The 55,485-nt window shown below is 72.6% G+C and carries 54 protein-coding genes and 2 tRNA genes (2 of these 56 cut by a window edge); 28 read left to right on the top strand and 28 right to left on the bottom strand.

Annotated elements, in window-relative coordinates; all coding sequences use genetic code 11:
- A protein-coding gene (locus ACZ6S5_RS06075) for an HSP90 family protein (protein ID WP_465998222.1) crosses the window boundary here: on the bottom strand, positions 1-672 show its 5' end (the start). 1,116 nt of this gene lie to the left of the window's left edge; 672 of the gene's 1,788 nt are visible here — the first part of the coding sequence; its start codon is at positions 670-672; its stop codon lies off the left edge, out of view.
- Positions 673-786: 114 nt separating this feature from the next.
- On the opposite strand from ACZ6S5_RS06075, the gene ACZ6S5_RS06070 reads away from it, so the two are divergent.
- Positions 787-2,052: an MFS transporter gene (locus ACZ6S5_RS06070; RefSeq protein WP_465998220.1), complete on the top strand. Its 1,266-nt coding sequence runs from the start codon at positions 787-789 to the stop codon at positions 2,050-2,052.
- 31 nt (positions 2,053-2,083) lie between these two features.
- On the top strand, positions 2,084-2,512 hold the full coding sequence (locus tag ACZ6S5_RS06065) for a DUF7144 family membrane protein (protein ID WP_465998218.1): 429 nt from the start codon (positions 2,084-2,086) through the stop codon (positions 2,510-2,512).
- Here the strand turns inward: ACZ6S5_RS06065 and ACZ6S5_RS06060 are convergent.
- Entirely contained in the window at positions 2,484-4,124 is a 1,641-nt protein-coding gene (locus tag ACZ6S5_RS06060) for an alpha/beta fold hydrolase (protein ID WP_465998216.1), read from the bottom strand. The two genes, ACZ6S5_RS06065 and ACZ6S5_RS06060, sit on opposite strands and share 29 nt — an antisense overlap.
- Before the next feature lie 69 nt (positions 4,125-4,193).
- Entirely contained in the window at positions 4,194-5,363 is a 1,170-nt protein-coding gene (locus tag ACZ6S5_RS06055; protein ID WP_465998214.1) for an FAD-dependent monooxygenase, read from the bottom strand.
- A gap of 101 nt (positions 5,364-5,464) precedes the next feature.
- Between ACZ6S5_RS06055 and ACZ6S5_RS06050 the strand changes: the two genes are divergently transcribed.
- Positions 5,465-6,031: a TetR/AcrR family transcriptional regulator gene (locus ACZ6S5_RS06050; protein WP_465998212.1), complete on the top strand. Its 567-nt coding sequence runs from the start codon at positions 5,465-5,467 to the stop codon at positions 6,029-6,031.
- Between the two features lie 82 nt (positions 6,032-6,113).
- Here ACZ6S5_RS06050 and ACZ6S5_RS06045 read toward each other — a convergent pair whose 3' ends face one another.
- Complete coding sequence (locus ACZ6S5_RS06045; RefSeq protein ID WP_465998210.1) at positions 6,114-7,016, bottom strand: sulfurtransferase; 903 nt, start codon at positions 7,014-7,016, stop codon at positions 6,114-6,116.
- A gap of 116 nt (positions 7,017-7,132) precedes the next feature.
- Here ACZ6S5_RS06045 and ACZ6S5_RS06040 point away from each other — a divergent pair, with 116 nt between their 5' ends.
- Complete coding sequence (locus ACZ6S5_RS06040; RefSeq protein ID WP_465998208.1) at positions 7,133-7,663, top strand: SigE family RNA polymerase sigma factor; 531 nt, start codon at positions 7,133-7,135, stop codon at positions 7,661-7,663.
- A complete protein-coding gene (locus tag ACZ6S5_RS06035; RefSeq protein ID WP_465998207.1) occupies positions 7,656-8,882 on the top strand; it encodes a hypothetical protein in 1,227 nt (408 codons plus the stop codon). Before ACZ6S5_RS06040 ends, ACZ6S5_RS06035 begins: the two co-directional genes overlap by 8 nt.
- Positions 8,883-8,942: 60 nt before the next feature.
- Here ACZ6S5_RS06035 and ACZ6S5_RS06030 read toward each other — a convergent pair whose 3' ends face one another.
- From ACZ6S5_RS06030 to ACZ6S5_RS06010, 5 genes are all read right to left on the bottom strand, one after another.
- A complete protein-coding gene (locus ACZ6S5_RS06030) occupies positions 8,943-9,389 on the bottom strand; it encodes an imidazolonepropionase-like domain-containing protein (RefSeq protein WP_465998205.1) in 447 nt (148 codons plus the stop codon).
- A 3-nt stretch (positions 9,390-9,392) separates the two neighbouring features.
- Positions 9,393-10,163 (bottom strand): SGNH/GDSL hydrolase family protein, encoded by a 771-nt coding sequence (locus ACZ6S5_RS06025; RefSeq protein ID WP_465998203.1) that lies wholly within the window; start codon positions 10,161-10,163, stop codon positions 9,393-9,395.
- A 221-nt stretch (positions 10,164-10,384) separates the two neighbouring features.
- On the bottom strand, positions 10,385-11,392 hold the full coding sequence (locus tag ACZ6S5_RS06020; RefSeq protein ID WP_465998201.1) for a WD40 repeat domain-containing protein: 1,008 nt from the start codon (positions 11,390-11,392) through the stop codon (positions 10,385-10,387).
- Positions 11,393-11,563: 171 nt separating this feature from the next.
- The gene (locus ACZ6S5_RS06015) at positions 11,564-12,694 is read right to left on the bottom strand and encodes a WD40 repeat domain-containing protein (protein WP_465998199.1); all 1,131 of its coding nucleotides are present in this window, start codon (positions 12,692-12,694) and stop codon (positions 11,564-11,566) included.
- Positions 12,691-13,221: a SigE family RNA polymerase sigma factor gene (locus ACZ6S5_RS06010; protein ID WP_465998197.1), complete on the bottom strand. Its 531-nt coding sequence runs from the start codon at positions 13,219-13,221 to the stop codon at positions 12,691-12,693. The genes ACZ6S5_RS06015 and ACZ6S5_RS06010 overlap by 4 nt, the downstream gene beginning before the upstream one ends.
- Before the next feature lie 168 nt (positions 13,222-13,389).
- On the opposite strand from ACZ6S5_RS06010, the gene ACZ6S5_RS06005 reads away from it, so the two are divergent.
- Positions 13,390-13,560 (top strand): DUF397 domain-containing protein, encoded by a 171-nt coding sequence (locus tag ACZ6S5_RS06005; RefSeq protein ID WP_465998300.1) that lies wholly within the window; start codon positions 13,390-13,392, stop codon positions 13,558-13,560.
- Between the two features lie 10 nt (positions 13,561-13,570).
- Here the strand turns inward: ACZ6S5_RS06005 and ACZ6S5_RS06000 are convergent, their stop codons facing one another.
- Positions 13,571-13,945, bottom strand: a complete 375-nt coding sequence (locus ACZ6S5_RS06000) for a VOC family protein (protein WP_465998195.1) — start codon at positions 13,943-13,945, stop codon at positions 13,571-13,573.
- Between the two features lie 172 nt (positions 13,946-14,117).
- On the opposite strand from ACZ6S5_RS06000, the gene ACZ6S5_RS05995 reads away from it, so the two are divergent.
- From ACZ6S5_RS05995 to ACZ6S5_RS05980, 4 genes are all read left to right on the top strand, one after another.
- A complete protein-coding gene (locus ACZ6S5_RS05995) occupies positions 14,118-15,887 on the top strand; it encodes a proline--tRNA ligase (protein ID WP_465998193.1) in 1,770 nt (589 codons plus the stop codon).
- Positions 15,888-15,944: 57 nt separating this feature from the next.
- Complete coding sequence (locus ACZ6S5_RS05990) at positions 15,945-16,364, top strand: CBS domain-containing protein (protein ID WP_465998191.1); 420 nt, start codon at positions 15,945-15,947, stop codon at positions 16,362-16,364.
- Positions 16,365-16,433: 69 nt separating this feature from the next.
- The gene (locus ACZ6S5_RS05985; protein ID WP_465998189.1) at positions 16,434-16,859 is read left to right on the top strand and encodes a SufE family protein; all 426 of its coding nucleotides are present in this window, start codon (positions 16,434-16,436) and stop codon (positions 16,857-16,859) included.
- Positions 16,860-16,879: 20 nt separating this feature from the next.
- Positions 16,880-17,512, top strand: a complete 633-nt coding sequence (locus ACZ6S5_RS05980; protein ID WP_465998187.1) for a DsbA family oxidoreductase — start codon at positions 16,880-16,882, stop codon at positions 17,510-17,512.
- A 36-nt stretch (positions 17,513-17,548) separates the two neighbouring features.
- Here the strand turns inward: ACZ6S5_RS05980 and ACZ6S5_RS05975 are convergent, their stop codons facing one another.
- The 4 genes from ACZ6S5_RS05975 to ACZ6S5_RS05960 all read right to left on the bottom strand — a co-directional run bounded on the left by ACZ6S5_RS05975 (position 17,549) and on the right by ACZ6S5_RS05960 (position 20,373).
- Positions 17,549-18,097: a YbaK/EbsC family protein gene (locus ACZ6S5_RS05975; RefSeq protein ID WP_465998186.1), complete on the bottom strand. Its 549-nt coding sequence runs from the start codon at positions 18,095-18,097 to the stop codon at positions 17,549-17,551.
- An 82-nt stretch (positions 18,098-18,179) separates the two neighbouring features.
- Entirely contained in the window at positions 18,180-18,377 is a 198-nt protein-coding gene (locus ACZ6S5_RS05970; protein WP_465998184.1) for a hypothetical protein, read from the bottom strand.
- A 253-nt stretch (positions 18,378-18,630) separates the two neighbouring features.
- Positions 18,631-20,013 (bottom strand): MFS transporter, encoded by a 1,383-nt coding sequence (locus tag ACZ6S5_RS05965; RefSeq protein ID WP_465998182.1) that lies wholly within the window; start codon positions 20,011-20,013, stop codon positions 18,631-18,633.
- Positions 20,014-20,067: 54 nt separating this feature from the next.
- Positions 20,068-20,373 (bottom strand): hypothetical protein, encoded by a 306-nt coding sequence (locus ACZ6S5_RS05960; RefSeq protein WP_465998298.1) that lies wholly within the window; start codon positions 20,371-20,373, stop codon positions 20,068-20,070.
- A 176-nt stretch (positions 20,374-20,549) separates the two neighbouring features.
- Here ACZ6S5_RS05960 and ACZ6S5_RS05955 point away from each other — a divergent pair, with 176 nt between their 5' ends.
- Complete coding sequence (locus ACZ6S5_RS05955) at positions 20,550-25,082, top strand: HAD-IC family P-type ATPase (RefSeq protein WP_465998180.1); 4,533 nt, start codon at positions 20,550-20,552, stop codon at positions 25,080-25,082.
- A gap of 140 nt (positions 25,083-25,222) precedes the next feature.
- Here the strand turns inward: ACZ6S5_RS05955 and ACZ6S5_RS05950 are convergent, their stop codons facing one another.
- Entirely contained in the window at positions 25,223-25,642 is a 420-nt protein-coding gene (locus tag ACZ6S5_RS05950; protein ID WP_465998178.1) for a CBS domain-containing protein, read from the bottom strand.
- Between the two features lie 117 nt (positions 25,643-25,759).
- Here ACZ6S5_RS05950 and ACZ6S5_RS05945 point away from each other — a divergent pair, with 117 nt between their 5' ends.
- Together ACZ6S5_RS05945 and ACZ6S5_RS05940 are read left to right on the top strand one after the other, a co-directional pair.
- The gene (locus tag ACZ6S5_RS05945; RefSeq protein WP_465998177.1) at positions 25,760-26,050 is read left to right on the top strand and encodes a hypothetical protein; all 291 of its coding nucleotides are present in this window, start codon (positions 25,760-25,762) and stop codon (positions 26,048-26,050) included.
- A gap of 252 nt (positions 26,051-26,302) precedes the next feature.
- On the top strand, positions 26,303-27,757 hold the full coding sequence (locus ACZ6S5_RS05940) for a protein kinase domain-containing protein (protein ID WP_465998175.1): 1,455 nt from the start codon (positions 26,303-26,305) through the stop codon (positions 27,755-27,757).
- 9 nt (positions 27,758-27,766) lie between these two features.
- Here the strand turns inward: ACZ6S5_RS05940 and ACZ6S5_RS05935 are convergent, their stop codons facing one another.
- Positions 27,767-28,720: an L-threonylcarbamoyladenylate synthase gene (locus ACZ6S5_RS05935; RefSeq protein ID WP_465998296.1), complete on the bottom strand. Its 954-nt coding sequence runs from the start codon at positions 28,718-28,720 to the stop codon at positions 27,767-27,769.
- Positions 28,721-28,865: 145 nt separating this feature from the next.
- On the opposite strand from ACZ6S5_RS05935, the gene ACZ6S5_RS05930 reads away from it, so the two are divergent.
- From ACZ6S5_RS05930 to ACZ6S5_RS05915, 4 genes are all read left to right on the top strand, one after another.
- Positions 28,866-29,120: a DUF7660 family protein gene (locus tag ACZ6S5_RS05930; RefSeq protein WP_465998173.1), complete on the top strand. Its 255-nt coding sequence runs from the start codon at positions 28,866-28,868 to the stop codon at positions 29,118-29,120.
- An 88-nt stretch (positions 29,121-29,208) separates the two neighbouring features.
- On the top strand, positions 29,209-30,519 hold the full coding sequence (locus tag ACZ6S5_RS05925; protein WP_465998171.1) for a low temperature requirement protein A: 1,311 nt from the start codon (positions 29,209-29,211) through the stop codon (positions 30,517-30,519).
- 239 nt (positions 30,520-30,758) lie between these two features.
- Entirely contained in the window at positions 30,759-31,295 is a 537-nt protein-coding gene (locus ACZ6S5_RS05920; RefSeq protein WP_465998169.1) for an alpha/beta fold hydrolase, read from the top strand.
- Between the two features lie 71 nt (positions 31,296-31,366).
- Complete coding sequence (locus ACZ6S5_RS05915; protein ID WP_465998167.1) at positions 31,367-31,528, top strand: tyrosine-type recombinase/integrase; 162 nt, start codon at positions 31,367-31,369, stop codon at positions 31,526-31,528.
- On the opposite strand, the gene ACZ6S5_RS05910 is transcribed toward ACZ6S5_RS05915, so the two are convergent.
- The 6 genes from ACZ6S5_RS05910 to gyrB all read right to left on the bottom strand — a co-directional run bounded on the left by ACZ6S5_RS05910 (position 31,499) and on the right by gyrB (position 37,511).
- Positions 31,499-31,574 (bottom strand) — tRNA-Ala (locus ACZ6S5_RS05910). The genes ACZ6S5_RS05915 and ACZ6S5_RS05910 overlap by 30 nt on opposite strands.
- A 42-nt stretch (positions 31,575-31,616) precedes the next feature.
- Positions 31,617-31,745 carry a DLW-39 family protein gene (locus ACZ6S5_RS05905; protein WP_452308609.1) on the bottom strand — a complete coding sequence of 43 codons (129 nt, stop codon included), beginning with the start codon at positions 31,743-31,745 and terminating at the stop codon, positions 31,617-31,619.
- 39 nt (positions 31,746-31,784) lie between these two features.
- Positions 31,785-31,861: transfer RNA gene (locus ACZ6S5_RS05900), tRNA-Ile, on the bottom strand.
- A 147-nt stretch (positions 31,862-32,008) separates the two neighbouring features.
- The gene (locus ACZ6S5_RS05895) at positions 32,009-32,905 is read right to left on the bottom strand and encodes a DUF3566 domain-containing protein (RefSeq protein WP_465998165.1); all 897 of its coding nucleotides are present in this window, start codon (positions 32,903-32,905) and stop codon (positions 32,009-32,011) included.
- Positions 32,906-32,908: 3 nt separating this feature from the next.
- A complete protein-coding gene (gene gyrA, locus ACZ6S5_RS05890; RefSeq protein WP_465998163.1) occupies positions 32,909-35,434 on the bottom strand; it encodes a DNA gyrase subunit A in 2,526 nt (841 codons plus the stop codon).
- A 130-nt stretch (positions 35,435-35,564) separates the two neighbouring features.
- Complete coding sequence (gene gyrB / locus ACZ6S5_RS05885; protein ID WP_465998161.1) at positions 35,565-37,511, bottom strand: DNA topoisomerase (ATP-hydrolyzing) subunit B; 1,947 nt, start codon at positions 37,509-37,511, stop codon at positions 35,565-35,567.
- Between the two features lie 634 nt (positions 37,512-38,145).
- On the opposite strand from gyrB, the gene ACZ6S5_RS05880 reads away from it, so the two are divergent.
- The gene (locus ACZ6S5_RS05880; protein WP_465998159.1) at positions 38,146-38,700 is read left to right on the top strand and encodes a hypothetical protein; all 555 of its coding nucleotides are present in this window, start codon (positions 38,146-38,148) and stop codon (positions 38,698-38,700) included.
- Here the strand turns inward: ACZ6S5_RS05880 and ACZ6S5_RS05875 are convergent.
- Positions 38,685-39,179: a MarR family winged helix-turn-helix transcriptional regulator gene (locus ACZ6S5_RS05875; RefSeq protein WP_465998157.1), complete on the bottom strand. Its 495-nt coding sequence runs from the start codon at positions 39,177-39,179 to the stop codon at positions 38,685-38,687. The genes ACZ6S5_RS05880 and ACZ6S5_RS05875 overlap by 16 nt on opposite strands.
- Before the next feature lie 97 nt (positions 39,180-39,276).
- Between ACZ6S5_RS05875 and ACZ6S5_RS05870 the strand changes: the two genes are divergently transcribed.
- Entirely contained in the window at positions 39,277-39,504 is a 228-nt protein-coding gene (locus ACZ6S5_RS05870; RefSeq protein ID WP_465998155.1) for a hypothetical protein, read from the top strand.
- Between the two features lie 3 nt (positions 39,505-39,507).
- Here ACZ6S5_RS05870 and ACZ6S5_RS05865 read toward each other — a convergent pair whose 3' ends face one another.
- From ACZ6S5_RS05865 to dnaA, 5 genes are all read right to left on the bottom strand, one after another.
- Positions 39,508-40,146 carry a DciA family protein gene (locus ACZ6S5_RS05865; protein ID WP_465998294.1) on the bottom strand — a complete coding sequence of 213 codons (639 nt, stop codon included), beginning with the start codon at positions 40,144-40,146 and terminating at the stop codon, positions 39,508-39,510.
- Positions 40,147-40,171: 25 nt separating this feature from the next.
- On the bottom strand, positions 40,172-41,305 hold the full coding sequence (gene recF / locus ACZ6S5_RS05860) for a DNA replication/repair protein RecF (protein WP_465998153.1): 1,134 nt from the start codon (positions 41,303-41,305) through the stop codon (positions 40,172-40,174).
- Positions 41,306-41,321: 16 nt separating this feature from the next.
- Complete coding sequence (gene gnd, locus ACZ6S5_RS05855) at positions 41,322-42,194, bottom strand: phosphogluconate dehydrogenase (NAD(+)-dependent, decarboxylating) (RefSeq protein WP_465998151.1); 873 nt, start codon at positions 42,192-42,194, stop codon at positions 41,322-41,324.
- A gap of 40 nt (positions 42,195-42,234) precedes the next feature.
- Positions 42,235-43,368: a DNA polymerase III subunit beta gene (gene dnaN, locus ACZ6S5_RS05850; RefSeq protein WP_465998149.1), complete on the bottom strand. Its 1,134-nt coding sequence runs from the start codon at positions 43,366-43,368 to the stop codon at positions 42,235-42,237.
- Between the two features lie 801 nt (positions 43,369-44,169).
- Positions 44,170-46,002 carry a chromosomal replication initiator protein DnaA gene (gene dnaA / locus ACZ6S5_RS05845; protein WP_465998147.1) on the bottom strand — a complete coding sequence of 611 codons (1,833 nt, stop codon included), beginning with the start codon at positions 46,000-46,002 and terminating at the stop codon, positions 44,170-44,172.
- Positions 46,003-46,575: 573 nt separating this feature from the next.
- Between dnaA and rpmH the strand changes: the two genes are divergently transcribed.
- From rpmH to ACZ6S5_RS05800, 9 genes are all read left to right on the top strand, one after another.
- The gene (gene rpmH, locus ACZ6S5_RS05840) at positions 46,576-46,713 is read left to right on the top strand and encodes a 50S ribosomal protein L34 (RefSeq protein ID WP_074478258.1); all 138 of its coding nucleotides are present in this window, start codon (positions 46,576-46,578) and stop codon (positions 46,711-46,713) included.
- A 34-nt stretch (positions 46,714-46,747) separates the two neighbouring features.
- On the top strand, positions 46,748-47,161 hold the full coding sequence (rnpA, locus tag ACZ6S5_RS05835) for a ribonuclease P protein component (RefSeq protein WP_465998145.1): 414 nt from the start codon (positions 46,748-46,750) through the stop codon (positions 47,159-47,161).
- Positions 47,162-47,205: 44 nt separating this feature from the next.
- Positions 47,206-47,445, top strand: a complete 240-nt coding sequence (gene yidD / locus ACZ6S5_RS05830; protein ID WP_199737128.1) for a membrane protein insertion efficiency factor YidD — start codon at positions 47,206-47,208, stop codon at positions 47,443-47,445.
- On the top strand, positions 47,446-48,423 hold the full coding sequence (yidC, locus tag ACZ6S5_RS05825; protein ID WP_465998143.1) for a membrane protein insertase YidC: 978 nt from the start codon (positions 47,446-47,448) through the stop codon (positions 48,421-48,423).
- Positions 48,424-48,688: 265 nt separating this feature from the next.
- Entirely contained in the window at positions 48,689-49,207 is a 519-nt protein-coding gene (locus ACZ6S5_RS05820) for a Jag family protein (RefSeq protein WP_465998292.1), read from the top strand.
- Positions 49,208-49,607: 400 nt separating this feature from the next.
- Positions 49,608-50,399: a 16S rRNA (guanine(527)-N(7))-methyltransferase RsmG gene (gene rsmG, locus ACZ6S5_RS05815; protein ID WP_465998291.1), complete on the top strand. Its 792-nt coding sequence runs from the start codon at positions 49,608-49,610 to the stop codon at positions 50,397-50,399.
- A gap of 250 nt (positions 50,400-50,649) precedes the next feature.
- Complete coding sequence (locus ACZ6S5_RS05810) at positions 50,650-52,005, top strand: ParA family protein (RefSeq protein WP_465998141.1); 1,356 nt, start codon at positions 50,650-50,652, stop codon at positions 52,003-52,005.
- Positions 52,006-52,032: 27 nt separating this feature from the next.
- Positions 52,033-53,055 (top strand): ParB/RepB/Spo0J family partition protein, encoded by a 1,023-nt coding sequence (locus tag ACZ6S5_RS05805; RefSeq protein WP_465998139.1) that lies wholly within the window; start codon positions 52,033-52,035, stop codon positions 53,053-53,055.
- Between the two features lie 1,953 nt (positions 53,056-55,008).
- On the top strand, positions 55,009-55,485 hold the 5' portion of the coding sequence (locus tag ACZ6S5_RS05800; RefSeq protein ID WP_465998137.1) for a hypothetical protein. It continues 324 nt past the right edge of the window; only the first 477 of its 801 coding nucleotides appear in the window; it begins with the start codon at positions 55,009-55,011; the stop codon falls past the right edge of the window.

The raw sequence follows: 55,485 nt of genomic DNA, 5'->3' as shown, positions 1-55,485 counted from the left end.
CGCGTACCGCTGGAGGGTGGCGCGGTCGACCGGCGCGCCCGGGGTGGTCGGCCACGGCGGCGGGCCGGCGGTGGTCGGGGTGTCGCCGACCCGGACGTCCACCGGCAGCAGGCTGCCGTAGAGGCGGGCGAGCTCCGTCACGGTGGGTACGCCGTACCACTGGTCGGCGTCGCGCCGGGGCACCAGCGTCACCGTGGTGCCGGGCTCGTCGCGGGCCTGCTCGGGCTCCGCGACCCGCACCGCGTAGCGCCCGTCGGACCAGCCCGTCCAGAGCACGGTGGGCTGGTCGGCGTGCCGGGTGACCACCCGGATCTCGTCGGCGACCAGGAAGCAGGAGAGCAGACCGATGCCGAACTGGCCGAGGAACTCGTGCCGGGAGAAGCCCAGCTCGTCGCGCTTCGAGCTGCGGCCGATGGTGGCCAGCAGCTCGTGCACCTGGGCCTCGGTCAGACCGATGCCGGTGTCGTGCACGCGCAGCGTGCCGTCACCGGTCAGCTCCGGCGGCTCGATCCGGACCCGGGCCGGGGCGTCCGGCTCGGCGGACCGGCGCGCGGTGATCGCGTCGACGGCGTTCTGGAGCAGCTCCCGCACGTAGACCCGTGGGCTGCCGTAGAGGTGATGACTGAGCAGGTCGACCACGCCACGGAGGTCGACCTGGAAGGTGCGGTCCAATCGTGCTCCCCGTTCGGATTCCGGCGCTCACGGTACCGGCCGCCGCCGGCACTGTCCGTCCCCCTTTCCGGCCGCTTGACCCTCGACCCGGTTCAGGCCGCAGGGTCCGTCGGCATGAGCGCTCCCGTACTCGGCCGGGACTACCGGCTGCTCTGGTCCGCCGCCGTCTCCTCCCGGTTCGGCGACACCCTGCGTACGCCGGCCCTGGCCCTGCTGGCCGCCACGCTGACCCGCGACCCCCGGGCGATCGCCGCGGTGACCGTCGCCGGGCAGCTCCCACCGCTGCTGCTCGGCCTGCTCGGCGGCGCGTACGCCGACCGCTGGGAACGCCGCCGGACGATGGCGTCGGTGGACGTGGCGCGGTCCGCCGTGGTGGGTGGCCTGGCCGTGCTGGTCGCCACCGGGCGGATCGGAGTGGCCGCCCTGGTGGGCGTCGCGTTCCTGCTCGCCAGCCTCGGCACGCTCTTCGACGCGGCCTCGTTCGCGCTGCTCCCGTCGCTGGTGCCGCCGGCCGCCCTACCGACCGCGAACGGCCGCCTCCAGGCCGGCACGGCGGTGGCCGGCGGCTTCCTCGGTGCCCCGCTGGCCGGTGTCCTCTTCGCCGCCGCGGCCGCCCTGCCCTTCACCGTCGACGCCCTCACCTTCGCCCTCGCCGCCCTCCTCGTCCTCGCCCTCCCCTCGTCCGGTGGTGGCGAAGCTTCCGGGCAGGCACCCGGCACCGAGGCGCGGAAGGACCCGGGGCGCGGGTCGGTGTGGCGGGAGGCGTGGGAGGGGGTGCGGTGGGTGCGGGGGGACCGGGTGTTGTGGGGGGTGACCGTGGCCACCGCGGGATCGAATCTGGCAATCAGCGGGGTGATGGCCGTGCTGGTGCTCTACGCGCTGACCGTGCTGCAGGTGCCGGCGGCCGCGTACGGGCTGTTCGCGGCCGGGGTGGTGGTGGGCGGCCTGGTCGGGGCGCTGGCGGCCGGCCGGATCGCGGCGCGGTTCGGCACCCTGCCCGCCCTGCGGGGAGTGCTGGTGTGGCAGACCCTGGCGCTGACCGGGTTCGCGGTGGCCCGGCACCCGCTGACCGGCGGGGTGGCGCTGGCCTGTTTCGCCGCCGGCACCACGGTCTGGAACAGCCTGTGGTCGGCGTACGGGCAGCGGAACGTGCCGCGGGAGCTGCTCGGCCGGGTCGGCGCGGCGCAGCGGATGGTCGGCCTGGCCAGCGCGCCGGTCGGTGCGGCGCTGGCCGGGTTCGCCGGCCAGGCGTACGGGGTGGCCCCGGTGGGCTGGGCGGCGGTCGGCGTCTTCGCCGTGGTCACCGCCGGGGCCTGGCGGACGCTACGCGGGGCGGGTTCCGCCGTCGAGCGCCGGACGGAGCCGGTCCCCCGTCCCTAGGCTGGGGCGGACGGGGGAAGAGGAGGGCGGGGTGACGCGGCACGACGACGCCGGTACGCGGCACCGGCAACGGCAGCTGGCAGCTGTGCTGCTCGTCGGGGCGGGCCTCTTCGACGCCCTCGCCGGGGTGGGTGACGTGGACGACGACCCGTACGTCGTGATCACCCCCGAGGGGATGTTCCACCTCGACGTCAGCGGCTGGATGTGGGCCCACCTGGTGACCGCGGTGCTGATGGTGGCGGCCGGGCTGCTGCTCTTCACCGGCCGCCGCTGGTCGATCCGGCTGGCGGCGGCGGCCGCGATCGTCGGCATCGGCATGCACCTGATCGTGCTCCCGTACCGGCCGCTCTGGGCGCTGATGGTGATCGGGCTGGCGGTGGCGGCACTGCGGCTGCTCTGGCGGTGCCGGTCGGCCCCCCGGCCCGGCGAGGTCAGCGCGGGCGACAGACCTTCCCGGTGAAGGCGGGGTCGTTCACGCCCCTGCTCCGCCAGACCGGGTTGAGGCTCAGCGGCAGCGGCGGGGCCTGCCAGGCGGCGGAGATCTCCTGGAGCAGGGCGTACCCGCGCTGCGGCTTGCTCACCGGCTGCCCGGCGAGGAAGTTCACCAGCCGCGCCTGGACCACCGGCCGGCCGAGCAGGCCGCCGTGCACCGCCGGCGTCTGGAAGACCGGCACGCCGCTGTACTCGCCCGGCGGCGCCTCGGTGGCGGTGGTGGTCGGCAGGAACGCCACGATCCGCACGCCGGGGACCGGGCACATCAGGTCGTTGCGGTAGAAGGGCGCGCCGTCCAGCAGCGATCGGACGAACGGCTCGTCCGGTCCGCTGCCGCTGTGCGCGAGGACGTCGGCGAGCCCGAACAGGACGCGCAGCTCCCATCCGGCGGCGATCCCCCAGCCGTGCGACGCGTCCTCGGGCGGGTAGTAGGACCGGCCGGCGTTGATCAGGGGGCTGAACATGGCCAGGGTGTCCACCGCCGGGTGCGGCCGCTCGGCCAGGTAGGTCCGGGCCACGATCGCCCCCTCGCTCTGCCCGACCAGCGCCACCGGCCGTCCGGTACGCCCGTGCAACAGCTGCACCTGGGTGTTCAGCAGCGCCACGCTGGAGGCGATCGACCGGTAGGTGTCCCGGGGCCCGAAGGAGAGCGGCCGGCCCTGCCCGTCCAGTCCCCGGTAGGAGAACCACTGCACGTTCGGGTCGGCGGCCGGCTCACCGCCGTACGCGCTGCCGTGCCCACCGAGAAAGATCACCGCGTGCCGGACGTCGCTCGGCAGCGGCCGGTCGAGCAGGGAGATCGCCGGCGCCTGCTTGGAGGTGCCGGGCACGGCGGCGAAGAACGGCTGCACCACCATCGGCACGACGAACGCGAGCAGGATGGCCAGTGGCGCGACCGGCACCCGGGCCCACCGGACCGGGCGACGCGGCAGCAGCGCGGCGGCCACGGTGCGCTGCCAGAGCAGCCCGTTGACCGCCCCGGCGAGGGCCGCCACCGGGGCGGTCCACCAGGCCGACACGGTCCAGACCACCGCGCCGCCGACGGTGAGGACCACGAAGTTCAGCAGCGACCAACCGACCAGCTCGATCGAGGGCAGCCCGCGCCACCAGGCGCCCTCGACGGCGGCCCGTTGCAGGAACGGCGCCAGCAGGAACAGCGGCAGCAGCGAGGCGAGCAGCAGCCAGGAGAGGGCGACCACCGAGGCCGCCAGGGAGAGCGCGGCCCATGGCGACACCACGACGCTGAGCACCGAGGTCAGCACCAGGTTCCGTACGAACAGCCAGCGGATGCCGGGCCGGGGCACCTGCCGGGGCCAGGCCAGCGCGACCAGTCCGGTGGTGAGCAGCGCCCGGAACGCGACCACCACCGCCAGACCGAGGACGAAGGTCGGCCACGAGTCGTGGTAGACCATGAGCCAGCGCAGGTCGTGGTAGGTGTCGTACGGCCAGACGGCGCTGACCTGCGGGGCCAGGCCCTCGGCCGCCCGGAAGCCGAAGCCGACCAGGATCGCGCCCTCGACAGCCGGGGGCAGGGCGGCCAGCACGAGCAGCGCGACGAAGCGGCTGTCCAGGCGGCCCACGCCCCCTCCCTCGGTTCCTCCGACGACTGCCCTTCCGCAGCCTGCCCGGATCAGGTGTGGCCTGGAGGGTCAACGCGGGATCACCGCCCGGTCGGGCTCGAAGCCGGCCAGCCGCAGGGCGATCCGCTGCCGCGCCGAGGGCAGCCGGGAGGCGGCCCGGAACAGCAGGTTCCGCAGCGGCCGGCCGGCGGGTGGCATCGTGGCGAGCCGGGTGAGCCGGTCGGCGAAGCCGACCACCTCCTCGGCGAGCGGGCGGCGGGCGGCCGCGTACCCGTCGAGGAGCGTCTCGGGGCGGCCGGCGAGCACCGCGGCGAGGGCGTCGCCGAGGGCGACCGCGTCGCGGAGCCCGAGGTTCATCCCCTGCCCGCCGGCGGGGCTGTGCACGTGACCGGCGTCCCCGGCGAGCAGGACCGGCCCGGCCCGGAACGACCCGGCGATCCGGTGGTGGATCCGGAACCGCGAGGCCCAGAGCAGCTCGGTGACCCGGTCCGGCTGCCGGACCGGCCCGCGCTCGTCGAGCAGTGCCTGGAACCGGGCCAGGTCCGGGTCGCGGGGCGCGTCGGCCACCGCGGCCACCAGCCGGACCGAGCCGTCCGGCAGCGGCGCCCAGACCAGCGGACCCTGCCGGTCGAGGAAGAGGGAGACCTCGTCGCGGGGCAGCGCGCTCGCCACCCGGACGTCGGCGAGCAGGAACGACTCGCCCGGGTCGTCGGCCGGCCCGCCGAAGTCGATGCCGGCCAGGTCGCGGACCGCGCTGTGCATGCCGTCCGCGCCGATCACCCACCGGGCCCGGACCGTCTCCCCGGAGGCGAATCGGGCGGTGGCACCGGCGCCGTCGAGGTCGAGCCCGGCCAGCTCGTACGGCCGCAGCACCCGTCCGCCGAGCGCGGTCAGCCGGTCGGCGAGCACCGCCTCGGTCTCCGCCTGGGACACCATCAGCGCGTACGGGTAGCGGGACGGCAGCCGGTCGAACGGCACGGTGAGCAGCACCCGATCGCGATCGCGGACGGTGAACCGGGACGACGGCAGACCGCGGGCGACGAGCGGGGCGGCGGCCCCGATCCGGTCCAGCACCTCCAGGGTGCCGGCGTGCACCACGGCGGCCCGGGAGGTGACCGGCGGCGCGGTCAGGCGGTCGACCACGGTGGCCCGTACTCCGTGGCGGGCCAGGGTGACGGCCGCGGCCAGGCCGGTCGGGCCGGCTCCCACCACGAGGACATCGGTGTGTTCGGGCAACATGGCCCACCTCCAAATGCCAACGATTGTTTGCCAACGCTTGTTGACCAGGCTAGGCGCGGGTCGACTTCGATGTCAACGCTTGTTGGCCTACAGTTGTGGGCATGACCGACACGGCACCCGGCACCCGCCGCTCGGACGCCACCCGGGCCGCCATCCTGCGCGCCGCCCGCGAGCGCTTCGCCGCCGACGGGTACGACCGCGCCACCATCCGGGCCATCGCCGCCGACGCCCGGATCGACCCGTCGATGGTGATGCGCTACTACGGCAGCAAGGAGGGACTCTTCGCGGCGGCGGCGGAGTTCGACCTGCGCCTGCCCGACCTGGGCGACGTGCCGCCCGATCGGCTCGGCGAGTTGCTGGTCCGGCACTTCCTCGACCGCTGGGAGGGTGACGAGACCCTCGCCGCGCTGGTCCGTACGGCCAGCACCAACCCCGGCGCCGCCGAGCGGATGCGGGCGATCTTCGCCGACCAACTCACCGCTGCGGTGACCCGGCTCGGCGGCGACCCCGCCGAGGCTCCCCGCCGGGCCGGACTGGTGGCCAGTCAGATCCTCGGGCTCGCGCTGACCCGGTACATCGTCCGCCTCCCGCCGGTGGTGGAGATGGCCGTCGACGACCTGACCCCCTGGATCGCCCCCACCGTCCAGCGTTATCTCACCGGCCGGTGACCGGCCCGAAATGCGGCAAGTCGCGGTGTCCCACCTCAGGAACACCGCGACTTGCCGCGAAATGCGCGCAGGCGACGCCGGCTCAGCCGGCCAGGCCGCCCGGCTGGTCGCCCTTGACGACGGGGGCGCGGACCAGGTTGCCCCACTCGGTCCACGAGCCGTCGTAGTTACGGACCTGCGGATAGCCGAGCAGGTGGTGCAGCACGAACCAGGTGTGGCTGGACCGCTCGCCGATCCGGCAGTACGCCACGATGTCGTCCGCCGGGCTCAGCCCGAGCTGGTCGGCGTAGATGGCGCGCAGCTCGTCGGCGGACCTGAAGGTGCCGTCGTCGTTCGCGGCCGACTTCCACGGCTTGCTCACCGCGCCCGGGATGTGGCCACCGCGCAGCGCGCCCTCCTGCGGGTAGTCCGGCATGTGCAGCATCTCGCCGGTGTACTCGCCGGGCGAGCGGACGTCGACCAGCGGCCGGCCGGCCGCGACGTGCGCCATGACCTGCTCGCGGTACGCCCGGATCGGCGTGTCGTTCCGCTCCGGCACCGGATACTCGGCGCGCGGCCGGGTCACCTTGTCCCGGGTCAGCTCCCGCCCCTCGGCGATCCACTTCTGCCGGCCGCCGTCCAGCAGTCGGACGTCCGGATGGCCGAAGAGGGAGAAGACCCAGAGGGCGTACGCGGCCCACCAGTTGAAGTTGTCGCCGTAGAAGACCACGGTGTCGTCCCGGCCGATGCCCTTCGCCGCGCACAGCTCGGCGAAGCTCTTCGCGTCCAGGTAGTCCCGGGTCACCTGGTCGTTCAGCTCGGTGTGCCAGTCGACCTTGACGGCACCGGGGATGTGGCCGGTGTCGTAGAGGAGCACGTCCTCGTCGGACTCGACCACCACGAGACCTTCGTCGCCCAGGTGCTCGGCCAGCCACTCCGTGGTGACCAGGCGCTGCGGGTCGGCGTACGACTGGAGACGGGGATTCGGATCACTCGGCACACGCATGATCCCCAAGTTACGCCCGATCCCGGACCGTCGACCGGACTGCCGGAAATCGGGTGCAGCGAATGTGGCGGGCCACACGTGACACGGGCGGAACCCGCCGACCACAGAGGATCGCCATGACCGTACGGCAGCAGACCGGGCCACCCCGGTCCGTGGCAGCACCGGTGGACTTCACCGAGTTCTACCAGGCCCACTTCCACCGGATCGCCGTGCAGCTCTACGCGTACCTGGGCGACCACGCCGAGGCGCAGGACCTGACCCAGGAGGCGTTCTGCCGGACGCTGGAACGCTGGCCCCGGATCAGCGGGTACGACGACCCGTCGGCGTTCGTCCGGCGGGTGGCCTGGAACCTGGCGACCAGCCGGCTGCGCCGGGTGCGTACCACCGTGCGGCACCTGGCGCGGCAGCGCGAGGAACACGTGCCGGGCCCACAACCCGACCGGGTCGCGCTGACCCGGGCGCTGGCCACCCTGCCCGCCAACCAACGTCGGGCGATCGTGCTGCACCACCTGGCCCAGCTGACCGTCGCCGAGATCGCCGAGCAGGTGGGTGCCCCCGAGGGCACGGTCCGGTCCTGGCTCTCCCGGGGCCGCGCCGCGCTGGCCGGCTACTTCACCGAGACCGGAACGGAGGACGGCCGTGCCTGAGACCGCCGTCGAGGAGATGTTCGCCGAGTTCGAAGCCGCAGCCCGGGACACCTTCCGGCCCCCGGGCGTACCCGAGGCGCAGCGCCGGGTCCGGGACCGCCGCCGCCACCGACGGGGGCTGCTGGCCGGCCTGACCGCGCTGCTGTTCGCCGGCTCGGCCGGCGGATACGCGGTCGCCCACCGGGGGGACCGGTCCGCGCCGCACCCCACCCCCACCGTCTCCCCCTCCCCGAACGGGAAGCTGACCGTGCGCGAGGTCATCCTTCCCGGCTTCCCCGGCAAGCTGAGGGACCTGCGGTTCGTCGACGGCCGGACCGGCTGGGCCCTCCTCGACACCTGCCCCGCGCCGGAGCCGGCCGCCGAGGGCTGCCGCCGTACTGTGGCGCGGACCACCGACGCGGGCGCCACCTGGCGGCCGACGAACGTGCCGGAGATCCCGCCGGGCTTCGTGCAACTGCTGCCCCGGAACGGCGAGCGGCTGACCCTGATGCTCGGCCGGCGGTACCTGGTCACCGTCGACGGGGGCGTCACGTGGACCAGCCAATCGGGGGAGTCGCCCGCCGAGGAGATCCTGCGTACCTTCTCCACCCCCGGCGGGCTGCGCCTCGGCTGCCCCAACGCGACCGGTGACATCCGCGGGCAGACCTGCCAGCGATGGAAGGTGCTGCGGCTCGACGGACGGCCGCTGCCGCACCAGCCGCCGGTGACGATACGGCCGGAGTCGGAAGGCGCCCTGGTCGAAGGCGCGGACGGGCGGCTCTGGCTCACCCTGGTCGAGCGGGACCAGCTGACCGTGGTGACCAGCGACGACCGGGGCGACAGCTGGCGAACGCTCCCGCCGGCCACGGGAGCCCGCCAGCTCACCGTCTCGCCGGACGGCCGCGAGGTCTGGCTGGTACGGACCGACCGGCCGAATCGGATGTGGCGGCTGGTCGGCGACCACTGGCGGGAGGGCCCCGCCCTGCCGGACGACGCGAGCCAGGTCACCGCGGTCGGGGCCGGTGTCCTGCTGGTCACCAGCTGGTACGGCGGGATCGGCTTCGTGGTCGACGGCCGCTACGTCGACATCCCGGAACTGCGCGACCTGCTGCGCGACGACCCCGAGCAGAGCCCCGGCCTCGCGGCACTCCCGGACGGCACGATTCAGGTCCTCTACCGCAACGTGCGGCTGCTCGGCACCGGCCGGGGTGCCGACCGTACCTGGATCGGGTTCTCCTGACGACCGCCCGCCCGGGCCCGGCCAACCGGCCGGGCCCGTGGCATCCGGCGCCGGCGACGATCAGGCGCGGCGGTGCACCAGCCGGCCCGCCACCACCGTCGCCAGGCAGGAGCCGTCGTCACCGAACACGGCCAGGTCGGCCCGACCGCCGACGACCAACGCCGGTGGCCGGGGACGGTCCAGCACCGCCAGGCCGTTGCGGGCGGCAGCGGCCCGCAGCGCCGGGTCGGTCAGGTGGGCGGCGGGCACGGCGCCCACCCCGAGCCGGAACAGGGCGTGGACCCGCTCGCGCGGGCTGGGCGCGGGCGGCAGCGGCCCGTCGTGCACGAGCGCCGGCTCGAGGGTCCCGGCCCACCGCCGCACCCGCACTCCGGGGTACGTCTCCGTCAGCTCGGCCAGGGGGGCGACGGCCTCGATCCGGTCGCCGGTCACCACGACCGCCCGGCCGGGTTGTGCCTCGTCCGCCGGGGTCAGCCGCAGCCGGTCGGCGGCGTGGATGGTGCGCACCGGTCAGTCGAGGGTGATCGGGCCGAGGGTCGGCCGCTTCGCGGTGACGAGGTCGCCGGAGGAGCGGCCGGTGAGCCGCCGCTTGATCCACGGGGCCAGGTGCTGGCCGGCCCAGCGCAGGTCGGCGGCGCGGGCGGCCAGCCACGGTGTCGACGCGGGGTGCGGCGGCACCAGCAGCCACTCCTCGTCGCAGCCCACGCTGAGCGCGGCGAGCACCTGCGCGGCGACCCGCCGGTGCCCGGCCGCCGACAGGTGCAGCCGGTCGGTGCTCCAGAGCAGCGGGTTGAGGTAGGTGTCGTCGGCGTACAGGTCGACCAGGATCGCGCCGTGCCGCTCGGCGACCTCGCCGACCACCCGGTTGAGCAGGTTCACCCGGGGGGCGACCAGCCGCTGCCCGGGCAGCCGGGCCATCACGTCGGCGAACCGGAAGAGGACCACGTCGGCGCCGCTCGCCCGCAGCTCGCCGATCACCCCGTCGAAGCGGGGGACGAAGGTGTCCGCGTCGAAGGTACGGCGCAGCACGTCGTTGCCGCCGGCCGCGAAGCTGATCAGGTCGGGCTTCATGGCCAGCGCCGCCGGCACCTGCTCGGCGACGATGTTCGGGAACAGACGGCCCCGGATCGCCAGGTTGGCGTACCCGAAGTCGGGGCCGGCCTCGGCGGCGAGCCGGGTGGCGACCAGGTCCGCCCAGCCGCGGTAGCTCCCGTCCGGATACGCGTCGTCCATGCCCTCGGTGAAGCTGTCACCCACCGCCACGTAGCTGCGCCAGCGCACTGCGCCTCCCTTGACGTCCCCGGCAGAACTGCGTCGTTCAGTCTGTCATCGCACCCGGTGTCACCGACCGCCCCCGGCGTACGACGTGGCGGAGGTCATCGACGGGGCAGCTTCCGTCGCACCGACCATGAATGATGTTGGCCGGCTGCGCTGACCCGAACAGTGCGCACGAAAAGGGGCGGACCACCCACCGGTGGTCCGCCCCGTCTCTTCGTCTCAGGTCAGGCCGCGTACGCCAGCAGGGTCAGGTCCTGCACCGCGGCCGGCTCCTCGACCGTGCCGACCGGCTTGAAGTCCGCGTCGAGGACGGTGATCCCGGTCGCCCGCTTCACGATGACCTTGTTGTCGGCAGTGAACAGGATGCTGCGCACCTGGCCCGCGCCGGACAGCTCGACCACCTTGCTGGTGGTGGTGTCGATGACGGCGAAGCTGGCGTCGACCCGGGACGGGTCGGTGCCGTTCCAGCCGATGGCGACGTACCGGCCGTCCATCGAGACGCTGCGGGCCTGCCAGCCGTCGTGCTTCGCGGCCTCGTCCTTCGACGGGGTGTAGTGGTACTTGCGCAGGTCCTTTCCGTCGGCCACGTACGGCCCGCCCTCGCCGTCGGCCGCCAGCCACTTCCCGTCGGCCGACCAGCACAGGGCCGTCGCCTGTCCCGGGTCGCCGTTGACCGGCTTGCCGGCCACCATGTCCATCAGCACCCAAAGCTGGCCCCGGTGCACCATCAGCCGGTCACCGCCCTGCCAGACCAGCGCGCGCGGGCCGAGGCAGTTGATCCCCTTGCCCAAGGCCCGTCGCTGCGAGCCGTCGATCGCCGCGGTCATCAGGGTGCCGCTGTCGTCGCCGTTCTGCACCCAGGCGATCCGCTTGCCGTCCGGGGAGACGGTGATGGTGTTCTCGGTGCAGGAGCCGGAGCCGAACGGGATCCGCGCGGTCACCTTGTCCGTGTCGCCCTGGACAGCGTGGATGCTGGCCTCCTTGCCGCTCGTCCCCAGGTAGTAGCGGGTGCCGGCGAGCGCCGGGGTGTCGGAGTTGCTGACCGGGGCCGCGCTGGTGACGGCGGCCGGCGCGGTGGAGGTGGCGGCGGCGGTGGGGGTCTCGGTCTTGTTCCCGCCGCAGGCGCTCAGGCCCACCGCCGCGAGCGCGGCGGCCGACAGGGCCACGACGCGCCGGAGGGTACGGAGACGAGCGGTGCGGGCGGCGGGGGCGGCGACGGCGAAAACGTTCATGGTTCCTGTCCTTGGGGGTGGCGGTGCATCGGTTTGACGCACTCCCAGACGTCAGGTTCTGAATGGAGGGTTGCCGCCTCGCTGAGAAATTTTTCGACGCCTGTTCAGCGATACGCGACAGGCCCCCGACACCGAGGTGCCGAGGGCCTGTTGAGGGCGAGAAAGCTCAGGTCAGGGCACGTACGCCAGCAGCCGCTGGCCGCGCACGGACGCCGGCTCGGTGACGGTCCCGAGCTGCTGGAAGTCCCCGTCGAGCACGGTCAGGGTCTTGTCCCGCTGGACGATCACCTTGCCGTCGAGGGTGAACAGGATGCTGCGCACCGTGCCGGAGCCGGGCAGGTCGACCAGCTTGCTGGTGGTGACGTCGACGACCGCGAAGCTGCCGTCGACGCGGGACGGGTCGGTGCCGACCCAGCCGACGGCGACGTACCGGCCGTCCATCGAGACGCTGCGCGGCTGCCAGCCGTCGTGCTTCGTCGCCTCGTCCTTGGGCGGCGTGAAGGTGTACTGGCGCACCTCGCCCTTGCCGGTCACCCAGTGCTTGCTGGTGTCGGAGTCGGTGGACGCCAACCACGTCCCGTCGGCGGACCAGCACCGGTCGGTCTCGAGACCCGGGTCGCCGTTGTGCGGCTTGCCGGCCACCATGTCCATGAGCAGCGAGCGGGTGCCGGTGTTGGCCATCAGCAGGTCACCGCCCTGCCAGACCAGTGGCCGGGGTCCGAGGCAGATGATGCCGGTGGCGACGGTCCGCTGCCGGGTGCCGTCGATCCGGGAGGTGACGAGCGTGCCGTTCATCCCGTCGGCGTTGGCGCCCTGCACCCAGGCCAGCCGCTTGCCGTCCGGGGAGATGGTGATCGAGTTGGCGATGCAGTCGTCCTTGCCCAACGGCACGACGTTCACCTCGTGCCGCCCGCTACGGACCACGTGGATGCGGGCGTCGTTGTCGGTGAGTTCCAGGTAGTAGCGGGTGCCGCCGAGGACGGCCGGCCTGGCCGGCGGGGTGCTGTGGCTCGTGCTCGGCGAGGCGGTGGCGGACGTCTCGGGGGTGGGGGTGACCTCGACCGGCGGCGCGCTGCTGGTGACCGAGGTGGCGGGGGCGGGCAGGTTCGCCTGCCCGTTCGGCCGGATCGCCAGGGCGGTGCCGGTCGCCGCGGCGATCATCACCAGGGCGGCGACCGAGGTGGTGACGGTCCGCTGGATGCCGATCCGGCGGGACGTACGCAGGGCGCGGTCCCGCAGGTCGACCGGAGTGACCTCGTCGGCCAGTCCGGCCAGGTCGAACCGGAGACGGTCCTCGTTCATCGGGCGCTCCCTTCCATGACGTACAGCTCGGCGAGTTCCGGGGCGACGGTGCGCAACTTGGCCAGGGCCTTCGAGGTCTGGCTCTTGACGGTGCCGACGGTCACGCCGAGCAGATCGGCGGCCTCGACCTCGGTGCGGTCCTCGAAGAACCGCAGGACCAGCACGGCCCGCTGCTTGGCGGAGAGCTTGGCCAGCGCGGCCCGCAGGGTGAGCCGCAGCGTGGTCTGGTGGGCGTGGTCGGGGGCCGAGTCGCCTCCGCGCGGCTCGGGCATGTCGCCCGGCATCGACTCGGCCACCCGGCGGCGCCGCCACCAGGACACCTGCAGGTGGTACATGATCTTCCGGGTGTACGCCTCGGCGTTGCCGCTCTCGTGCAGCCGGTTCCACGCGCGGTGGGTGCGGGCGAGAGCGGACTGGACGAGATCCTCGGCCAGGTGCTGGTCACCGGTCAGCAGGTAGGCCGAGCGCAGCAGCGCGGGGGTACGGGTTCGTACGAACGAGTCGAACTCACTCAGGAGAGGGTCCACACGAGCCGATCCTTAGGGGTCAGGTGGTGCATCAGCGTGACGCCACCCAAGACGCCACCCTTCCGCGCCATGGTTGCCGATGGGGGTCAATGATTTTCGGTGATGCTTTTTCCGGTACGGCCCCCAGGCCACGAACCGCTCGAACAGCTCGCGTGGCGTCGGCCCGTCGTGCTGGCGAGGTGGGAGAGCGTCCGCAGCACCCAGGGCGACTGTGTCGAGGTGGCCGACAACCTGCCCGACGTCGTCGGCGTACGCGACCGCAAGGACCCCACCGGCCCGGTCCTCACCTTCACCCCCACCGCCTGGCGCAGCTTCATCCAGCACAGAGAGCGCCACTGACCGCGTGTGGTCAGAGGAACAGGCAGAACGGGTGACCGGCCGGGTCCAGGTGCACCCGTACATCCGCCTGGGGTTGGAAATCCGCCACGGTGGCGCCGGCGGCGACCGCGTGGGCCGATGCGGCATCAAGGTCGTCCACCTTGATGTCGAGGTGGGCCATCATCTGCGGCTCGCCGGGGCCGGCCGGCCAGACCGGACGCACATGGTTCGGCTCGGTCTGGAACGAGAGCCCGGCACCGCCCTCCGGCGCGACCAGGGTGACCCAGTCCGGCTCGTCGTCCCGGCGTGACCAGCCGAGCAACCGTTCGTAGAACGCGGCCAGCTTCCGGGCATCCGGCCCACCCAGCACGGTCGCCGCCAGCATCAACCGGGGTGTCTCTCCCATTCCCTCCACGTACCCCGCGGACCCTCAGGAGCCACTCGTAATGCGGCAGGTCGTGCTGTCCCGATCGTCGGATGCCCCGACCTGCCGCAGTGCGAGTGGATCAAGCGGCGAAGCGGCGGCGCGCGGGCGAATAGGATCGCCTGACCCGGCGGGCCGGTCGTACGCTGCGGCAATGCTGCTGCGTACGTCGACTCTGCTGCTCCGGACCCTGCGCGAGGACCCGGCCGACGCGGAGGTGCCGAGCCACCGGCTCCTGCTCCGCGCCGGCTACGTCCGCCGCGCCGCCCCGGGCGGCTACACCTGGCTGCCGCTGGGCAAGCTGGTGCTGGACCGGATCACCGAGATCGTCCGCGCCGAGATGGTGGCGATCGGCGACCAGGAGGTGCACTTCCCGGCGCTGCTCCCGGCCGAGCCGTACCGGACCAGCGGGCGGTGGACGGAGTACGGCGACGACATCTTCACCTTCGAGGATCGGAAGGGCGCCCCGCACCTGCTCGCCCCGACCCACGAGGAGATGGCCGCGCTGCTGGTGAAGGATCTCTTCACCTCCTACCGGGACTTCCCGGTGACCCTCTTCCAGATCCAGACGAAGTTCCGGGACGAGGCCCGACCCCGGGCCGGCCTGCTGCGCGGGCGCGAGTTCCTGATGAAGGACGCGTACTCCTTCGACCTGGACGAGGTCGGACTGCAGGAGGCCTACGACCGGCACCGGGCGGCCTACGAAAAGGTCTTCACGCGGCTCGGGCTGGACTTCACGGTGGTGCACGCGATGTCCGGGGCGATGGGCGGCTCGGCGTCGGAGGAGTTCCTGGCCGCCACCCCGGCCGGCGAGGACACCTTCGTCGGCTGCACCGCCTGCGACTACGCCGCCAACACGGAGGCGGTGGTGACCCGCGCCCCGGCCGCCGGGGACCCCGACGCCCACCCGGCAACCGAGGCGTACGACACCCCGGAGACGCCCACCATCGCGTCCCTGGTCGAGCTGGCCAATGCCCGCGCGCTCGCCGGCCGGACGGACTGGACCGCCGCCGACACCCTGAAGAACGTGGTGCTGACCGTCCGCCGGCCCGGGGCCGAGCAGGCGGAACTGCTGGTCATCGGGCTGCCCGGCGACCGGGAGGTGGACCTGAAGCGGGTCGAGGCAGCGCTGCACCCCGCCACGGTCGCGGTCTTCGACGACTGGCCGGCCCACCCCGAGCTGGTCCGCGGCTACCTCGGGCCGCAGGTCCTCGCCAAGCACGGCGTCCGCTACCTGGTCGACCCGCGGGTGGTCGCCGGCACCAGCTGGCTGACCGGCGCCAACGAGCCGGGCCGGCACGCCACCAACGTGGTCTGTGGGCGGGACTTCACCCCGGACGGCACGATCGAGGCGGCCGAGGTACGCCCCGGCGACCCCTGCCCGGCCTGCGGTGACGGCGAGCTGACCATGCGCCGGGGCATCGAGGTGGGGCACATCTTCCAGCTCGGCCGCCGGTTCACCGACGCCTTCGCGGTCGACGTGCTCGGCCCCGAGGGAAAGCCGGTCCGGCCCACCATGGGCTGCTACGGCATCGGCGTCTCCCGGCTCGTCGCGTCGATCGCCGAACAGCACCACGACGACCGGGGGCTGGTCTGGCCGGCGGCGGTCGCGCCGTGCGACGTACACCTGATCGCCGCGGGGAAGGGGCCGCAGCTCGACGCGGCGCTCGACCTCGGCGGACGCCTCGCCGAGGCGGGCCTGCGGGTGCTGGTCGACGACCGGACCAACGTGTCCGCCGGGGTGAAGTTCACCGACGCCGAGCTGATCGGCATCCCGCGCGCCGTCGTGGTCGGCCGCCGGCTGGCGGAGGGGTACGTCGAGCTGCGCGACCGGGCCGCCGGCGAGCGGATCGAACTGCCGGTGGCGGGTCTGGTCGAGCGGCTGCGCGACGAGGTGGGCGCGACGCGCCGCGACGGGGTGTAGCGGACGCCCGACGGGGTACCGCCTCAGGATCGATCGAAGGCGTTTTCGGAGGCTCTCATGTACCGGGTCAGCGATGTGATGACGAAACAGGTGGTCTATCTGCCGGCGGAGACTCCGCTGGACGAGGCGGCCAGGGTGATGAAGGAGTCGGACATCGGCGACGTGGTGGTCACCGACGGCGCCACCCTCGCCGGCATGCTGACCGACCGCGACATCGTGGTGCGGGCGGTCGCCGAGCGGGCCGATCCGGCGAACACCACGATCGGCTCGATCGTCACCCGCGAGGTGGTGATGATCGAGCAGCACTCGACCGCGAGCGAGGCGGCCGCGTTGATGCGCGAGCGCAACATCCGGCGGGTGCTGGTCTGCGACAACGACCGCAAGCTGGTCGGCATCGTCTCCCTCGGCGACCTGGCCATGCAGCTCGACCCCAACTCCGCCCTCAGCGACATCAGCGAGGCCGCACCGAACATGTGATCCGCCCGACCCGGTGCCCTCTCCGCTGACCCCGGAGGGCACCGGGTCTCCGGCGGTAGCCTGGCGGTCATGTCCGAGATGCCGAGCAAGCTGGCCGAGATCGTCGACGAGTTCGCCGCCGCACCGCGTGACGTGGTGCTGGAGATGCTGCTGGAGTTCGCCGACGTGATCCCGCCCCTGCCCGAGGGAGTGGACCGGGCCGAGCTGGAGCAGGTCCCGGAGTGCCAGACTGCGTTCTTCCTGCGGGCCGAGGTGAACCCGGACAAGACGGTGAGCACGATCTTCGACTGCCCGCCGGAGGCGCCCACCACCCGCGCGTTCGCCGGCATCCTGGCCGAGGGGCTGGCCGGGGCGAGCGCCGACGAGGTGCTGGCCGTTCCGGACGACCTCTACCAGCGGATGGGGCTGGCCCAGGCGATCAGCCCGCTCCGCGTACGCGGCGGCACGGCGATCCTGGCCCGGCTGAAGCGCCAGGTCCGGGAACAGATCTCCTGATCGACGGGTTGTCGCTGGTCATGGAGATCGAGATCTACGCCGACGTGGTGTGCCCCTGGTGCTGGATCGGCAAGCGCCGGCTGGAGCAGGCGTTGGAGTCGTACGACGGTGAGGTCACGGTCCGGTTCCGGCCGTTCCAGCTCGACCCGACGCCGGTGGCCGAGCCGAAGCCGCTGATCGAGGCGCTGGGCGCGAAGTTCGGCGGCCGGGAGCGGGCCGAGGGGATGGCCGCCCACGTCACCCAGGTCGCCGCCAGCGCGGGGATCGACATGCACTTCGACCGCGCGGTCGCCGCCAACACCTTCGAGGCGCACCGCCTCGTCCGGTTCGCCGCCGAGCGGAGCCGGGCCGCCGAGCTGGTGGAGCGGCTCTACCGGGCGCACTTCCAGGACGGGATCGACGTCGGGTCGAAGGACGCCCTGGTCAAGCTCGCCGCCGAGGTCGGCCTGGACGAGACCGAGGCCCGGGACTATCTGGAGTCGAACCTCGGCCGGCGCGAGGTGGCCGCCGACCTGTCGGCCGCGCACCAGCTCGGCGTCTCCAGCGTGCCGACCTTCGTGCTCGCCGGGAAGTACGCCGTCACCGGCGCTCAGGAGCCGGAGACCCTGCTCGCCGCCCTGCGCGAGGTGGAGCAGCGCGAATCCGCCGCGTGATGTTTCACGTGGAACAAGATCGATGCGAGTGAGGGCCTAGGCGGGCCTGGCCAGGTCCTCCACCACCGTTGCTCCGGGCAGCGCGCCGAGTGCCGGCCCGGGCAACGCGATCTTGCTGTGCCGTACGCCCGACCCGATGATCACGCGTGGCGTGGCGATCACCCGCGAGTCGACCAGGATCGGCCACTCCTCCGGCAGGCCGATCGGGGTGATCCCGCCATACTCCATCCCGGTCAGCTCGACCGCGTCGGCCATCGGCGCGAAGCTCGCCTTGCGCACGTCGAGCATCCGGCGGACCACACCGTTCACGTCGGCCCGGGTGGTGGCCAGCACCACGCAGGCCGCGTACCGGGTCTCGCCACCCCGCTTGCCGGCGACCACCACACAGTTCGCCGACTCCTCCAGCCCCACCTCGTACGCCGCGCAGAACGCCGCCGTGTCGGCCAGCTCGGCGTCGATCGGGGCGACCAGCACGTCGTCGACGTCCACCGGCGCCTCGTCCGGCCACTGTTCGACCACGGCGGCGACCGGCGCGGCCAGCAGGTCCAGTCGGGTACGGGCAGGCTCGGTCTTCAGCGTCCCCATCACGGGTGCGATCCTCGCACCCACCGCCGGCCGCCGCTCGGTGACGGGGCCGCCATGCCCACCACGCGGACGCGCGCCCGGCTCAATTCTTGTTGGACAGGAACGCGTTCTCGCGGTGGAACTCCTGGTCGTGGGCGGCGGCGAGCTGCGCCCGGCGCAGCGCCTCAGGGCGGTTCGCCTCGGCGTCCTCGATGCCGTGCCGGACACCCACCCGGATCACGCCGTAGAGGAAGACGAAGCCGGCAACGTAGAGGACCACCGTGGTGACGAAAACCAGCATGCGGCCACGGTAGGGCGACCCGGAACCGCAAAAGGTTTCATTTCCGGCCGGTTCCCCCGTACGTGTCGGCGAGGTGGTCCGCCCAGGTGCGGGCGCCGGTCGGGGTGACGTTGGTGGTGAGCCCGCCGGCGCGCAGCGTCCGGCCGAGCCGCCCCGGGATCCTCTCCGTGCCCTCCGATCGGACGGGGCGGCGGCACGGATCGTGACGAACCGCGTCGACCAGCGCCGCCTCCGCCGATCATCACCGGCCGGGTCAGGCCGTGTGCGCCGGGCGGACCACCACCCGGCCCGCGAGCAGCAGGCCGAGCAGTGCGCAGCCGGCCGCCACGGCCAGGGTGACCGCGTAGTTCGCCGGGCCGGGGGCGGCGCCGGCGGCCAGCACCGCGCCGGTCAGCGCCAGCACGGTGGCGACCGAGAGCGAATCGCCCAGCTGCAACGCGGAGCTGTTCCGGCCCTGCTCGGCCGGGGCCGACAGGGCCAGGGTGAGGACGGACAGGGACGGGAAGAGCAGGCCCATGCCGAGACCCGCCACCATCCACGAGAGCACCGCGAGGGCCACCGGCACGCCGGGCAGCACGGCCAGCGTGACGCCTGCCGTACCGGTCGCGACGCAGGCCAGGCCGGCCCGGGGCAGGGTGGCGGCGGACCGCGGCGGGTCGAGCCGGCCCTGGATCCAGGAACCCACCGACCAGGAGAGCGCCCCGACGGTCAGTACCAGCCCGGCCGCGGTCGGGGAGAAGCCCCGCTCCCGGGAGAGCATCAGCGGGATCACCACCTCCGCCCCGGCGAACGCCGCCGAACCGAGTCCCCGCAGGCCGATCACCGTGGGCAGCCCGCGGGCGGCCCGCAGGAAGCCGGGCGGCAGCAGGTGCGGCACGCAGGCCAGCAGCCCGGCCAGCGCCACCGCGGCCAGGCCGATTGCGAGCACGCCGCGCTGCTGCCCCCCGTAGTGCAGCAGTGCGGCGCTCGCCCCGGCCCCGCAGGCCCAGACGATCCGGGCCACCGCGCCGGCCGGCGGCGGGACCCGGGTCGCCGTAGCCAGCGAGCGCAGCCCCGGCTGGATGAGCAGCGCCGCCGGCACCGCCACCACCGGCACCGCGAGGAAGACCCAGCGCCAGCCCAGGTGCTCCACCATCAGGCCGGCCACCGCCGGGCCGACCAGCGACGGCACCACCCAGGCCGCCGCGAACGCGGCGAAGATCCGGCGGCGCAGCTCCTCCGGGTACGCCTGCCCGACGATCACGTACAGCGCGACGGAGAGCAGCCCGGAGCCGAAGCCTTGCACCACCCGACCGACGACGAGCACCCCCATGGTCGGGGCGACGCCGGCCACGGCGAGCCCGGCCACGAACCAGGCGACCCCGTGCCACATCGGCGCGCGTGGCCCCCGCGCGTCGCACCAGATGCCGGAGAGCACCATCGCCACCACGCCGGACGCGAACGGGCCGGCGAAGGCGAGCGCGTACAGGGCCAGCCCGTCCAGGCTGCGGGCGACCGTGGGCATCGCCGTGCCGACCGCGAGGGCCTCGAAGGCGAGCAGCGACACCAGGGCGACGCTGCCCACGGTCATCGCCCGCAGGGACGGGGCGAACAGGTGGACGGTTGGGGCCGCCGGCGCGGCGGTGGCGGTCGACATGGCTCAAGTCTCGGATCTCAACCCGGATTGAGGTCAACGGTGAGCCCCGTCTCGTCAGGCCGACTCCAGCGCCTCGCCCACGCCCTTCACCACGCCGGAGAGATGCTGGTCGGCCAGCAGGTGCCCGGCGGTGATCACCAGGGCCATCGGCCACTCGATCACCTTGAGCGCGGCGAGCACACCCAGCCCCGCGTAGTAGGCGACCTTGTCCGGCGGGGGCACCGCCACCTCGCCCAGCATCGGGATCTCCATCCGGCGGCTGTACGTCCTGATCGCCTCGCGTCCCCCACTGAGGCTCCGCGTCAGATTGCTCATCTCCGCCTCCCCGGTTCCGACGACCACCGCGACGTCGAGCGGCATTCCACCGGCGATCGGGTCCATGCCCCGGTCAGCGGGGAAACTTCCCCTGCCCAAGGGGCATAACGGACGCCACGCCGGGAAGTCGGGCCGCCGGACGGAACGCGGGAGGCGACGATGGCGTACGGCTGCGACGGGCGCACCGGGGAGCGGGGCCGGCTGCTCGGCCTTACGACTCGATGACGTCGCTGGGCCGGTACGCCGGCCTCCTGTTGTCGCCGGCCGCCCTGCCGGACGCCGTCGCTCGGGTCGCCCGTACCGTCGCCACCGCCGTGCCGGACGCGGCCCGGGGCGCGGCCTCGGCGGCGTCGGAGGCCGCCCCCCACTCGCTCGGTGAGGCGGCGGGGAGCGCGGGCGCGGCGGCCGCCCGGCTGGCCCGGCTCGCCGGGTTGACCCGACGGCGGGTCTGGACCCGGGACGGCCGGCACCACATCGAGGTGCACGGCGTCTGCCAGAACGGCGGGGACCGGCTGGCCCGGCAGGTCGAGGAGGCGCTGGAACGGATGCCCGGGGTGGCCTGGGCCCGGGTGAACGCGCCCTCCGGCCGGGTGATCGTCTCGGTCGAGGAGCCGCGGCCGAAGCTGCGCGACCTGATCGCCACCGTCGCGCGTACCGAGCGGGTCTGCCCGCACGAGCCGGACCCGGAGATCCCGCCGCCGCACCCGCCCGAGGAGGGCCCGCGTACGCCCCGCACGCTGGGCGCGCTGGTCTCGGACGGGCTCGGCCTGACCATCTCGGCGGCCACCCGGATCCTGCCGTTCGCCCCGGTCCCGGCGGAGGTCGCCGGTTTCCTCGCCGCGATCGACCTGCACCCGAAGCTGCACGCGCTCGCCGACCGGGGGCTGCGCGCCGACCCCCGCGCCGACGTGCTCTTTCCGCTCGCCGAGGCGGTCGTGCAGGGCCTCACCGGCGGCTGGGCGGGCATCGTGCTGGACGGCGCGCAGCGCGTGGTGCAGTGGGGTGAGGCGCGGGCCCAGCTCGCCGCCTGGTCCAGGGCCGAGCCGAGGCTGACCGGCACCCCGGAACGGGCCGTTGCCCGGGTGCGCGACGGCGAACGTCCCGGCCCGGCCCCCGACGGCCCGGCCGAACGGTACATCTCCCGGGTCCTCGCCGCCGGCGCGGCCGCCGGAGCGGCGGCGGTGCCGGTGGTCGGCCCGAAGCGGGCCGCGGCGCTGACCCTCTCCGCCCTGCCCAAGGCGCCGGGCAGCGGGCGCGAGGGGTACGCCGCCCAGCTCGGCCGGATGCTGGCTCGGCGCGGCGTCATCGCCATGAACCGCAGCGTGCTGCGCGAGCTGGACCGGATCGACACGGTGCTACTGGACACCCGGGTGCTCGGCTCGGACCGGGGGGTGCTGGCCGACCTGGCGCCGCTGCCGGGCGCGGACACCGGGCAGGTCGCCGCCCGGGCCTTCGCCCTCTTCGACCCCGCCGACCCCGACGGGGTACGGCTGGCCGACGGCTGGCGGCTCGGACCACTGGACCGGATCGACGCCGAGGACCCCGGCGACACCGAGGACAGCCGACGGCTCCGCGCCGACGGCGGACAGCTGCTCGGCCTGGCCGACGGCGGCCGGCTCACCGCCGTACTGCGGGTGGAACCGGAGCCGGCGCCCGGCGTGGACGCGCTGCCGACCGCCATCCGCCAGGCCGGGCTGCGGCTCGTGGTGGCCGGCCACGACGACCGCCGGTACGGCTTCGCCGACGCCCTGCTGCCCGGCGGGCCCGACCTCGCCGACTCGGTACGCGCCCTGCAACGGGAGGGCGCGGTGGTGCTGGTGGTCTCCGGTGACCGGGCCGCGCTCGGCGCCGCCGACTGCGGGGTCGGCGTCTCCGCCCCGGACGACCTTCCGCCCTGGGGCGCGCACCTGCTGGTCGGCGACGACCTGCGGATCCCCGCGTTGCTGATCGACGCGACCGGGGTGGCCCGCCGGATGACCCGGCAGAACATCCGGCTCGCCATGGCCGGCAGCGGGCTGGGCGCGCTGGGCGCGTTCACCGCCGACCGGCAGCAGCTTCCCCGCCGCTCCCTCGCCGCGGTCAACGGTGCTGCCGCGCTCGCCTTCGCGCACGGCGTTTGGCGGGCCCACCGGCTGCCGGACCGGACCCGCACCCCGGTGCCGGCGCTGACCGCGTGGCACCTGATGCCGGTGTCGACCGTGCTCGGCCAGCTCGGCACCGACCGGAACGGGTTGACCAGGGAGGAGGCGGCCCGCCGTCGACGGGCGACGACCGGGGACCACGGCGGCCCGACCGGGCTGCTCCGGGCGTTCGTGGAGGAGCTGTCGAACCCGCTCACCCCGGTGCTCGCCGCCGGCGCGGTGCTCTCCGCCGCGTTCGGCTCGCTGGTCGACGCGGGCCTGGTCGGTGGCGTGGTGGGCGGGTCCGCGCTGGTCGGGGCGGTGCACCAGCGCAACACGGAACGCTCCCTGGCCGAGCTGCTGTCCCGCTCGGCGGTGACCGCGCGGGTGCTCCGCGACGGCGTCGAGCAGGTGCTGCCCGCCGAGGACCTGGTGGCCGGGGACGTGGTCACGGTGGGCCCCGGCGACGCCATTCCGGCCGACTGCCGCATCCTCACCTCGGACGGGCTGGAGGCGGACGAGTCGTCCCTGACCGGGGAGTCGCTGCCGGTGGCCAAGGCGCCCGACCCGGTGGTGGCGCCGGCCGTCGCCGAACGGCACTCGATGCTGTACGAGGGCACCACCGTCGCCGCCGGTCACGGCACCGCCGTCGTGGTGGCGACCGGGGAGGAGACCGAGGCGGGGCGGAGCCTCGCGCTGGCCCGGCAGGCCCCGCCGGCCAGCGGCGTGGAGGCGCGGCTCGGCAAGCTGACCAACGCCGCCGTGCCGCTGGCGGCCGGCTCGGCGATCGCGGTGGCCGGGGCGGGACTGCTCCGGGGCGTACCCCTGGCGGAGACGGCGGCGACCGCCGCGAACCTGGCCGTGGCCTCGGTGCCGGAGGGGCTGCCGTTCCTGGTCAGCGCCGCGCAGCTGGCGGCGGCTCGGCGACTGGCCGAGCACGGCGCGCTGGTCCGCAACCCGCGGACCATCGAGGCGCTGGGCCGGGTGGACGTGCTCTGCTTCGACAAGACCGGCACCCTCACCGAGGGAAAGTTGCTGCTGGCCGGGGTGGGGTCCGGCGACGACCGGTACGCCCCACCGGACCGGCTGGACGCGCCGCTGCGGCTGACCCTGGCCACGGCGCTGCGGGCCACGCCGGCGGCGGCCGACCCGGACGAGCTGCCCCAGCAGACCGACCGGGCGGTACGCCGGGGCGCGGGCACGGCCGGGGTGGTCGAGCAGACCGGCGCGGTCGGCTGGACGGCGGTCGGCGGGCTGCCGTTCGAGCCGTCCCGGGGCTACCACGCCACGGTCGGGCGGTACTCCGACGGGCTGCTGCTCAGCGTCAAGGGCGCGCCCGAGTCGGTGCTGCCGCGCTGCACGGCCCGGCGCACCGCCGGGGGTGACCGGCCGTTGGATGACGCCGGCCGGGCCGCGCTGCACGCGATGCTCGCCGACCGGGCCAGGGCCGGGCACCGGATCCTCGCCGTGGCCGAGTCCCCGGCCGGCGCGGAATCGGTCACCGACGAGCAGGTCGAAGGGCTGGTCTTCGTCGGCTTCCTGGCGCTCGCCGACGGGGTACGGGAGAGCGCGGCACCGGCGGTCCACCGGATCCGGCAGGCCGGCGTGCACACCATCATGATCACCGGCGACCACCCGGCCACCGCGGAGGCGATCGCCGCGACCATCAGCCCCGATCACGGCGAGCAGCAGGTGGTCACCGCGACCGACCTGGACCGGCTCGACGACGAGGGTCTCGCGGAACGGCTGATGGCGACCGACGTGGTGGCCCGCTGCACCCCCGCGCACAAGGTCCGGATCATCCAGGCGCTCCAGCGGCACGGCCGGACGGTCGCGATGACCGGCGACGGCGCCAACGACGCGCCGGCCATCCGGCTGGCCGACGTCGGCATCGCCCTCGGCCAGCGGGGCACCCCGGCGGCCCGGGCCGCCGCCGATCTGGTGGTCACCGACGACCGGCTGGAGACAATCATCGCCACCCTGGTGGAGGGCCGCGCGATGTGGTCCTCGGTCCGCCACGCGCTGAGCATCCTGGTCGGCGGCAACCTCGGCGAGATCGCGTTCAGCGTGCTGACCGCCGCCAGCACCGGCCGGTCGGCGCTCACCGGCCGGCAACTGCTCCTGGTCAACCTGCTCACCGACCTGGCGCCGGCGCTGGCCATCGCGGTCCGCCCGCCCGCCTCCGACCGCGCCGACCACCTGCTGCGGGAGGGACCGGACACCTCCCTCGGCGAGACGCTGACCCGGGAGATCGCGCTCCGGGCGGGGGCCACCACGCTGGGCGCGACGGCGGGCTGGACGCTCGCCCGGTACACCGGGCGGCAGCGCCGGGCCGGCACGGTCGCCCTCGCCTCACTGGTGGGCACCCAGCTCGGCCAGACCGTCCTGGCCGGCGGCACCAGCCCGACCGTGCTGGCCTCCACCGCCGCCTCGATCGGCGTGCTGGTGGCGGTGGTGCAGACGCCCGGGGTGAGCCAGTTCTTCGGCTGCACCCCGCTCGGCCCGGTGGGCTGGAGCATCGCCACCGGCTCCGCGCTCGGCGCCACCTTCGCCAACGGCGCGCTCACCCGGCTGGTCGACCGCCTCCCCCAACACGGCCTCCGCCCGCACACCGACCAGGACAAGCCGGCCTGACCTGCCGCAAGTCGCGGTGTCGCAGCGCCGAGAAGGGCCGGTCTGCCGCAACTCGGCGGGGTCGGGCGGGCCGCGACGGCGAGCGCCGCCCTCCCCGGCGCGGGCCGGAGCAGGGCGGCGATCGGATCGGAGCGGAGCGGTCAGGCGCGCTCGGAGATGGCCTCGATGAGATCGCCGACCGGGCGCTCCGGCAGCGACCGGGCCACGTCGGCGACGGCCACGATGCCGACGAGGTCGCGCCCGTCGATCACGGGCAGGCGGCGTACCTTGTGCTCGCCCATGGTCCGCAGGATCTCGGCCGCGTCGTCGTCCGCGCCGATGGTCACCGCCTCACCCTGGGCCAGCTCACCCGCGGTCACGCTGCCCGGGTCGCGGCCCTGGGCGAGCACCTTCACCACGATGTCCCGGTCGGTCAGCATGCCCCGGAGGCGGTTGTCGTCGCCGCAGATCGGCAACGACCCCACTCCGAGTTCAGCCATCCGCCGGGCGGCGGTACGCAGGTCGTCCTGTTCGCGGACGCAGCTCACGTCTCGGGTCATGATGTCGCGTGCGGTGGGCATTGGGTGACACCTCACTTTCGGGGGGTTGTTACCCGTACCTCCTACCCGCGTCCCGGCCCGCCATTCCGGCACATGACCGCCGGCCCGGCGGGAACACCGTCGGTGGAGGTGATCGAGATGCCGTTCATCCAGACCGTGGAGTACGAGACCGACCGCCCGGACCAGGTGCGCGAACTGATGGCCGAGTGGGGCCGCCAGCACCCCTCCCCGGGGCCGGCGCGGCTCACCCTCGCCGAGGACCGGGACCGACCGGGCCACATCATGGTGGTCGCCGAGTTCGACAGCTACGAGCAGGCGATGGAGCACAGCGCGCAACCCGAGACCGGCGCGTACGCCGAGCAGATGCGCCGGCTGGCCAAGGGGGAGCCCCGGTACGTCAACTTGGAGGTCAGCCAGCAGCAGACCTGATCCGCAGACCTTTTCCGTCGCCGGCCGCGGGCGTGTCCCGCGGCCGGCGAGCAGGGAAAACGCCCCCAGGGACCACGGCCGCGGGTCCGCCACGCCGGCCCGGACGGTGGCCGCACCCAGGGCAGATTGACTAACTTGTGGGGATGGTCCACGACGAGCAGATCCTGATGACCCGTCCGAAGACCCTGACTCCGGTCGGCCTACCACCGGCGATCCCCGACGGGGGTGAGCGCGGCCGGAGGAACTGACGCCATGTCGGGACGTCTCCTGGATGGGCGCTACCAGTCTGAGGAACTGCTGGGCAGCGGCGGGATGGGCGAGGTGTGGCGGGGCCGGGACCTGCGGTTGGACCGCCCGGTCGCGATCAAGCTGCTGACCGCCGCACTCGACGAGCCGACCGCCGCGGAACGCTTCGACCGCGAGGCCCGTACCGCCGCCCGGCTGACCCACCCGCACATCGTCGGGGTCTACGACTTCGGCTCCGAAGCCGACGACTCCTACCTGGTGATGGAGCTGGTGGAGGGGCGGACGGTGGCGGAACTGATCACGGACGGCCCGCTCCCGGTCGGCCAGGCCGTGTCCATCGCGGTACAGACCTGCGACGGCATCGCCGCCGCCCACGCGGCCGAGGTGGTGCACCGCGACGTCAAGCCGGCGAACCTGATCGTCACCCCCGCCGGCACGGTGAAGATCTGCGACTTCGGCATCGCCCGCCTGCCCGCGGCGGCCGGCCAGGACACCCTCAGCGGGCCGGCGACAAAGCTCGGTACCAGCTCGTACATGTCGCCCGAGCAGGCGCTCGGTCGGCCGGTGGATCCCCGCACCGACCTGTACGGACTGGGCTGCACCATTTATGCCATGCTCGCCGGTCGCCCGCCGTTCACCGGTGACCCGATCAGCGTGCTGGACCAGCACGTCAACGAGCCACCCCCGCCATTGCGGGACCACCGGTCGGACGTCTCCGCCGAACTGGACCTCCTGGTGGCGGAGCTGCTCGCCAAGGACCCGGTCGACCGCCCGACCGACGCCACGGCCGTCCGCAGCCGCCTCGCCGCCCTCCTGTCGGAAACCGGTGACCGGACCACGGCCGCCGTACCGGTCCGGTCCGTGCCGCCCGGCGGCTCCGGGGAGGCGGACCGGGGCGGGCCCGCACCCGCCGCCGGCCGGCGGCACGGCGTACTCCTGGTAGCACCGTCCCTGGTCGGCGGCATGATCCTCGCCCTCGCCGGGGTCGCCCTGGTCGGCCTCGACGCCGACGACCCGGTCGCGGCGCCGGCCGGGCCGCAGGCGCCCTCGGTCGCGGCCTCCACCGTCCCGGCGATACCCGCCACCCTCGCGCCCACCACCCCGTCGACGCGGACGCTCAGCCCGGCGACCCGGGGCCGGGCCGACCGCACGCCCAGCCCCGGGGCCACCTCCCGCACCGCGAGCGCCGCCCCGTCGACCGATCCGCTCGTCGCCATGCGGCTGGCCATCCAGCTACAGGTGACCACCGGCCAGTTGAACCCGGACGCGGCCAGGGACCTGCACAGCAGGGTGGACGCGGTCGCCAAGGAGATCGCCGAGGGCGACGCGAACCAGGCCGACGACCAGGTCCGGAAGCTGCACGCCAAACTGGCCGAGTTGCTCCGCGGCGGCAAGCTGACCGCCGACGGCTACGAGATCCTGAACGCCGACGTCGACCGGATCGCCGCCGAACTGCCGTGACCGGGCCGGTCAGTGCCAGGTGGCGGCCGCCCGCCGCAACCGGTCGTTGATCGCCCGGCCCACCCCGACCTCCGGGACCGGCTCCGCGACGATCTCGGTCACTCCGGCCGCGTCGAGCCGGTGCAGGGCGTCGAAGAGGCGCGCGGCCGCTGCGGTCAGGTCACCGTCGGGCGACAGCACCTCCACCGCCGCCCACCCGCCGTCCGAGGGGCGCTCCCGGAAGGCCAGGAACCCCCGCCGGCCACCGTCGCCGGCCGCCGGCTCCGCCGCCCCCAACCGCAACGGGGTACGCGGGGCGTAGTGGGCCGCCAGCGTCCCGGGCGCCACCGGCTGGCCGGAGCTGCCGGGCCGCACCTCGACCGGCCCGACCGCCTCGACCAGCGCCTCCACCGGCAGGGCGCCCAGCCGGAGCACCACCGGCCACTCGCCCCGGGCGTCGACGATGGTCGACTCGATGCCGCACCGCGTGGGTCCCCCGTCGAGCACCACGTCCACGGCGTCGCCCAGCCCGGCCACCACATGCTCGGCCCGGGTAGGACTTAGCTGCCCGAACCGGTTGGCGCTGGGCGCGGCGACCGGCACCCCCGCGGCGGCGATCAGGGCCCGGGCGGACGGCTCGTCGGGAACCCGCACCGCCATGGTGTCCAGCCCGGACGTGACGATCGGCGGGATCACCGCCGGGCGGTCCACGATCAGGGTGAGCGGGCCGGGCCAGAAGCGCTCGACCAGCGCGGCGACCGCCGGTGGCACCTCGCCGATCAGGCCGGGCAGGTCGGCGGCGTCGGCCAGGTGGCTGATCAACGGGTCGAAGCTGGGCCGGGCCTTCGCCGCGAAGATCCGGGCCGCCGCCTCCGCGTCGAGCGCGTTCGCGCCCAGCCCGTAGACCGTCTCGGTGGGGAAGGCGACCAGCCCTCCGGCTCGCAGGACGGAGGCGGCTTCGGCGATGCCGCTGTCGGCCGGCAGGACGCGCGGGGATCCGGTGCTCACGCCCCGACGCTAACCTGCCGCCCGCCACCCGGTACGCGGGGACCACCGGTACCGGTGCGTCCGACGGGGTAGACCCGCCTGGTGTCCGCGGACCGGCGCGGACGCGCCCGAGGGAGGGACGATGACGGAGGACCGCCCGCGCAAGCGGGTCGACAGCGTCGACGATCTGGTCACCTGGCTGCAGTGGCTCGCCGACGACGTGGCCCGTGCGCCCGACGCGGTGGTGAACCTGGAGCTGGACCGCTTCCTGGCCGCCTGCGCCAGCCAGCTACGCGACCGGGCGCGGCTGGCCCGCCGGGCCGGCCGACCGGCTCCGGAGCGGCCGTCCTGGCAGCTCGTGGCCGACGCGCTGTACGACGCCGCCTACCACTACTGAGCCGCGGCCGGTGGCGTGCGCAGGCAGGTGTCCGCCTGGCATCCGCGAATCGCGCCCTGACGGGCTGGCGCGCTGCGAGACTCGATCGGTGGTCGGCAGGCGGTGGCATGAACGGCTGGGGCCGGCCGTCTCGGTAGCCCCGGGGACGCGCATCGGGCGGTTCGAGGTCTTCTTCGACCTGGTGTTCGTCTTCTCGTTCTTCATCATCACCCGCGCCACCGCGGTGAACATCACCGGCGCCAACCTGCTGCACGGCCTGCTGGTGCTCGCCGTGCTCTGGTGGGTCTGGGTCATACACACCGTCGTCGCCACCCGCGTCCGGATAGGCGTCGGCTTCGTCCCCGCGTTGATGGTCGTCGCGATGGCCGCCCTCTTCTGCTTCGCGCTGTCCCTGCCGCAGGCGTTCGGCGACCCGAGGCGGACGACCGCCGGGCCGATGGTCATCGCGGTCAGCTACCTCGTGATCCGCGGCACCCATCTGCTGCTCTACTGGCACGTGGCCGGGGAAAGATCAGGTGAGCGCCGCCTGCTGCTGAAGTACTCGCCCGAGCTGGCGCTGAGCACCCTCCTGCTGCTGGCTGCCGCGCTGATCCCGCCGAGGATCGATGGCGGTGCAGGGCGGCCCCAGCTCGTCCGCGACGGCCTCTGGCTGGGCGTCGTCCTGCTGCAGTACAGCGGCGGCCTGGTAGCCGGCGCGTGGGGCTGGACGGTGACCTCCGCCGAGCACTGGACCGAACGGTACGACCTGATCCTCATCATCGCCCTGGGCGAGTCCATCATCTCCGTCGGCGTCGGCGGCAATCTCCTCGGTCAGCCGGTGACCTGGCCTGCGGTCGCCGCGGCGATACTCGGCATCTTCTTCACCGCCGCCCTGTGGTGGGCGCACTTCGACATGATCGCCCCAGCCGCCCGGATCGCCCAACATGCCGCGCAAGGCCGCCGGCGGGTCGGCATCGCTCGCGACGCCTACGCCTACTGCCAGCTGGTGATGGTCGCCGGCATCATCCTGTTCGCCCTCGGCGCCGAGGAGCTGGTGCGGCAGATCGCCGACCGCGGCATCAGCCTCGCCGAGGCGACCCACGGCCCAGGGGTGCCGATGCTCTTCGGCGGGGTGATCTGCTACCTCTGCGGCGACATGCTGTTCCAACTCCGGGCCCTGGGCACGCTCTCCTGGACGCGGGTCGGCACCGTGCTCGTCCTCGCGGCCGCGATCGTGCCGGCCATGCATCTCCCCGCGCTGGCGGCCCTCGCCCTGCTGACCGCCATCTGCATCGGGTTGGTAGCGGTCGAGGTGGTGGTCATGGCCGACGCCCGCCGGGCGCTGCTGGCGGTCGTCTTCGAGGAGAAGACCACCTACGAGAAAAGTGAGGCCGCCTGGCGCGCCCGCTGGCACGACTGAGGATGATCGAGGTCTGCCGAGCCATCCGTACTCCACCCGAGCCGATCTTCGCGGTGCTCGCGGATGGATGGAGCTACGCCAGCTGGGTCGTCGGCGCCGCCCACATCCGCGCCGTTGACGACGGCTGGCCCGCAGCGGGCACCCGGGGCCGACCGCGTTGTGGCCCGTGAATGCCCGACGATGCCGCCCCTGTCGCACGCGGACTGCACGCTGGACCTGTCTTGAGTAAGGTCGCCCGCATGGCTGACGCCGTCGTGATTCCCGGCGCCTGGTTCGGGCCGGGCGCTCCCCTGCTGATGTATGCCGGCGATGTGGCGGAGCAGCGGGGCGCAACAGTACATCGACACTCATGGTCCCAGGAGTTTCCGAAGCCTGATCAGCCAGAAATCGAGAGCTGGGTTGGCGGTGAGATCGTTCCACTGCTCGACACCATTAGCGGTCGCCCACTGCTGATCGGCAAGTCGCTCGGCACGAACGCGGCAGCGATTGCCGCCGAAAGATCCTTGCCCGCCGTGTGGCTCACGCCCTTGCTCACCCTGCCGTGGGTGGCTGATGCGTTGGGCCGCGCAACCGCGCCGTTCCTGCTCGTGGGTGGCACTGCCGACGAAGGTTGGGACGGTGACCTGGCCCGCCGGCTGTCACCCCATGTGCTAGAGGTGGAAGGCGCGGACCACGGTATGTACGTACCCGGCCCGCTTACCGAGTCGATCGCGGTGCTCAGTCAAGTCGTGGTCGCCGTGGAGGAGTTCCTCGACGCTATTGGCTGGCCGAGCTAGCCACCCGGTCCCGCGTCGCTGCTGGTACCTAGAAGCGGATCTCCTCGTCGGGCAGTCGTAGACCGTCCGGCTTGGACTGGCTGCACCTGCACGATCTGCGATACGCGTTCGCCACGTTCCTGCTCGACCAGGGCGAGGAGCTGCGCACGGTGATAGAGCTGCTCGGGCACTCCACGATCCGGATGACGGCCGAAGGAAAGTGCTGGTGGAGCCCAGGGGACTCGAACCCCTAACCCCTGCCTTGCAAAGGCAGTGCTCTGCCAGTTGAGCTAGGGCCCCGAGGCGGGCGGAGCCGCCCGGTGCTGGCAGTCGGAGGGACGGTCAGCGAAGGTCGGGAGCGGTGGTCGCCTCGTGCCACAGGGCGCGCTCGTCGTTCGAGGCCTTCACCTTCTTGGCCACGAACGCGGCCACGCCGACGACGCCGGCCAGGATCAGGAGCTTCTTGAACATGGGGCGACCCCTCGCGCTCGGCTACCGTCCGACGGTGTGTGGTGGGGCTAGCTGGAATCGAACCAGCGACCTCAGAGTTATCAGCTCTGCGCTCTAACCGACTGAGCTATAGCCCCGCGTAGCGACGAGCAAGGTTAACCCATCGCCGCCGTCGTACCCAAATCGGGGGGTCCGTGGCGGCCCTCACCCGTCCGGCTCGAACCTACCCGCATACGCGACGCCGGGGCGACCGCTTTACGCGGCACGCCCCGGCGTCGGTTCGTTCAGTCCCGCTCGGCGAGGGTCAGCTCGATCCCGCCGACCAGGTCGGCGCAGACGTTGTAGACGAAGGCGCCGAGGGTGGCGAGCGCGGTGAAGAGCACGACGTTCACCAGGCCGATCAGCGCGGAGCTGAGGATCACGCCCTTGGCGGTGATCCGGAACCCGCCGCCGCCCTGGCCGCCGGCGTTGACCAGGTCGGTCAGGCTGGCGTTGACGCTCTTGAACACGCCCATCGCGTCCAGGGCCAGGTACAGCACCGAGGTGGCGACGACCACCACGATGAAGAGCACTACCGAGACCGCGAAGGCGAACTTCATCACGGACCACGGGTCGATCCGCTTGAGGTTCAGCCGGGCCCGGCGCGGCCCGCGGGACGCGGCCGAGCTGACCGAGCTGCGCGCGGCGCGTACCGCCTCACCGACGCGGGCGGCACCGACGGCGGCCGCGCCGCTGATGCCCGGCGGCAGGCCCCCGCCGTTGGCGGGGCGGCCGGTGATGCCGGGACGGACGCCGTCCGGCGAGGGCTTCGGCGCGGTGCCCACCCCGGCGCCGACGCGCGGCTGGGTGCCGGTGGTACCGGTCGACGGCTTCGCCGTACCCGTTGTCCTCATCGGCTGTGTCGTCGTGGCGGCGGGCTTGGCCGTGGCGGCCGCGCCTGTGACCGAGGTGGGGCTGTCGGCCTGCTCGGTCTTCTCGCTCCCCGCGTCCTCCCCGGGCTTGTCCGGCGGAGGGGCCATGCCGGGGGCCCGGGTGAACTTCGGGGCAGGCGCGTCGGCGGGGACCGTGGCCCGGCCCACGGCCGCGCGGCCGGTCGCTGGTGCGCCGCTCTTGGCGGCCTCCTCGTCGACCGGGTTGGCCGAGGTCCCCGTGTTCCCCGACTTCGCCTGTGTCTCCGTCATCAACTAGTCCTGTTCGTCAGGCTCGTCGGCATTGCGAGCAATCGCCACGATAGTCACGCCGTCCGGGAGGTCCATCAGCTTGACCCCCATTGTGTTCCGGTCCCGCGTACGGCGTACAGGCTTCACCGGAGTCCGGATGACGCCGCCGTTGCTGGTGATGGCGAACAGCTCGTCGTCCGGGCTGATCACCACCGCGCCGACCAGACCACCGCGTCGCTCGGTGATCTTCGCAGTCAGCACGCCCTTACCTCCCCGGCCCTGGACCGGGTATTCCTCGATCGGCGTACGTTTTGCGTATCCGCCGTTCGTTGCGACCAGCACGTCCATCTCCATGCCCTCGCGGACAACCTCCATGGCAAGGAGAACATCGTCCTCGCTGAAGCGCATGCCGATGACGCCAGACGTGGCCCGGCCCATCGGGCGCAGCGTCTCGTCGGTGGCGTTGAAGCGGATCGCCTGGGCCTTCTTGGACACCAGCAGCAGGTCGTCCTCCGAACTGACCAGGGCAGCACCGACCAGCTCGTCCTCATCGCGCAGGTTGATCGCGATGATGCCGCCGGAACGGTTGGAGTCGAACTCCTCGAGCCGTGTCTTCTTCACCAGGCCGTTCTTCGTGGCCAGTACCAGGTAGGGGGCCACCTGGTAGTTCGGAATCTCGATGATCTGCGCGATCTGCTCGTCCGCTTGGAAGGCGAGCAGGTTGGCCACGTGCTGGCCCTTGGCCACCCTACTGGCTTCCGGAAGCTCGTACGCCTTGGCCCGATAGACCCGGCCCTTGTTGGTGAAGAACAGGATCCAGTCGTGCGTGGAGCATACGAAGAAGTGGCTGACGATGTCGTCCTGGCGGAGCGTGGCACCGCTGACGCCCTTGCCGCCGCGGCGCTGCGAGCGGTAGAGGTCGACCTTGGTGCGCTTGGCGTACCCGGTGCGGGTGATGGTGACGACGACGTCCTCACGGGCGATGAGGTCCTCCATCGAGACCTCACCGTCGAACGGCACGATCTTGGTTCGCCGGTCGTCGCCCCACTTGGCGACGATCTCGCCCAGCTCCTCGGAGACGATCTTCCGCTGCCGCTCGGGCTTGGCGAGGATGTCCTTGAGGTCGGCGATCTCCAGTTCGAGCTTGGCCAGGTCGTCGAGGATTCGCTGCCGCTCCAGGGCGGCCAGCCGGCGCAGCTGCATGTCCAGGATCGCGGTCGCCTGGACCTCGTCGATCTCCAGCAGCTGGATCAGGCCCTGCCGGGCGTCCTCCACCGTGGGTGAACGCCGGATCAGAGCGATCACCTCGTCGAGCGCGTCGAGCGCCTTCGACAGGCCGCGCAGGATGTGCGCCCGCTCCTCGGCCTTGCGCAGCCGGAACGCCGTCCGCCGGCGGATGACCTCGATCTGGTGCTCGACGTAGTGGCGGAGGAACTGGGCCAGGTTGAGCGTGCGGGGCACGCCGTCGACCAGGGCCAGCATGTTGGCGCCGAAGGTCTCCTGGAGCTGGGTGTGCTTGTAGAGGTTGTTCAGCACCACCTTGGCGACCGCGTCGCGCTTGAGCACGAGCACGATCCGCATGCCGGTACGACCGGAGGACTCGTCCCGGATGTCGGCGATGCCGCCGAGCTTGCCCTCCTTGATCAGTTCGGCGATCCGCTCGGCGAGGTTGTCCGGGTTGACCTGGTACGGCAGCTCGCTCACCACGAGGGCGGGGCGGCCGCGCTTGTCCTCCTCGACCTCGACCACCGCACGCATCCGGATCGAACCGCGGCCGGTCCGGTACGCGTCCTGGATGCCGGACTGGCCGACGATCAGGCCGTGGGTCGGGAAGTCGGGGCCCTTGACGATCTCCAGCAGCGCCTCGAGGGTGGTGGCCTCGTCGGCCTCCGGGTTCTCCAGGCACCACTGCACGGCCGCGCCGATCTCGCGCAGGTTGTGCGGCGGGATCTTGGTGGCCATGCCGACCGCGATGCCCTCGGAGCCGTTGATCAGCAGGTTGGGGATCCGGGACGGCAGGATGGTGGGCTCCTTGGCCCGGCCGTCGTAGTTGTCCTGCAGGTCGACGGTGTCCTCGTCGATGTCCCGCAGCATCTCCATGGCCAGCGGGTCGAGCTTGCACTCGGTGTACCGCATGGCCGCGGCCGGGTCGTTGCCCGGCGAGCCGAAGTTGCCGTTGCCGTCGACCAGTGGGTAGCGCAGCGACCAGGGCTGCGCCATCCGGACCAGCGCGTCGTAGATGGCCGAGTCGCCGTGCGGGTGGAACTGACCCATCACGTCACCGACGACGCGGGAGCACTTCACGTAGCCCCGGTCCGGCCGGTAGCCGGAGTCGAACATGGCGTAGAGGATCTTGCGGTGGACCGGCTTGAGCCCGTCCCGGACGTCCGGCAGGGCCCGTCCGACGATCACGCTCATCGCGTAGTCGAGGTACGAGCGCTGCATCTCGACCTCGAGGCCCACCGGCTCGATCCGGTCGTGCGCCACGACCGCGGCCAGTGTCTCCGGGGTCTCCGGCTCGTTCGGGGTGGACTCGGGAGTATCGGTCACTGTTAACCCTTATCAGACTCAGAGTCGTGTTCGTGCTGTGGATAACGGCTGTGGAAACCGGCCGGACTGTGGATAACTCTGTGGAATGCCGGGTCGTCCGGTGGATTTCCGGCCGGCCCGGCATCGTCCGTCAGATGTCCAGGAACCGCACGTCCTTGGCGTTGCGCTGGATGAACGACCGGCGGGCCTCGACGTCCTCACCCATCAACACGCTGAACAGCTCGTCGGCGGTTGCGGCGTCGTCGAGCGTCACCTGGCGAAGCGTACGGGTGGCCGGGTTCATCGTGGTCTCCCACAGCTCGGGATAGTTCATCTCGCCGAGACCCTTGAACCGCTGGATGTCGTCCGGCCTGGCGTTGGGCTTCTTCTGCTGGCGCAGGGCGATCAGCCCGTCCCGCTCCCGGTCCGAGTACGCGTACTGGGCGTCGTCGCCCTTCTTGTTCCATTTGATCTTGTAGAGCGGCGGGGCGGCCAGGTAGACGTGGCCCAGCTCGACCAGCGGCCGCATGAACCGGAACAGCAGGGTGAGCAGCAGCGTCTGGATGTGCTGGCCGTCGACGTCGGCGTCGGCCATCAGCACGATCTTGTGGTACCGCAGCTTCTCGATGTCGAAGTCGTCGTGGATGCCGGTGCCCAGCGCGGTGATCAGCGCTTGGACCTCGTTGTTCTTCAGCACCCGGTCGATCCGGGCCTTCTCCACGTTCAGGATCTTGCCGCGGATCGGCAGGATCGCCTGGGTCCGCGGGTCGCGGCCCTGCTTGGCCGAGCCGCCCGCCGAGTCACCCTCGACGATGAACACCTCGGACTCGCGCGGGTCGGTCGACTGGCAGTCGGCCAGCTTGCCCGGCATCGAGCCGGACTCCAGCAGCGACTTGCGTCGGGCCAGCTTCCGCGCCTGCTGGGCGGCGATCCGGGCCCGCGCCGCCTGGGACGCCTTGGTGACGATGATCTTCGCCTCGGCCGGGTTCCGGTCGAACCAGTCGACCAGCCACTCGTTGCAGACCCGCTGCACGAAGCTCTTCACCGGGGTGTTGCCGAGCTTGGTCTTGGTCTGGCCCTCGAACTGCGGGTTGGCCAGCTTGACCGAGATGATCGCGGCCAGGCCCTCGCGGATGTCCTCGCCGGAGAGCTTCTCGTCGCCCTTGAGCAGCTTCTTGTCCGCGCCGTACCGGTTGACGACGCTGGTCAGCGCGGCCCGGAAGCCCTCCTCGTGGGTACCGCCCTCGTGCGTGTTGATCGTGTTGGCGAAGGTGTAGACCGACTCGCCGTACGACTCGTTCCACTGCATGGCGATCTCGACCGACATGCCCTCCTCCTCGGCGCCGAACTCGACCACCGTCTTGTGGATCGGGTTCTTCGAGGCGTTGAGGTGCCGGACGAAGTCGGCGATGCCGCCCTTGTAGAGGAAGGTCACCTCGCGCGGCTTGCCCTCCTCGCCCTCCGCGACCCGCTCGTCGAGCAGGTGGATGGTGAGGCCGCGGTTGAGGAAGGCCATCTCCTGGAGCCGGCGGTAGATGGTCTGGAAGTCCAGGTCGACGGTCTCGAAGACGTCCGGGTCGGGCCAGAAGGAGACCGCCGAGCCGGTGCGGCTGGTCGTCTCGCCCTTCTCCAGCGGGCTCGGCTTGGAGTTGTGGTACTGCTGCCGCCAGACGAAGCCGTCCTTGTGAATCTCCACCGCCATCCGGGTGGAGAGGGCATTCACCACGGAGACGCCGACGCCGTGCAGACCGCCGGAGACGGCGTACGCCTTGCCGTCGAACTTGCCACCCGCGTGCAGCACGGTCAGCGCGACCTCGACACCGGGCTTCTTCAGCTTCGGGTGGAGGTCGACCGGGAAGCCACGCCCGTTGTCGGTGACCCGGACGCCGCCGTCGGCCAGCAGCACCACGTCGATGGTGTCGCAGTATCCGGCCAGCGCCTCGTCCACCGCGTTGTCGACCACCTCCCACACGAGGTGGTGCAGACCGCGTTCGCCGGTGGACCCGATGTACATACCGGGCCGCTTCCGGACCGCCTCCAACCCCTCGAGAACGGTGATCGACTCGGCGCCGTACTTCTTGTTGTCCTCCGCTGCCACCCTCGGCCACTTTCTCGCACCGACCACGCCAGGGCGCGGGGCGCGGGTTCGGCGGACAGGACGCGACGTCGGCGCGCGCGGACCGTCCCCGGACATCCAGGTCACGGATCGCCACGCCGGTCGCCGCGGTTGCCCGCGGATCGCGATCGGCTCGACCCGACCCGGGACAATGATCAAGGGGCCTGGGGCCCCTGTCCGTCGCTCCGTGTCGGGTCTTTCGTCTCGCCGTCAATCTTACTCTGCGCAGCCGACCAAACCGCCACTCGGCACCGCTGCGCGGCGGCTGAGAACTCCGTAGCGGCCCGAACCCCGCTGTCCGCGACTCCCCCTACACGCCAGTGAGGGGTTCCGGTCGCGACGCGGCGTCAGACGGCCTTCATCCCGTCCGGAGCGCCGCTTGGCACCGCGGAGGGCCGGATCATGGCCGGCAGCCGAGCCGAAGCCGTCGCAGCCGTGACCGAGGGTACGGTCCGCCACCGGATCGGTATCGGCAGGTGACCGACCGGGGGTCGCGTCGGGAGCGGACGTGCCGTACCTTTGCGGCGCCGCCGCTGCGGTCTTGATCTTTCGCGGCCGGAACCGGGACGATCGACCCGATCGGTCCGACATCGCGCTTGGTGAGAGGTGACGCCAGATGGGGCTGGACAACGTCGCGGTGCACTGGCCGCGTACCGGCCGCTTCTACGATCCGGTCGCGCCGGCCGAGTTCGTCGACTTCGGCGAGATCGTGGACATGCCACGCATCTCCGCCCCCACCGCCGCGCTCGCCGAGTTGATCGCCAAGACCGGCACGGTACGCGCGACGGCGTACACCGAGCTGGTCGACCTGATCCTCGGGCTGGAGAATGTGCTCTACGCCACGGAGAACGCCGCCGAGGACGAGGATCCGGTGATCGACCCGGACGGCTGCTCGTGGATCGCCGACGGGGTGGAGAAGTTCGTGGCCCGGCACCGGTCGATCGGCGAGGCGGTGACCTTCGAATCGGTCAGCGAGGTGCTGCGGGCCCTGCTGGGCGACGGCCGCCTCGCCGAGCAGCAGCTGCGGTGGCTGGACAGCCGGCTCGACAAGCTGCGCGACGAGAACGGCGAACCGCCGCAGTGGAACTTCACCTGCGCCGAGCTGAGCGTGCTCGCCGCCTTCTACCGGCGCTGCGCCGACCGCGGCTTCGCCGTCTACGCCGACGCCTGACCCGGCTCCCCTGCGGTGCCGGGCCCGGCCGTCACGGCGCGATTGGCCGCCGCGATCACCTCGGTCAGCACCCCGTGCAGGTGCCGCAGGTCCGCCAGGGGCAGGCCGAGCCGCGCCACGATCGCGGGTGGGATCTGCTCGGCCTGCGTCCGGAGCGCCTGGCCGCTGGCGGTGAGCGAGACGGCGAGGCTGCGCTCGTCCGACGCGTCCCGCTCGCGCCGCACGTAGCCGGCGGCTTCGAGCCGCTTGAGCAGCGGCGACAGTGTGCCCGGGTCGAGCTGGAGCAGCCGGCTCAGCTCCCGCACGGACAGCGGCGCGTACTGCCAGAGCGCCAGCATGACCAGGTACTGCGGATGGGTCAGGCCCATCGGCTCCAGCAACGGGCGGTAGACCGCGACGACGCCGCGCGCGGCGACCGAGAGCGCGAAGCACACCTGCTGCTCCAGCGCCAGCGGATCGCCTTCGAGCTCGTCGGCCACGCTCGCCCTCCTCTTCGTCGTTGCGATCGTAACAACGATTGGTGTACCAATAGTTGGTGTACAAATCGTGCCGACGGGCGAGGGAGAGGCCAGGCGGATGAGCGGCGACGAACAGGTGGGCGACGCCTCCGGCAACGGCGGCCGCCTCATGGGCTGGGTGTTCCGCAACCTGGCCGGCCCGTCCGAGGTGTCCGGCGCGGTGCAGGGCGGCTCGCGGCAGGCCCGCGACGGCTGGAAGGAAGACCTCGAACGGCGTAAGCAGTGGAGCCGCGAGCAGCGGGAGCACAAGCGCGCCGAGCGGGAGGCCCGGCGCCCCGGTGGGTGATCGTCAGCCGTAGGTGTCGCGCGGTCCACGGCCGCGGACCCGGCGCGGGCCACGCGACCACGACGGCGCCGCCGGGCCGTGGATGTGCAGCTTGCGGACCACGTTGTGGCCCACCTCGCGAGCGATCTGCTGGAGCAGCGACCCGGCGAGCAGCCGCAGCTGGGTGGCCCACGCGGTCGAGCGGGCCTCCACCGTCAGCTCGCCGTTCTCCAGCTTGACCGGGCGGCTGTGCTGGGCCACCTCCGGACCGACCACGCGTTCCCAGGCGCCGAAAACCGTCGCCTCCGCCGCCGGCTGCTGCCATCCCCGCGCCTTGACCAGCTTGTCCAGCACCGCGCCGAGCGGCTGCGGATCACGCGGATCCGGCCCGGGACCGGAGTAGCCGCGCAGCCGGCGCTCGCCGTCGCCGCGGACCGCGCTGCGCCGTCGGGAGGTCGCCGCCGCTTGCCGCCGCGCCTTCGCCGCGTCCAGCACCGCCCGGGCCAGCTCCGGCCCGGACGCCCCGGCCGGCAGCTCCCCGCCGGCCGCGTCCGCGCCGCCCTCCGCGTCGGCCCGTCCGTCACCGTCCGCGCCCGCCCGCCGACCGCGGCCGTCCGCCGCGCCCGACCCCTCGGGGGTACGCCCACCGCGTCCCGGCCCCAGCCGGGCGGGCGGGAGCTGGAACTCATCATCCGACACGACGCACCGTCCCCTCACCCACCGCGTACCGGACGCCACGCAGGGCCGCCGGCACGTCGTCGTCCACCGCGCAGGTCACCAGGAGCTGGGCGGCCCCGCCGACCAGCTCGGCCAGGCGCTCCCGGCGGCCGGCGTCCAACTCGGCGAAGACGTCGTCGAGCACCAGCACCGGCTCGATGCCGTCGGCGCGCAGCAGGTCGTACCCGGCCAGCCGCAGCGCGAGCGCGTACGACCAGGACTCGCCGTGGCTGGCGTACCCCTTGGCGGGGAGCGGCCCAAGGGTGAGCGCGAGGTCGTCGCGGTGCGGGCCGACCAGGGTGGTGCCACGTTCGATCTCCGCCGACCGCTGCTCGGCCAGCGCTGCGGTCAACGCGGCCGCCAGCACCGCCCGGTCGGTGGTCGGCTCGGGCAGCTCCACCGACGGCCGGTACGCGATCCCCGCCGCCCCCCGGCCCGCCGCCACCGCGTCGTACGCCTTGGCCACGTGCGGGGCGAGCGCGGCGACCAGCTCCAGCCGGCCGGCGAGCAGCTCCGCCCCATGCTGCGCCAGGTGGGTGTCCCAGACGGCGAGCGTGGACAGGTCCCCGCCCCGCGAGCCGCCCGTCTTGCGGGCCAGGTACGCCGTGCGCAACAGGGCGTTGCGCTGCTTGACCACCCGCTCGTAGTCGGCGCGCACGCCCGCGTACCGGGGCTGGCGGGTGACCAGCAGGTCGTCGAGGTAGCGGCGGCGCTCGGCCGGGTCCCCGCGGACCAGTTCCAGGTCCTCCGGGGCGAAGAGCACCAGCCGCAACGCGCCCAGCACGTCCCGGGCACGGCGGGCCGGCGAGCGACCCAGCCGGGCCCGGTTGGCCTTGCCGGGAACGATCTCCAGCTCCACCAGGAGCTCCCGGCCCTCGTGCACCACCGCACAGCGGATCACCGCCGAGGAGGCGCCCATCCGGACCAGCGGGGCGTCCGTGGCGACCCGGTGCGAGTCCAGGGTCGCCACGTAGCCCAACGCCTCGACCAGGTTGGTCTTGCCGACGCCGTTGGCGCCGATCAGCACGTTCGGGCCCGGCTCCAGGTCGACGCCGACCTGCTCGTACGAGCGGAAGTCGACCAGTTCGAGCCGGCGGACGTACACAGGCTGTGGATACCGGTCAGCGCTTGTGGACGGCGTGCCCGCCGAACTGCTGGCGCAGCGCGGCGACGGCCTTCATCGCCGGCGAGTCGTCCTGGCGGGACGCGAACCGGGCGAAGAGGGAGGCGGCGATGACGTTCAGCGGCACGGCGAGCCGGACCGCCTCGTCGACGGTCCACCGGCCCTCACCGGTGTCCTCGGTGTAGCCGCTCAGCTCGGACAGGTCCGGGTCTTCGTCCAGCGCCCGGTCGAGCAGGTCGAGCAGCCAGGACCGGACCACGGTGCCCTCGCGCCAGGACTTGAAGACGCCCGGCACGTTGGTCACCAGCTCGGACTTGGCCAGCAGCTCGTAGCCCTCGGCGTAGGCGTGCATCAGGCCGTACTCGATGCCGTTGTGCACCATCTTGGCGTAGTGGCCGGCGCCGACCGGGCCGGCGTGCACGAAGCCGAACTCACTCTCGGGCTTGAGCGCCTCGAAGACCGGCATGAGCCGCTCGACGTGCTCCTGGGCGCCGCCGACCATCAGGGCGTACCCGTTCTGCTTGCCCCAGACGCCGCCGGAGACGCCGACGTCGATGTAGCCGATGCCCTGCTCGTTCAGGCGCTCGGCGCGCGGGGCGTCGTCGCTGAACCGGGAGTTGCCGCCGTCGATGATGATGTCGCCCGCACCGAGCACGCCGGCGAGCTCGTCGATCGTGGCGTCGGTGACCCCGGCCGGGACCATCACCCAGACCGCGCGGGGCGACTCCAGCTTCTCGGCCAGCTCCGCGAGGCTCGCGACGTCGCTCAGCTCCGCGTTGCGGTCGTAGCCGACCACCTCGTGCCCGGCGGCGCGCAACCGCTCGCGCATGTTGCCGCCCATCCGGCCGAGTCCTACCAGGCCGAGCTGCATCTGCTGCTACCTCCGTACGTCTGGGTCTTGCTGGTCGCGATCAGCGGGACACGCGGATCGGCATGATGAGGTACCGGTACCCCGGGATGACCTCGCCATCCTCGCCGGCGGGCGAAATCACCGCGGGCTTGAAGGCGTCGACGAACGAGAGCAGAGCGTACTGGGCGCCCAGGTTGGCCAGGCCGTCGATCAGGTACTGCGGGTTGAAGCCGATGGTCAGCGGGTCGCCGCTGAAGGTGGCCTCCATGGCCTCGCTGGCCCGGGCCTCCTCGGTGCCGCCGGCCTCGACGACCAGCCCGTCCGCGCTGAAGCTCAGCAGCACCGGGGTGGTCCGCTCGGCGACCAGGGCGACCCGCTTGACGACCTCGATCAGGGTGCTGACCGACACCCGGGCCTCGGCGTTGTGGGCGGCCGGGAAGAGCGAGCGGACCGGCGGGTAGTTGGCCCCGTCCAGCAGCCGGCTGGTGGTCCGCCGGGTGCCGCCGGAGAAACCGATCATGCCCTCGCCGGCGCCGCCCTGGGAGAGCGCCATGGTCACCTGGCCGCCGAGCGGGCCGAGGGCCTTGGCGGTGTCGTGCAGCGTCCGGGCGGGCACCAGCGCGTTGAGGCTGATCTCGGGGTCGTCCGGGTTCCACTCCATCTCGCGCAGGGCGAGGCGGTAGCGGTCGGTGGCGAGCATCGCCAGGGTGCTGCCGGAGAGCTCGATCCGTACGCCGGTCATCATCGGCAGCGTCTCGTCCCGGCCGGCGGCGATGGCCACCTGGGCCACGGCGGCGGCGAAGGCGGCGGCGTCGACCGTGCCGGCGCTCTCCGGCATCTCCGGCAGGGCCGGATAGTCCTCGACCGGCATGGTGGGCAGGGTGAAGCGGGCGCTGCCGCAGACCAGCTCCAGGTGGGCACCGACGGCGGCGATGTCCACCGGCTTGGCCGGGAGCGCCTTGGTGATCTCGGCGAGCAGGCGGCCGGAGACCAGCGCCGCGCCGTCCGCGTCGCCCTGCACCTCGACCGTGACCTGGCTGGAGACCTCGTAGTCGAAGCCGGAGACCTGCAGGTTGCCGTCGGTGACTCGGAGCATCACCCCGGCCAGCACCGGTACGGAGGGTCGGTTGGGCAGGCTCTTGGCGGTCCAGGCGACCGCCTCGGCGAGCGCGTCGCGCTCCACTCGGAACTTCATCAATGCCTCCGCGTCGACGTCAGCGACAACTCTCTCATGCCGACCGCTGCCACCCGCCCCGCCCGACCGTGCGGGTACCTATCGCACCTTAGGTCGCGTGGGCATCGGCTGTGCGCCCGACCCCGTGGATCCAGGTGCCGGGGTGACTGCCGACGGCAGCGCTCCGGCCCGATCCACAGGAAGTCCAACGGTGATGATTGGTTTTTGTTGTTTAGAAGAGATAACTCATCGTCTTCATCGCACCTGTGCAAACTGTGGAGAACCGGCGTCCGCGCAGGCCAGACAGGTTATCCACCGGTGGTTTGACTGTGGAGAACCAGGGGTAGAACCCGTGTTCCGGTCCACAGGCGGGCGCCGCCCCCAGGTTGTCCACGGTTGTCCACCGGTTGTCCACCGCTAATCCACCGGGTTTCTCCCCAGCGGTGTGGACAGGCCGGGCGGCGTTGATCCACGTCGTCCCCAGAACCTTCAACAGGCAACCCACAGGCCGACCGTCGTCGGTGGACAACCGGTCCGTTGTCCCCAGGCGTCCACAGGGTCTTCCCCAGGAGTTGTCCACAGTCTGTGGGTAACCGGCTCCGGACGGAGCGTGGTTTTCCACCGCCTGTGACACAGGGGATGTGGACAACCGGGCCGTGTTGTGGATGAACACGACTCCGATCGTGGGCCCTCCACCGGGTCGAGGGTCAAGCCCCGGGCGTCCACCGGCACGGAAAAGCCCGGCCGGTGTTCCGGCCGGGCGTCGCGTCGACGGGTACGAAACGACGGCTTCAGTTCGGCGTGCCGACCTGAAGCCGTCGCTCAGGTGGTCTGCTTGATCCGGTTGGTCAGCTCGGCGATCTGGTTGTAGAGCGAGCGGCGCTCGGCCATCTGCTGGCGGATCTTCCGGTCGGCGTGCATGACCGTGGTGTGGTCCCGGCCGCCGAACGCCTGCCCGATCCGGGGCAGCGACAGGTCGGTCAGCTCCCGGCACAGGTACATGGCAACCTGGCGGGCGTTGACCAGGACCCGGGAGCGGGAGTGGCCGCGCAGGTCCTCCAGGCTCACCCCGAAGTAGTCGGCGGTGGAGACCATGATCTGGTCGGCGGTGATCTCCGGGCCGGCGCCGTCCGGGATGAAGTCCCGCAGCACCTCCTCGGCGAGCGACAGCTCCACCGACGAGCGGGTCAGGCTGGCGAAGGCGGTGACCCGGATCAGCGCGCCCTCCAGTTCCCGGATCGAGTTCGACACCCGGGAGGCGATGAACTCCAGTACGTCCGGCGGGGCGAAGAGCCGCTCCTGGGCCGCCTTCTTCTGCAGGATCGCGATCCGGGTCTCCAGGTCCGGCGGCTGGATGTCCGCGAGCAGACCCCACTCGAACCGGGTCCGCAGCCGGTCCTCCAGCGTCGCCAGCTGCTTCGGCGACCGGTCGGAGGTGATCACGATCTGCTTGTTGGCGTTGTGCAGCGTGTTGAAGGTGTGGAAGAACTCCTCCTGGGTCCGCTCCCGGTTCTCGAGGAACTGGATGTCGTCGATCAGGAGGATGTCGACGTCCCGGTAGCGGCGCTGGAACGCGCTGGTCTTGTCGTCCCGCAGCGAGTTGATGAAGTCGTTGGTGAACTCCTCGGTCGAGACGTACCGGACCGAGCGGGCGTTCCCCAGCGTGGTGGCGTAGTGCCCGATGGCGTGCAGCAGGTGGGTCTTGCCCAGCCCGGAGCTGCCGTAGATGAAGAGCGGGTTGTACGCCTTCGCCGGCGACTCGGCCACCGCGACGCTCGCCGCGTGCGCGAAGCGGTTCGAGGAGCCGATGACGAACGTCTCGAACATGTACTTCGGATTGAGCCGGTTGCCGCCGGTCTCCGCGCCGCCGGGCAGCCGCCGGTCGGGCGACGCGCCGGGACGGTGATCCGCGCCACCTCGCCCCGGGCCGGAGTCGGTGCCGCCGTCGCGGGGCAGGCCGCGCAGCGGCGGGGCGTCCACCGGGCCGCCCGTCTCGCGGTACCGGGGCGGCTCGTAGCCGCGGCCGTCGGGAGCCGGCCCATCGATCCGCGCCGGCTCGTCGAAGACCCGGCGCTCGGTGGCCCGCAGCGGCTCGGCGAAGGCGGCGCTGAACAGGTCGTCCTGGCCGTCCCGACTGGCCGGGATGAGCTGCGGGCGGCCGCCGTCGGCGGTGCGCTGCCGGCGGCTGGGTTCCTCGGCCGGCGGCTCCGGACGCGGCTCGGCGTACGCGGAGGCCTCCGGCCGGGTCGGGAAGTCCAGCTCGGGGAAGCCGGGCGCGGCCACCGACGGGCCGGGCTGGTCGAATCCCGCCAGCAGGTCCTGGGGTCCGTCGGGCTCGGCGGACGACTCGGGGGCGCTCCGGTAGACGGTGCCGGCGGGGCGGCCCGCCGGGTCCTCGGCGACCCGTACGGTCACGGCCACCTGGATCGGCCGGCCGAGCCGCCGGCTCAGGGCCTCGGTGATCGCCGGGCGGAGCCGGGACTCGATCACGTCGCGGGTGAACGCGTCCGGTACGGAGAGCAGGGCGGTGTCCTCGACGATCGCCCGGAGCCGGGTGAGTCGGAGGTAGGCCCGCTGTTGTGCGGAGATGATCTCGTCGGCGAGCTCGTCGGTCGTCGCCGTCCACACCGCGGCAAGGTCGGTCGCTCCGGTCACCGTCGTGCCACCCCCTCGCCTCTGCTCACGCCCGCCCGGACGGCTGACCGGTCGTCATCCACAAGTTATCCACAGCCTGTGTGTACCGACCGATTGTGGCCGCCCACCGGACGCGGGTCGGACCTGCCCCCTGGTTCCCGGAGGCGTTGAAGCGGGTTCACCGTGCCGAACGATTCACTACCTTGTCCGGTCTTGCCTGTCAGCGACAACCCGGACCCCCGACGCTGACCGCAATCGGGCACGCTAACAGCGCGGACCCCGCGTCATCAACCGTCGACGCCGGGGCAGCCTTGTCAACATCAGTGAAAACCGCCCCTTCGGTCGGCTCCGGCGCGGGTCGGGGCCCCGGGTGTGATGTTTGACGGTCATTGCCCCCCTGCGTAGGCTGGAGCGGCTGCTCTCTCGCCCTCTGCTAGGGTGATGGGTGCTTGCTGTCCGCGGTCGCTTCCCCGCATCGCCGAGGACCCGCGTCGTCGGGCAGCACCGATCGGAGGCCACCGCCGAGGTGGCCTGGACCACCAAACGACCCCGGGCGATCCCCCGCGCGGGGCGTACGACAACGGAGAGCCTGACGTGAGCAAGCGCACCTACCAGCCGAACAACCGCCGGCGCGCGAAGACCCACGGCTTCCGGCTGCGCATGCGCACCCGTGCCGGCCGCGCCATCATCTCGACCCGTCGCGCCAAGGGCCGCACCCGCCTGTCGGCCTGAGGCCGACCGGTCCGGTCCGGGGACGTGGGCAGTCGTGCTGGCCGCCGCGCAACGACTGCGGCGCAGTAGCGACTTCGCCGCAGCGGTCCGGGGTGGCCGACGCGTCGGACGTGGTGCCGTCGTGGTCCACCTGACCCTTCCCGAGCAGACCGGACAACCCGCGACAACCCGGCCGGAGCCGGCGCGGAATCGCGGTGCGGAGACCTCCGCGCCGAGCCGCGCCGGCTTCGTCGTGTCCAAGGCGGTCGGCAACGCGGTGGTCCGGAACAAGGTCCGGCGTCGGCTCCGCCACCTGGTCCGCGAGCGCCTCGCCGACCTGCCCGCAGGGAGCACCCTCGTGGTACGCGCCCTGCCGCCGGCCGCCGAGGCCTCGTACGCCCGGCTCGGGGCCGACCTGGACGCGGCCCTCGCCGCCGCGCGGTCCCCCCGGGGTCGGCGGTCCCGATGAACGGTGGGACCGCCGCGCCGCGGCCGACTACAACCGGTGCCCGCATGCTGCTGGCGCCCATCATCGCGTACCGTCGGTGGATAAGTCCGGCGCTGCCGGCCCGCTGCCGGTTCTACCCGTCGTGCAGTGCCTACGCCGTCGAGGCGGTGTCCCGGCACGGTGCGCTCCGGGGAGGCTGGCTGACGGTCCGGCGGCTGTCGCGCTGCCACCCCTTCCACCCTGGTGGACACGACCCGGTGCCGGAGCCGGGCGACCGCCGCCGTGCCGACGTGACTGGAGCCTGAGTGTTTAGTCTCGACTGGATCTACTACGCGATCTCGTGGATCCTGCTGACCTGGCACTCGGCCTGGGATGCCATCGTGCCGGTCGGAGCCGTGATCGGTACGAACTGGTCCTGGATCCTGGCCATCATCTTCCTGGTGGTCACCGTCCGGGTGATCCTGTTCCCCGTCTTCGTCAAGCAGATCAAGTCGCAGCGGGCGATGCAGGCGCTCCAGCCCAAGGTCAAGGAGCTCCAGGAGAAGCACAAGGGTGACCGGGAGACGCTCCAGAAGGAGATGATGGAGCTCTACCGGAAGGAAAAGGCCAACCCGCTGATGGGCTGCCTTCCGATGTTCCTCCAGATCCCCGTCTTCCTCGGACTCTTCCACACGCTGCGGCGGCTCGACCCCGGCAAGACGCAGAAGACCCTCTACGGCTGGACCGTGGAGCAGTTCGACAGCGCCGCACACGCCAAGCTCTTCAGCGCCCCGATCGCCGGCAAGTTCGGCTCCACCGCGGACGAACTGGCCCGGCTGGGCGCCAGCGGGCACACCGTCAAGATCGTGGCCGGCATCCTGGTCGCGATCATGATCGCCACCACCTACCTGACCAGCCGCCAGATGATCCTGAAGACCGGCTGGGCGGAGGACCCGCAGCAGCGTATGGTCCAGCGGCTGATGCTCTACGGCATCCCGGTCTCGCTGCTGGTCTCCGGCTCGATCTTCCCGATCGGTGTGATCATCTACTGGGTCACCAACAACCTCTTCACCCTCGGCCAGCAGCAGTGGGTGCTGCGCAAGTTCCCACCGCTGGTGCCCCAGAAGACCGGTACCGCGGCGCGGAACGGCCAACCGGTCGCCAAGAGCGGCGGGCTGTTCGGTCGCAAGACCACCCAGCCGGCGGCGAAGGCGCCCGCCACCGCCCCGAAGGTGGCCGGCCCGAAGCCCGGCGCCAAGCCGGTCAACCCGAAGAAGGGCGGCCCCGCCAAGCGGCAGGGCTGAGCCTTCGGGCCGCCGCCGGTTCCCGGTGGCGGCCCGATCCGGCCCCCGAGCTGCCGCCGTACGGTCGGCGCCGGGCCGGAACCGCCGCGCGGAGCGCGGTCACGGGCGAAACTGGCCCGTACAGACGTGCCCGAGGGCACCGGCGAAACCTCCCGCCGGCCCCGGGAGACCAGCGGACCCGACGGTCCGGCCGAGCGAGTACGGAGTTGACACCGTGACCGACACCAGCATTCCCAGCGCCGACCCGTCCGTGGACGAGGAGAGCGTGCCGGCCACCACGGACGAGGCCGAGGAGACCCAGGCCGAGAAGAAGGCCCCGGCCGAGGGCGACCTGTTCCGGCAGAGCGAGATCGCGGCCGACTACGTCGAGGGCCTGCTCGACATCCTCGACTACGACGGCGACATCGACGAGCTGGTCTCCGGCGGCCGTCCCGTCGTCGAGGTGGTCGGCGACCGCCTGCAGAGCCTGGTCGGTCAGCGTGGCGCCACCCTGGAGGCGCTCCAGGAGCTGGCCCGGCTGGCGGTGTTCCGGCAGACCGGTTCGCCGAGCCGCCTGCTGCTCGACGTCGGCGGCTACCGTGCCGCCCGGCGCAAGGAGCTCGCCGCGGTCGCCCGCAACGCCGTCGAGAAGGTCAAGGAGTACGGCGAGCCGGTGCGCCTGGAGCCGATGTCCGCGTTCGAGCGCAAGTGCGTGCACGACGTGGTGAACGCGATGAGCGGTGTGGAGAGCGAGTCCGAGGGCGTCGAGCCGAACCGCCGTATCGTCGTCCGGCCGGTGGACTGACGGGGTGACCCACGACGAGACGACGGCGGGTGCCGTGTCCGGCCCGGGTGGTACGCCGCCCGGGCCGTCGCCTGTGCAGCCGGACCCCACCGTCGACCCGGTCTTCTCCGACGCCGACTCCGCCCTTCCGACGGACCGGCCCTCCTCCGACACGCCGTCGACGGCGACGGACCCCGCCTTCTCTGTCACCCCGTCGACCGCGGCCGACCCTGCCTTCTCCGGCGAGCCGGCGGCCCCGGTCGCCGCGGCCTTCCCGGGTGATTCGGAGGCCCCGGTCGACCCTGCCTTCTCCGGCGAGCCGGACCCCTCGGCCCCGGCGGACGACGCGGCGCCGGTGGCGCCGGTCGGTGCCGTCGATCCGGTGTTCGCCGAGCCCATCGCGCCCGCCGGGCCGTCCCTTGTGGACGATGGTGCCGGTTCGGTCACGCCGGGGTCGGGCGAGCGGCCCACCCCTTCCGACGTGACGTTGCCGCCGGAGCTGGCGGGCGCCGCCCGTACCCTCTTCGGCGACCGGCTCGACCTGGCCGCCGCGTACGCCGAACTGCTGGCTACGGAGGGCGTGGTGCGCGGCCTGATCGGCCCCCGCGAGACGCCCCGGATCTGGGAGCGGCACCTGCTCAACTGCGCGGCGATGGCCGAGCGGATCCCCGAGGGCGCGAGCGTCATCGACGTCGGCTCCGGCGCCGGACTGCCCGGCCTGGTGCTGGCGATCGCCCGGCCCGACCTGACCGTCACGCTGGTCGAGCCGCTGGCCCGGCGGACCGCCTTCCTGGTCGAGGCGGTGGAGCAACTCGGACTGACCCGCGCTGTCCGCGTGTTCCGGGGCCGGGCGGAGGAGGCGGCCGCCGGTACGCGTGACACTCCGCCGCTCACCGCCGACATCGTGACCGCCCGGGCGGTCGCCGCGCTGGACCGACTCGCCGCGTGGTGCCTGCCGCTGACGGTGGCCGGCGGCCGACTGGTCGCGCTCAAGGGCGCCTCGGCGGCCGAGGAGATCACCGAACACGGTGCGGCTGTGGCCCGGCTCGGCGGTGGCGAGCCGGAACTGCACCGGTGCGGGGTGGGCGTGATCGATCCGCCGGCGACGGTGATCGAGGTGGTGCGGGAACGGGTGATCGGTCCGGCACGGAAGAAGGGACCGAAGCGCTCGCGAGGCGGTCGCCGCCGGGGCGGCCGCAACCGCGAACGCTGACGCCGTAAGTCTTTCCGGGTGCCGATCCGGTCGTTGGACCGGATCCGGGCGAGCAGATCGATCAGAACCCGACGTGGACCGGCTGCGCCCGTCCGCCGTAGGCTGACCGCGCGTCGATAGTGTGGAACGGCGGTGCCGGGCGGCACCCGAACCCGACCGTTCCCGCCGGGCCGTGACGCCGCGCCGTTTCAGCGCGAGGGCCTGATTTGACGGGTGCGGACCGACCATCCGGAGCGGGCAGGGATGACAGGTGCATGACGACGGCAGGTACGACGACCAACGGGTGACCGGGCCGGAAGGGCGACCCTCCGCGGGCGATCCCGTTTCACGTGAAACCGACTACCAGGGTTGGCCGGTGAGCGGCGACTCCCGCGACCCGTCCACGCGTCCGCCGGACGGTGGCCCGGCGGGACGCCGGGAGGTGCCGGGCCGGCCGACCTCCTCCGTGCCGGCGAACGTTCCGCTGTCACGCGAGCCGCACGACCCGACGGACGGGCCGGCGAACGCGCCCAGCGCGCGACCCGGCCCGGCGCGGGGCAACGCGGCCGTCCCCGGTCGCTACGATCCGCAGCCGCCGGTCTCGGGCGTCCCGCACCAGACCAGCCCGCAGGCGGCCCCGGACGTGGTCGCCGGGGTGGTGGTGCCCTCCGACACGCCACCGGCCACCGGCTCCGCGACCGAAGCCGCCGGCAGCACGTACGTTTCACGTGAAACCCCGACGCGCGAAGAGGATGACCCACCGTTGGCTATGGAGGCTATGCGTGCCGTGCAGATCCTGAATCCCAGTGGCGAGGTGACCATGCCTCGTCCCGAACGGACCCGGGTGATGTGCGTCGCCAACCAGAAGGGCGGCGTGGGCAAGACCACGACCACGGTGAACCTGGCGGTGGCGCTCGCCCTGCATGGCAACCGGGTGCTGGTGGTCGACCTCGACCCGCAGGGCAACGCCTCCACCGGGTTGAACGTCCCGCACCACACCGGCATCCCGGACGTGTACGACTGCCTGATCGACAGCGTGCCGCTGGAGGAGGTGGCGCAAACGGTCGAGGGCATCCCGAACCTGTGGTGCGTCCCGGCCACCATCGACCTGGCCGGCGCGGAGATCGAGCTGGTCTCGGTGGTCGCCCGCGAGTCCCGGCTGGCCCGCGCCATCGCCGCCTATCCGGGGCACTTCGACTACGTCTTCATCGACTGCCCGCCGTCGCTCGGTCTGCTGACCGTCAACGCGCTCGTGGCCGCGCAGGAGGTGCTGATCCCGATCCAGTGCGAGTACTACGCGCTGGAGGGCCTCAACCAGCTGATCAACAACATCAACCTGGTTCGGCAGCACCTCAATCCGCGGCTGGAGGTCTCCACCATCCTGCTCACCATGTACGACCGGCGTACCCGGCTGGCCGACGCGGTGGAACAGGACGTCCGGAACCACTTCGGCGACAAGGTGCTCCAGGCGGTCATCCCCCGGAACGTGCGGGTCTCCGAGGCGCCGAGCTACGGCCAGTCGGTCATGACCTACGATCCCGGTTCGCGGGGGGCGACGAGCTACTTCGAGGCCGCCCAGGAGATCGCCGAGCGAGGCGTCAAGGAGCCGGTGAGCCGGAATGCGTAGTGCGGAGAAGTCGCTGGGAGGCGTCGCATGAAGAACCGTCCTCGCGGCGGTCTGGGCCGAGGGCTCGGTGCCCTCATCCCCACCGGGCCGGCGCCGGGCACCGCGCCGGAGGCCGCCGACTCCGAGAGCGGTGCGACGACCGCCCCGGCCGTGCCGGTGGCCGGTGCGGCTGCCGCCATCGGGGCGCCTGCCCCGGCGGTGGAGCCCGAGCCGCAGCTGAGTCCGGTGCCGGGGGCCCGCTTCGCCGAGATCCCGGTCGACGCGATCGTGCCCAACCCGAAGCAGCCCAGGCAGGTCTTCGACGAGGAGGCGCTGGAGGAGCTGAAGACCTCGATCCAGGAGGTCGGTTTCCTTCAGCCGATCGTCGTACGCCAGCTCGACGGCGAGAAGTACGAACTCGTCATGGGCGAGCGGCGCTGGCGGGCCGCCCAGGCGGTGGGCCGGGACAGCATCCCGGCGATCGTCCGGGACACCAAGGACGACGCGATGCTCCGGGACGCGCTGCTGGAGAACATCCACCGCGCCAACCTCAACCCGCTGGAAGAGGCGGCCGCGTACCAGCAGCTGCTGGAGGAGTTCGGCGCCACCCACGAGGAACTGGCCCGACGGATCGGCCGGAGCCGACCGCAGATCTCCAACACCATTCGGCTGATGAACCTGCCGGCCCAGGTGCAGCGGCGCGTCGCCGCCGGCGTGCTCTCCGCCGGCCATGCCCGGGCATTGCTCAGCTTGGACGACGCCGAGGCGCAGGAGCAGCTCGCCAAGCGGATCGTGGCCGAGGGCATCTCGGTACGCGCCACCGAGGAGTTGGTGGCGCTGGCGCTGGCCGATGGTCCGGCCAAGACCCCGGCAGCCAAGCGCCGGCCGAAGCCGCACGCGCCGGCGCTGTCGGATCTGGCGGACCGGCTCTCCGACCGGTTCGACACCCGGGTGAAGGTCGACATCGGCCGGAGCAAGGGCAAGATCACCATCGAGTTCGCCACCGTCGACGACCTTGAGCGGATCGTGGGCCTCATCGGCGTGGGCGAGGAGGACCAGCCCGAGCAGTGACCCGGATCGTCTCGGCCGCGTCGCCCGTAACGGATGACGCGGCCGAGGCGTTTTCGGGCTCGGTCGCCGGCCGGTGTTCGCGGCGCTCGGAGCGATCGGTCGTCCGACGGTTTCTGCTGCCCCCTCCGGGGTTGCTCAGGGCTAGGGCTACCTCGGGGACCGGTTTCGTTTCTCGGCAGGCGAGCGGCCGTCTGAGCGGGCTGCGTGGCTTACTTCTCGTCCCGCCCTGTTGGTCCGGCGGGCGGTGGACCAGACACGGCCGCTTTCCCGGCGACGTTCGATCCCCGGTCCCTCGGGGCGGGTCCGGCAGACAGTTTCACGTGGAACGCCCTCAAGGCGTCACCGCCGTCGCCGCCTGACACGATGGTCCCGATCGAGGCCGGCTGCTCAGGCGCCCACGGTCGGGTCCAGCGTTCACGTGGAACGGACCCGGACGGCGGGCGTTGTGGTTTCACGTGAAACGGATGGCGAGCGCTGCCGGAGGCTGTCCGGGTTGAAGCCGGCGTCGAGCCCGTCTCGTAGAGGTTGTGGCGATGGTTGGCCGAACCTGCTTGACCACTGGGAGCATGGTTGACGCGGTCTCAGCGTCAATGCGATTCGATGCGACCAGGACGACCATGGCTCGGAGACGATGCCGGGGCTCCCTGCCGAGAGGCGGCGTCGGGCCGAGGCGACAAGGGATCGGAGCTGCGCCCGGTAGTGGAGGGGCCGGCAGAGTGGGTGGCCCGGCCGAAGACCGGGAGTCGACCTTGGCTGCCGGCGCAACTGACCGCTGACGGCGGGACCGGCACACTCACGGCCAACGCCGTCCTCCCCCGGTGCGACCCGTTGCGATGGCCAAGCCCCTCGCGGCGTCCACGCCGGCGGCGCTCGCTCGTTGCTGTTCGTCTCGCCCGTGGCTCCGGGGCCCTTGCCCGCCGCCCCGGCCCAGGCCCCGGCACCGGCCCCAGCTCCGGCACCGGCCCTCGGCACAGGCTCGCGATTCTCGACATCCGAGGCGGCTGCTGACTGCGCCACGACATCCGACCCTCGAACGGCCATTGGTGTCCGAGCCCAAGCTCGACTGCGTGGTGCGAAACCACGTGCGGTCGGAGCGGTCCGTCGAATCGGCCCCGTCTGATTGTTGGCCGCTCCGTCCCGCAGCGCTCGACTCTGGACCTCTTCGGCCGGCCCTCCCGGGTGCCAGAGGCTTCCGCTCATCCCGGCCCGTTGCCCGTACCCGAGGCTTTGGCTAGCAGACCCCCACCCGCGACTTGATTACGCCGGACCTCAGTTTCCGGCCCCCGATTCCGCCTCGAGCTCCCCGGGTTCAACCTCGGTCCGCCGGCCTCCCTCCCCGGTCATCCGGGTCCGGTGGCCGGGTTGATCCACTCAACATGCCGCACATCGGCGGATCCAGCGCGCCGGACACCGCGACATGGCCGCAAGGCGAGTTGATTGCGGGCTGCTCAGTGCGGCGCGGGCAGTCAGCGAGCCGGTCCCTCTGCATCCGCCCAATGACGAGGTCCAGACCGGCTCGCTCTGCGGCAATGGCCCCCGTGGACAGCGGCGGGTTCGAGGATTTTCGGCAGGTGCCCCATGGCCGTTTCACGTGAAACAGAGGGCCGACGTCCCGAGGGCGGCGTCACCAGACCGTGGAGCCGGGGACGGCGAGGTGGCGGCCGGCCGCCACCCACGAGCGAGATCAGCAAACCGGTTCGAGCCCGGCACCAATCGGTGGTTCGGTCGTTGAGAGGAGAGGGCTCGACCGATCGACAACCCGTCCGGTGTTGCCCGGCGTTATCCACAGTTGTTTTCCACAGGGCATCCCCGTTTCACGTGAAACAGCGCGGCGAAAGCCTTGCTGACCTGTGGATGACGCGGTGTGGTGGCAATCTCGGCGGCCTGTGGACAACGCGGTGGACAGCCGCTGCCGGGCAGGGCCGGGATCCCCGGAAGAACCGGCACCCGCCGATGAATCAGGTAGGGACAGGCGTCGCCGACTCGGTTAGGGTCAGCGTCGTGCAGGACACCCCTCCCTCAGCCCCGGACTTCACCCAGTGGCCCTCGTTCCCCTTCGAGGGCGACCTTCGCGTCAAGCAACTCGACGATCCGGTGCCGGTCGAACCTCCCCGCAGGGGGGAGGGAAACCGGGAATGCACCGCCTGCAACGCGCCCGATGAGGCGTACATCTGGGTGGGCGAGCGATGGCGGGTACGCGCGATGGACCGCCCCACCGGCCTCCCGATGGTGCTCATCCTGGAATCGCGTTCCCACCTCGATCTCGGCGACCTGCCGAACCTGCTCGCCGCCGAGTTGGGCGTGATGACCGTCCGGCTGGAACGCGCCATCCGGTCCCTGGACGGGGTCGCCCGGGTGCACGTGAACCGTTGGGGCGACGGCTCCGCGCACCTGCACATGTGGTTCCTGGCGCGGCCGCACGGGCGGCTC

Source organism: Micromonospora sp. NPDC051924 (assembly GCF_055586005.1).
This window is presented reverse-complemented; position numbering and strand designations above follow the sequence as displayed.

Coding starts and splice junctions, on each gene's coding strand:
- ACZ6S5_RS06070 (WP_465998220.1), top strand. CDS start 787: ATGAGCGCTCCCGTACTCGGCCGGGACTACCGGCTGCTCTGGTCCGCC.
- ACZ6S5_RS06055 (WP_465998214.1), bottom strand. CDS start 5,363: ATGTTGCCCGAACACACCGATGTCCTCGTGGTGGGAGCCGGCCCGACC.
- ACZ6S5_RS06050 (WP_465998212.1), top strand. CDS start 5,465: ATGACCGACACGGCACCCGGCACCCGCCGCTCGGACGCCACCCGGGCC.
- ACZ6S5_RS06045 (WP_465998210.1), bottom strand. CDS start 7,016: ATGCGTGTGCCGAGTGATCCGAATCCCCGTCTCCAGTCGTACGCCGAC.
- ACZ6S5_RS06040 (WP_465998208.1), top strand. CDS start 7,133: ATGACCGTACGGCAGCAGACCGGGCCACCCCGGTCCGTGGCAGCACCG.
- ACZ6S5_RS06020 (WP_465998201.1), bottom strand. CDS start 11,392: ATGAACGTTTTCGCCGTCGCCGCCCCCGCCGCCCGCACCGCTCGTCTC.
- ACZ6S5_RS06015 (WP_465998199.1), bottom strand. CDS start 12,694: ATGAACGAGGACCGTCTCCGGTTCGACCTGGCCGGACTGGCCGACGAG.
- ACZ6S5_RS06000 (WP_465998195.1), bottom strand. CDS start 13,945: ATGGGAGAGACACCCCGGTTGATGCTGGCGGCGACCGTGCTGGGTGGG.
- ACZ6S5_RS05995 (WP_465998193.1), top strand. CDS start 14,118: ATGCTGCTGCGTACGTCGACTCTGCTGCTCCGGACCCTGCGCGAGGAC.
- ACZ6S5_RS05990 (WP_465998191.1), top strand. CDS start 15,945: ATGTACCGGGTCAGCGATGTGATGACGAAACAGGTGGTCTATCTGCCG.
- ACZ6S5_RS05985 (WP_465998189.1), top strand. CDS start 16,434: ATGTCCGAGATGCCGAGCAAGCTGGCCGAGATCGTCGACGAGTTCGCC.
- ACZ6S5_RS05980 (WP_465998187.1), top strand. CDS start 16,880: ATGGAGATCGAGATCTACGCCGACGTGGTGTGCCCCTGGTGCTGGATC.
- ACZ6S5_RS05975 (WP_465998186.1), bottom strand. CDS start 18,097: ATGGGGACGCTGAAGACCGAGCCTGCCCGTACCCGACTGGACCTGCTG.
- ACZ6S5_RS05970 (WP_465998184.1), bottom strand. CDS start 18,377: ATGCTGGTTTTCGTCACCACGGTGGTCCTCTACGTTGCCGGCTTCGTC.
- ACZ6S5_RS05965 (WP_465998182.1), bottom strand. CDS start 20,013: ATGTCGACCGCCACCGCCGCGCCGGCGGCCCCAACCGTCCACCTGTTC.
- ACZ6S5_RS05960 (WP_465998298.1), bottom strand. CDS start 20,373: ATGCCGCTCGACGTCGCGGTGGTCGTCGGAACCGGGGAGGCGGAGATG.
- ACZ6S5_RS05955 (WP_465998180.1), top strand. CDS start 20,550: ATGACGTCGCTGGGCCGGTACGCCGGCCTCCTGTTGTCGCCGGCCGCC.
- ACZ6S5_RS05950 (WP_465998178.1), bottom strand. CDS start 25,642: ATGCCCACCGCACGCGACATCATGACCCGAGACGTGAGCTGCGTCCGC.
- ACZ6S5_RS05945 (WP_465998177.1), top strand. CDS start 25,760: ATGCCGTTCATCCAGACCGTGGAGTACGAGACCGACCGCCCGGACCAG.
- ACZ6S5_RS05940 (WP_465998175.1), top strand. CDS start 26,303: ATGTCGGGACGTCTCCTGGATGGGCGCTACCAGTCTGAGGAACTGCTG.
- ACZ6S5_RS05930 (WP_465998173.1), top strand. CDS start 28,866: ATGACGGAGGACCGCCCGCGCAAGCGGGTCGACAGCGTCGACGATCTG.
- ACZ6S5_RS05920 (WP_465998169.1), top strand. CDS start 30,759: ATGGCTGACGCCGTCGTGATTCCCGGCGCCTGGTTCGGGCCGGGCGCT.
- ACZ6S5_RS05905 (WP_452308609.1), bottom strand. CDS start 31,745: ATGTTCAAGAAGCTCCTGATCCTGGCCGGCGTCGTCGGCGTGGCCGCG.
- ACZ6S5_RS05895 (WP_465998165.1), bottom strand. CDS start 32,905: ATGACGGAGACACAGGCGAAGTCGGGGAACACGGGGACCTCGGCCAAC.
- ACZ6S5_RS05880 (WP_465998159.1), top strand. CDS start 38,146: ATGGGGCTGGACAACGTCGCGGTGCACTGGCCGCGTACCGGCCGCTTC.
- ACZ6S5_RS05870 (WP_465998155.1), top strand. CDS start 39,277: ATGAGCGGCGACGAACAGGTGGGCGACGCCTCCGGCAACGGCGGCCGC.
- gnd (WP_465998151.1), bottom strand. CDS start 42,194: ATGCAGCTCGGCCTGGTAGGACTCGGCCGGATGGGCGGCAACATGCGC.
- dnaN (WP_465998149.1), bottom strand. CDS start 43,368: ATGAAGTTCCGAGTGGAGCGCGACGCGCTCGCCGAGGCGGTCGCCTGG.
- yidD (WP_199737128.1), top strand. CDS start 47,206: ATGCTGCTGGCGCCCATCATCGCGTACCGTCGGTGGATAAGTCCGGCG.
- ACZ6S5_RS05805 (WP_465998139.1), top strand. CDS start 52,033: ATGAAGAACCGTCCTCGCGGCGGTCTGGGCCGAGGGCTCGGTGCCCTC.